This window comes from Acinetobacter sp. ANC 5054 (assembly GCF_002135295.1).
Taxonomy (GTDB): domain Bacteria; phylum Pseudomonadota; class Gammaproteobacteria; order Pseudomonadales; family Moraxellaceae; genus Acinetobacter.
Genome location: NZ_NEGG01000017.1, coordinates 1 through 57,671 on the forward strand (window position 1 = coordinate 1; position 57,671 = coordinate 57,671).

General features: G+C 38.7%; 61 protein-coding genes and 1 pseudogene (1 of these 62 running past the window's edge). 28 read left to right on the forward strand and 34 right to left on the reverse strand.

What is annotated here, in order from left to right; translation table 11 throughout:
- Positions 1–470: 470 nt before the first annotated feature.
- The 4 genes from B9T33_RS14815 to ftsY form a co-directional block, all read right to left on the reverse strand.
- Positions 471–1,151: a DUF2057 family protein gene (locus B9T33_RS14815; RefSeq protein WP_086179660.1), complete on the reverse strand. Its 681-nt coding sequence runs from the start codon at positions 1,149–1,151 to the stop codon at positions 471–473.
- 177 nt (positions 1,152–1,328) lie between these two features.
- A complete protein-coding gene (locus tag B9T33_RS14820; RefSeq protein WP_086179661.1) occupies positions 1,329–1,922 on the reverse strand; it encodes a nitroreductase family protein in 594 nt (197 codons plus the stop codon).
- A gap of 170 nt (positions 1,923–2,092) precedes the next feature.
- On the reverse strand, positions 2,093–2,779 hold the full coding sequence (locus tag B9T33_RS14825) for a nitroreductase family protein (protein WP_086179662.1): 687 nt from the start codon (positions 2,777–2,779) through the stop codon (positions 2,093–2,095).
- A gap of 174 nt (positions 2,780–2,953) precedes the next feature.
- On the reverse strand, positions 2,954–4,063 hold the full coding sequence (ftsY, locus tag B9T33_RS14830; protein ID WP_086179663.1) for a signal recognition particle-docking protein FtsY: 1,110 nt from the start codon (positions 4,061–4,063) through the stop codon (positions 2,954–2,956).
- Positions 4,064–4,313: 250 nt separating this feature from the next.
- Between ftsY and B9T33_RS14835 the strand changes: the two are divergent.
- Positions 4,314–5,627, forward strand: a pseudogene (locus B9T33_RS14835) (M16 family metallopeptidase); the annotation flags it as partial.
- 117 nt (positions 5,628–5,744) lie between these two features.
- Entirely contained in the window at positions 5,745–7,316 is a 1,572-nt protein-coding gene (locus B9T33_RS14840) for an insulinase family protein (RefSeq protein WP_416202604.1), read from the forward strand.
- Here the strand turns inward: B9T33_RS14840 and B9T33_RS14845 are convergent.
- Both B9T33_RS14845 and B9T33_RS14850 read right to left on the reverse strand, forming a co-directional pair.
- Positions 7,237–7,563, reverse strand: coding sequence for a hypothetical protein (locus B9T33_RS14845; protein ID WP_086179665.1), 327 nt, complete (start codon positions 7,561–7,563; stop codon positions 7,237–7,239). The two genes, B9T33_RS14840 and B9T33_RS14845, sit on opposite strands and share 80 nt — an antisense overlap.
- 108 nt (positions 7,564–7,671) lie before the next feature.
- A complete protein-coding gene (locus B9T33_RS14850) occupies positions 7,672–8,031 on the reverse strand; it encodes a hypothetical protein (RefSeq protein WP_086179666.1) in 360 nt (119 codons plus the stop codon).
- Positions 8,032–8,255: 224 nt separating this feature from the next.
- On the opposite strand from B9T33_RS14850, the gene B9T33_RS14855 reads away from it, so the two are divergent.
- The 4 genes from B9T33_RS14855 to B9T33_RS14870 all read left to right on the forward strand — a co-directional run bounded on the left by B9T33_RS14855 (position 8,256) and on the right by B9T33_RS14870 (position 10,022).
- Entirely contained in the window at positions 8,256–8,489 is a 234-nt protein-coding gene (locus B9T33_RS14855; protein ID WP_086179667.1) for a hypothetical protein, read from the forward strand.
- Between the two features lie 139 nt (positions 8,490–8,628).
- The gene (locus B9T33_RS14860) at positions 8,629–9,006 is read left to right on the forward strand and encodes a DUF2750 domain-containing protein (protein WP_086179668.1); all 378 of its coding nucleotides are present in this window, start codon (positions 8,629–8,631) and stop codon (positions 9,004–9,006) included.
- A 98-nt stretch (positions 9,007–9,104) separates the two neighbouring features.
- The gene (locus B9T33_RS14865) at positions 9,105–9,536 is read left to right on the forward strand and encodes a CBS domain-containing protein (protein ID WP_086179669.1); all 432 of its coding nucleotides are present in this window, start codon (positions 9,105–9,107) and stop codon (positions 9,534–9,536) included.
- Positions 9,537–9,716: 180 nt separating this feature from the next.
- A complete protein-coding gene (locus B9T33_RS14870) occupies positions 9,717–10,022 on the forward strand; it encodes a hypothetical protein (RefSeq protein WP_143224024.1) in 306 nt (101 codons plus the stop codon).
- Here the strand turns inward: B9T33_RS14870 and trpB are convergent.
- The 10 genes from trpB to B9T33_RS14920 all read right to left on the reverse strand — a co-directional run bounded on the left by trpB (position 10,019) and on the right by B9T33_RS14920 (position 18,489).
- Positions 10,019–11,227 (reverse strand): tryptophan synthase subunit beta, encoded by a 1,209-nt coding sequence (gene trpB / locus B9T33_RS14875; protein ID WP_086179671.1) that lies wholly within the window; start codon positions 11,225–11,227, stop codon positions 10,019–10,021. The genes B9T33_RS14870 and trpB overlap by 4 nt on opposite strands.
- A 134-nt stretch (positions 11,228–11,361) precedes the next feature.
- A complete protein-coding gene (locus B9T33_RS14880) occupies positions 11,362–12,549 on the reverse strand; it encodes a vWA domain-containing protein (protein WP_086179672.1) in 1,188 nt (395 codons plus the stop codon).
- Between the two features lie 205 nt (positions 12,550–12,754).
- Positions 12,755–13,150, reverse strand: coding sequence for a hypothetical protein (locus tag B9T33_RS14885; RefSeq protein ID WP_086179673.1), 396 nt, complete (start codon positions 13,148–13,150; stop codon positions 12,755–12,757).
- A gap of 126 nt (positions 13,151–13,276) precedes the next feature.
- Entirely contained in the window at positions 13,277–14,128 is an 852-nt protein-coding gene (locus B9T33_RS14890; RefSeq protein WP_086179674.1) for an AAA family ATPase, read from the reverse strand.
- A gap of 21 nt (positions 14,129–14,149) precedes the next feature.
- Positions 14,150–14,533: a hypothetical protein gene (locus B9T33_RS14895; RefSeq protein WP_086179675.1), complete on the reverse strand. Its 384-nt coding sequence runs from the start codon at positions 14,531–14,533 to the stop codon at positions 14,150–14,152.
- A gap of 21 nt (positions 14,534–14,554) precedes the next feature.
- Positions 14,555–14,866: a YcgL domain-containing protein gene (locus B9T33_RS14900; protein WP_086179676.1), complete on the reverse strand. Its 312-nt coding sequence runs from the start codon at positions 14,864–14,866 to the stop codon at positions 14,555–14,557.
- A gap of 124 nt (positions 14,867–14,990) precedes the next feature.
- Positions 14,991–16,133 (reverse strand): ribonuclease D, encoded by a 1,143-nt coding sequence (locus B9T33_RS14905; RefSeq protein ID WP_086179677.1) that lies wholly within the window; start codon positions 16,131–16,133, stop codon positions 14,991–14,993.
- A 197-nt stretch (positions 16,134–16,330) separates the two neighbouring features.
- Positions 16,331–16,927 carry a recombination mediator RecR gene (gene recR, locus B9T33_RS14910; RefSeq protein ID WP_086179678.1) on the reverse strand — a complete coding sequence of 199 codons (597 nt, stop codon included), beginning with the start codon at positions 16,925–16,927 and terminating at the stop codon, positions 16,331–16,333.
- A 12-nt stretch (positions 16,928–16,939) separates the two neighbouring features.
- Positions 16,940–17,269, reverse strand: a complete 330-nt coding sequence (locus tag B9T33_RS14915) for a YbaB/EbfC family nucleoid-associated protein (protein WP_086179679.1) — start codon at positions 17,267–17,269, stop codon at positions 16,940–16,942.
- Between the two features lie 32 nt (positions 17,270–17,301).
- A complete protein-coding gene (locus B9T33_RS14920) occupies positions 17,302–18,489 on the reverse strand; it encodes an O-succinylhomoserine sulfhydrylase (protein WP_086179735.1) in 1,188 nt (395 codons plus the stop codon).
- Positions 18,490–18,632: 143 nt separating this feature from the next.
- On the opposite strand from B9T33_RS14920, the gene B9T33_RS14925 reads away from it, so the two are divergent.
- The 11 genes from B9T33_RS14925 to B9T33_RS14975 all read left to right on the forward strand — a co-directional run bounded on the left by B9T33_RS14925 (position 18,633) and on the right by B9T33_RS14975 (position 27,357).
- A complete protein-coding gene (locus B9T33_RS14925) occupies positions 18,633–19,736 on the forward strand; it encodes an alpha/beta fold hydrolase (protein ID WP_086179680.1) in 1,104 nt (367 codons plus the stop codon).
- 9 nt (positions 19,737–19,745) lie between these two features.
- A complete protein-coding gene (locus B9T33_RS14930; protein ID WP_086179681.1) occupies positions 19,746–20,618 on the forward strand; it encodes an NAD(P)-dependent oxidoreductase in 873 nt (290 codons plus the stop codon).
- Between the two features lie 88 nt (positions 20,619–20,706).
- Complete coding sequence (locus tag B9T33_RS14935; RefSeq protein WP_078188510.1) at positions 20,707–20,976, forward strand: YARHG domain-containing protein; 270 nt, start codon at positions 20,707–20,709, stop codon at positions 20,974–20,976.
- Between the two features lie 32 nt (positions 20,977–21,008).
- On the forward strand, positions 21,009–21,422 hold the full coding sequence (locus B9T33_RS14940; RefSeq protein WP_086179682.1) for an HIT family protein: 414 nt from the start codon (positions 21,009–21,011) through the stop codon (positions 21,420–21,422).
- A 311-nt stretch (positions 21,423–21,733) separates the two neighbouring features.
- Positions 21,734–22,813 (forward strand): porin, encoded by a 1,080-nt coding sequence (locus B9T33_RS14945; RefSeq protein ID WP_086179683.1) that lies wholly within the window; start codon positions 21,734–21,736, stop codon positions 22,811–22,813.
- A gap of 496 nt (positions 22,814–23,309) precedes the next feature.
- Complete coding sequence (cydP, locus tag B9T33_RS14950; protein ID WP_086179684.1) at positions 23,310–23,501, forward strand: cytochrome oxidase putative small subunit CydP; 192 nt, start codon at positions 23,310–23,312, stop codon at positions 23,499–23,501.
- A complete protein-coding gene (locus B9T33_RS14955; RefSeq protein ID WP_086179685.1) occupies positions 23,501–25,087 on the forward strand; it encodes a cytochrome ubiquinol oxidase subunit I in 1,587 nt (528 codons plus the stop codon). Before cydP ends, B9T33_RS14955 begins: the two co-directional genes overlap by 1 nt.
- Positions 25,084–26,229 (forward strand): cytochrome d ubiquinol oxidase subunit II, encoded by a 1,146-nt coding sequence (cydB, locus tag B9T33_RS14960; RefSeq protein ID WP_086179686.1) that lies wholly within the window; start codon positions 25,084–25,086, stop codon positions 26,227–26,229. The genes B9T33_RS14955 and cydB overlap by 4 nt, the downstream gene beginning before the upstream one ends.
- A 24-nt stretch (positions 26,230–26,253) precedes the next feature.
- The gene (gene cydX, locus B9T33_RS14965; protein ID WP_002120988.1) at positions 26,254–26,355 is read left to right on the forward strand and encodes a cytochrome bd-I oxidase subunit CydX; all 102 of its coding nucleotides are present in this window, start codon (positions 26,254–26,256) and stop codon (positions 26,353–26,355) included.
- Between the two features lie 3 nt (positions 26,356–26,358).
- Positions 26,359–26,661: a cyd operon YbgE family protein gene (locus B9T33_RS14970; RefSeq protein ID WP_086179687.1), complete on the forward strand. Its 303-nt coding sequence runs from the start codon at positions 26,359–26,361 to the stop codon at positions 26,659–26,661.
- Between the two features lie 351 nt (positions 26,662–27,012).
- The gene (locus B9T33_RS14975; protein ID WP_086179688.1) at positions 27,013–27,357 is read left to right on the forward strand and encodes a hypothetical protein; all 345 of its coding nucleotides are present in this window, start codon (positions 27,013–27,015) and stop codon (positions 27,355–27,357) included.
- Between the two features lie 165 nt (positions 27,358–27,522).
- Here B9T33_RS14975 and B9T33_RS14980 read toward each other — a convergent pair whose 3' ends face one another.
- The 7 genes from B9T33_RS14980 to B9T33_RS15010 form a co-directional block, all read right to left on the reverse strand.
- Positions 27,523–27,906 carry a hypothetical protein gene (locus B9T33_RS14980; RefSeq protein ID WP_086179689.1) on the reverse strand — a complete coding sequence of 128 codons (384 nt, stop codon included), beginning with the start codon at positions 27,904–27,906 and terminating at the stop codon, positions 27,523–27,525.
- 272 nt (positions 27,907–28,178) lie between these two features.
- On the reverse strand, positions 28,179–29,315 hold the full coding sequence (gene rodA / locus B9T33_RS14985) for a rod shape-determining protein RodA (RefSeq protein ID WP_086179690.1): 1,137 nt from the start codon (positions 29,313–29,315) through the stop codon (positions 28,179–28,181).
- Between the two features lie 96 nt (positions 29,316–29,411).
- Positions 29,412–30,134, reverse strand: a complete 723-nt coding sequence (gene ispD, locus B9T33_RS14990; protein ID WP_086179691.1) for a 2-C-methyl-D-erythritol 4-phosphate cytidylyltransferase — start codon at positions 30,132–30,134, stop codon at positions 29,412–29,414.
- A complete protein-coding gene (locus B9T33_RS14995) occupies positions 30,097–30,489 on the reverse strand; it encodes a septum formation initiator family protein (protein WP_086179692.1) in 393 nt (130 codons plus the stop codon). Before B9T33_RS14995 ends, ispD begins: the two co-directional genes overlap by 38 nt.
- 16 nt (positions 30,490–30,505) lie before the next feature.
- Complete coding sequence (gene eno / locus B9T33_RS15000; protein ID WP_086179693.1) at positions 30,506–31,795, reverse strand: phosphopyruvate hydratase; 1,290 nt, start codon at positions 31,793–31,795, stop codon at positions 30,506–30,508.
- 62 nt (positions 31,796–31,857) lie between these two features.
- Positions 31,858–32,715, reverse strand: a complete 858-nt coding sequence (gene kdsA, locus B9T33_RS15005; protein WP_086179694.1) for a 3-deoxy-8-phosphooctulonate synthase — start codon at positions 32,713–32,715, stop codon at positions 31,858–31,860.
- Positions 32,716–32,746: 31 nt separating this feature from the next.
- Positions 32,747–34,387 carry a CTP synthase gene (locus B9T33_RS15010; protein WP_086179736.1) on the reverse strand — a complete coding sequence of 547 codons (1,641 nt, stop codon included), beginning with the start codon at positions 34,385–34,387 and terminating at the stop codon, positions 32,747–32,749.
- A 229-nt stretch (positions 34,388–34,616) separates the two neighbouring features.
- Between B9T33_RS15010 and B9T33_RS15015 the strand changes: the two genes are divergently transcribed.
- A complete protein-coding gene (locus B9T33_RS15015; RefSeq protein WP_086179695.1) occupies positions 34,617–35,027 on the forward strand; it encodes an internalin in 411 nt (136 codons plus the stop codon).
- A gap of 96 nt (positions 35,028–35,123) precedes the next feature.
- Here the strand turns inward: B9T33_RS15015 and B9T33_RS15020 are convergent, their stop codons facing one another.
- The gene (locus tag B9T33_RS15020; protein ID WP_086179696.1) at positions 35,124–36,014 is read right to left on the reverse strand and encodes a LysR family transcriptional regulator; all 891 of its coding nucleotides are present in this window, start codon (positions 36,012–36,014) and stop codon (positions 35,124–35,126) included.
- A gap of 109 nt (positions 36,015–36,123) precedes the next feature.
- Between B9T33_RS15020 and dkgB the strand changes: the two genes are divergently transcribed.
- Positions 36,124–36,930, forward strand: a complete 807-nt coding sequence (gene dkgB, locus B9T33_RS15025) for a 2,5-didehydrogluconate reductase DkgB (protein ID WP_086179697.1) — start codon at positions 36,124–36,126, stop codon at positions 36,928–36,930.
- A gap of 1 nt (position 36,931) precedes the next feature.
- Positions 36,932–38,104, forward strand: coding sequence for an MFS transporter (locus tag B9T33_RS15030; protein ID WP_086179698.1), 1,173 nt, complete (start codon positions 36,932–36,934; stop codon positions 38,102–38,104).
- Positions 38,105–38,208: 104 nt separating this feature from the next.
- Here the strand turns inward: B9T33_RS15030 and B9T33_RS15035 are convergent, their stop codons facing one another.
- The 3 genes from B9T33_RS15035 to B9T33_RS15045 all read right to left on the reverse strand — a co-directional run bounded on the left by B9T33_RS15035 (position 38,209) and on the right by B9T33_RS15045 (position 41,943).
- Positions 38,209–39,300: a YheT family hydrolase gene (locus B9T33_RS15035; protein WP_086179699.1), complete on the reverse strand. Its 1,092-nt coding sequence runs from the start codon at positions 39,298–39,300 to the stop codon at positions 38,209–38,211.
- 103 nt (positions 39,301–39,403) lie between these two features.
- The gene (locus B9T33_RS15040) at positions 39,404–39,811 is read right to left on the reverse strand and encodes a nuclear transport factor 2 family protein (RefSeq protein WP_086179700.1); all 408 of its coding nucleotides are present in this window, start codon (positions 39,809–39,811) and stop codon (positions 39,404–39,406) included.
- A 107-nt stretch (positions 39,812–39,918) separates the two neighbouring features.
- Positions 39,919–41,943, reverse strand: coding sequence for an NADPH-dependent 2,4-dienoyl-CoA reductase (locus tag B9T33_RS15045; protein ID WP_086179701.1), 2,025 nt, complete (start codon positions 41,941–41,943; stop codon positions 39,919–39,921).
- Positions 41,944–42,125: 182 nt separating this feature from the next.
- Between B9T33_RS15045 and B9T33_RS15050 the strand changes: the two genes are divergently transcribed.
- Both B9T33_RS15050 and B9T33_RS15055 read left to right on the forward strand, forming a co-directional pair.
- Positions 42,126–42,665, forward strand: coding sequence for a PadR family transcriptional regulator (locus B9T33_RS15050; protein ID WP_086179737.1), 540 nt, complete (start codon positions 42,126–42,128; stop codon positions 42,663–42,665).
- A gap of 25 nt (positions 42,666–42,690) precedes the next feature.
- Positions 42,691–43,602: an alpha/beta fold hydrolase gene (locus tag B9T33_RS15055; RefSeq protein WP_086179702.1), complete on the forward strand. Its 912-nt coding sequence runs from the start codon at positions 42,691–42,693 to the stop codon at positions 43,600–43,602.
- Between the two features lie 74 nt (positions 43,603–43,676).
- Here the strand turns inward: B9T33_RS15055 and B9T33_RS15060 are convergent, their stop codons facing one another.
- On the reverse strand, positions 43,677–44,588 hold the full coding sequence (locus tag B9T33_RS15060; protein WP_086179703.1) for a LysR family transcriptional regulator: 912 nt from the start codon (positions 44,586–44,588) through the stop codon (positions 43,677–43,679).
- A gap of 278 nt (positions 44,589–44,866) precedes the next feature.
- Here B9T33_RS15060 and B9T33_RS15065 point away from each other — a divergent pair, with 278 nt between their 5' ends.
- Positions 44,867–45,775 carry a LysR substrate-binding domain-containing protein gene (locus B9T33_RS15065; RefSeq protein ID WP_086179704.1) on the forward strand — a complete coding sequence of 303 codons (909 nt, stop codon included), beginning with the start codon at positions 44,867–44,869 and terminating at the stop codon, positions 45,773–45,775.
- Between the two features lie 320 nt (positions 45,776–46,095).
- Here the strand turns inward: B9T33_RS15065 and map are convergent, their stop codons facing one another.
- Positions 46,096–46,890 (reverse strand): type I methionyl aminopeptidase, encoded by a 795-nt coding sequence (gene map / locus B9T33_RS15070; RefSeq protein ID WP_086179705.1) that lies wholly within the window; start codon positions 46,888–46,890, stop codon positions 46,096–46,098.
- 350 nt (positions 46,891–47,240) lie between these two features.
- On the opposite strand from map, the gene brnQ reads away from it, so the two are divergent.
- Together brnQ and B9T33_RS16620 are read left to right on the forward strand one after the other, a co-directional pair.
- Complete coding sequence (gene brnQ, locus B9T33_RS15075) at positions 47,241–48,533, forward strand: branched-chain amino acid transport system II carrier protein (protein WP_086179706.1); 1,293 nt, start codon at positions 47,241–47,243, stop codon at positions 48,531–48,533.
- Between the two features lie 587 nt (positions 48,534–49,120).
- A complete protein-coding gene (locus B9T33_RS16620) occupies positions 49,121–49,357 on the forward strand; it encodes a hypothetical protein (RefSeq protein ID WP_086179707.1) in 237 nt (78 codons plus the stop codon).
- A 197-nt stretch (positions 49,358–49,554) separates the two neighbouring features.
- Here B9T33_RS16620 and B9T33_RS15085 read toward each other — a convergent pair whose 3' ends face one another.
- On the reverse strand, positions 49,555–50,016 hold the full coding sequence (locus B9T33_RS15085) for a hypothetical protein (protein ID WP_086179708.1): 462 nt from the start codon (positions 50,014–50,016) through the stop codon (positions 49,555–49,557).
- A 160-nt stretch (positions 50,017–50,176) separates the two neighbouring features.
- On the opposite strand from B9T33_RS15085, the gene B9T33_RS15090 reads away from it, so the two are divergent.
- The 3 genes from B9T33_RS15090 (at position 50,177) to mqo (ending at position 53,714) form a co-directional block, all read left to right on the forward strand.
- The gene (locus B9T33_RS15090; protein WP_086179709.1) at positions 50,177–51,037 is read left to right on the forward strand and encodes an alpha/beta fold hydrolase; all 861 of its coding nucleotides are present in this window, start codon (positions 50,177–50,179) and stop codon (positions 51,035–51,037) included.
- 248 nt (positions 51,038–51,285) lie between these two features.
- Positions 51,286–51,771 (forward strand): Lrp/AsnC family transcriptional regulator, encoded by a 486-nt coding sequence (locus tag B9T33_RS15095; RefSeq protein WP_086179710.1) that lies wholly within the window; start codon positions 51,286–51,288, stop codon positions 51,769–51,771.
- A gap of 296 nt (positions 51,772–52,067) precedes the next feature.
- Entirely contained in the window at positions 52,068–53,714 is a 1,647-nt protein-coding gene (gene mqo, locus B9T33_RS15100; protein ID WP_086179711.1) for a malate dehydrogenase (quinone), read from the forward strand.
- A gap of 211 nt (positions 53,715–53,925) precedes the next feature.
- On the opposite strand, the gene B9T33_RS15105 is transcribed toward mqo, so the two are convergent.
- The 4 genes from B9T33_RS15105 to B9T33_RS15120 form a co-directional block, all read right to left on the reverse strand.
- On the reverse strand, positions 53,926–54,834 hold the full coding sequence (locus B9T33_RS15105; protein WP_086179712.1) for a tetratricopeptide repeat protein: 909 nt from the start codon (positions 54,832–54,834) through the stop codon (positions 53,926–53,928).
- Positions 54,835–55,015: 181 nt separating this feature from the next.
- Entirely contained in the window at positions 55,016–56,239 is a 1,224-nt protein-coding gene (gene gltS, locus B9T33_RS15110) for a sodium/glutamate symporter (protein WP_086179713.1), read from the reverse strand.
- Between the two features lie 203 nt (positions 56,240–56,442).
- The gene (locus tag B9T33_RS15115) at positions 56,443–56,658 is read right to left on the reverse strand and encodes a hypothetical protein (protein ID WP_086179714.1); all 216 of its coding nucleotides are present in this window, start codon (positions 56,656–56,658) and stop codon (positions 56,443–56,445) included.
- A gap of 183 nt (positions 56,659–56,841) precedes the next feature.
- A protein-coding gene (locus B9T33_RS15120) for a PD-(D/E)XK nuclease family protein (RefSeq protein WP_086179715.1) crosses the window boundary here: on the reverse strand, positions 56,842–57,671 show its 3' portion. It continues 415 nt past the right edge of the window; only the last 830 of its 1,245 coding nucleotides appear in the window; the start codon falls outside the window, past its right edge; its stop codon occupies positions 56,842–56,844.

Here is a 57,671-nt window from a genome sequence, read left to right on the forward strand (position 1 = left end):
CCTTAAAAGGGTACCAATCTTGGCTCATCAATTTTCTGACAAATATTTCTCAAATAAACTTCGAGTAATTTCTACCATCAATCAATGAAAATAATTTCGACTGATCAACTAGTAAAAATCCACACAAGTTGTTCTTCATAATCTTTTAATGATCTTCTTGTTACTTCGTCAGCAAAAAGAAAACAAAGCAAGCAACTCAACACCTTAAGTGTTTCGCTGTCTGCGTTGGTATGCAGCGTATTCTATAGATTTTCAAAACAAACGCAAGACCCTATTGTAGATATTTCAACAATATTAGATTTGAGTGTTTAAATTTTAATCTAAAATCAATTTATCGCTTACTAATTATTCAACAATAGCATTTAAAAACGCAAAAAATAGTATTTGTTTTTACTTTGTTAAGCAAAAGTCCGATTTTATTCGGACTCTCCCCCTTAAATCACAGATATGATCATTTCCATTCCTAGAAACTAGTTTGCTTGTTCAGCCAACCAACTCATAAATTTTTGACGTTCAGCTTTATTGGCTTTCTGCCAAATTTGTATTAATTGCTGATCTGCGCCTGAATTAGCCATGCTATTGCTTGCTACAGATAGAACTTGCTCAGATTGACCTTTAGCTGACTTAATAGTGGCTGCTTCTGTATATATTGGTGCTGGCTGATTGGCAGGGATAGTTGTTTTTTTGGTTAGATCAATAGAGTTACCAAAGATCCCATTTGAAAATATTGCTTTTTGCTCTTGTTTAGCACCTGTTTGCTGCACCAAAAGTTGGTTCGATTTGTTATATAAACCAAATATGGGTTGATCTTTATACTTTTGAGCTAAATCAAAATTTTTCGGTGGATGAATAAGTGCAAGTCGATATTCTTGACCATCAACCAATTTCGGTGTCTGAATTGATGCAATACCAGATTTAAGAATGTCATGTGAGTTGTCCGAATGTTGAAAGAATTCGCTATATCGTACATTTATGACATTTTCACCTGCATTTAAGCTGTATTTTTCAGTTGAACGGAATAGTCCGCCACTAACTTCTTGATCATTGACTGACACAATTTTTATTTCTTCTGGCACAGTCAATGTTACAGCCGCAAAACTCGCACTCGTTACTAATAATGCCGCAGCAGCAACTGTCAATCTTAAAGTCATTTTTTAACACTCATTTCAAATATTAGGGTTTGACTGCACTATGAAGTGCAGTTATGACAATCTTATGACAGACAAATTATTGTGTATATTCAGTTTCAAGTCTTAATTTTGATATGCATAGCATTTTTAGATAAAAAAGGATGCTTTATAAGCATCCTTTTTAAGCAACCAGTAATATTATTTAAAAGTTTTAAAACGTTCAGCATCATCCATAAAAGTTTTATCGCCTGCTGATGCTTCAATTGAGCCAAATACAAGTTGAGCACGTAATTTCCAGTTTTCAGGAATATCAAATGCTTCTGCTGTTTCAGCATCTACAATTGGGTTGTAATGCTGCAATGAGGCACCGATGTTTTTTTCCGCCAAAGCAGTCCATGCTGCAAATTGAGCGATACCTGTCGAGTGTTCAGACCACACAGGGAAATTATCAGCATATAGTGCAAATTGCTCTTGCAATGATTTTACTACTGCTTGATCTTCATAGAATAAAGCTGTACCAAAACCTGCTGCAAAACTATTAATTTTATTGTTGGTTCCTTCAAAAGCTTCCGCTGGCACCATTTTACGCAGTGTTTCACGCACAATCGTCCAAAACTTTTCATGCGCATCACCAAATAAAATCACAACACGTGATGTTTGAGAGTTAAATGCAGATGGGCTAAAACGAACAGCATCTTGAATAGTTTGTTCAACTTCAGCTTCAGATAAATTGACATTTTTACCGATCGCATAGATGGTACGGCGTTGTTTGATTTGATCTAGAAATGACATAGAAACCTCTTTTTTATTTTGAATCACATGGATATGTTGAAAGTGATATTAAACGAAGTTTTTAACAGTTGCATGACTGTATTTACAACATTGTGTCTTATTTCTAGAACAATTAATTTTCTATTTGATAATTTGCAAATTTAGATGAAGCCATTTTCTATTTGCACTATTTATGCATAGATGCGAAAACGTTCCTGATCCTTTGGTTCCTCACGCTCTGGTGCTGGACCTTCAACCGATCCGAAAACCAATTGAGCACGTAGCAACCAGTTTTTATCAATGCTTAAAAAGTCAGATACTGCGTAGTCAATCGATGGATTGTAATGCTGTAAAGAAGCCCCTAAGCCTGCATCTGCAATTGAGGTCCATACAGCAAATTGTGCCATCCCCGAAGTTTGTTCAGACCAGACAGGGAAATCTTCCGCACTAAAGGGTACTTTTTTTTGTAGTTGCTGGATTACTGCTTGGTCTTCATAAAATAAAACCGTGCCAAAACCTGCTGCACATTGATCTAATTTTAAGGCTACACCTTCAAACACGTGTGCAGCGACATTTTTACGTTGTACTTCTTTCACGATATCCCAAAACTTTTGATGTGACTCACCAAACAACACCACAATACGGGTACTTTGTGAGTTGTATGCTGAAGGACAGCTACGTACGGATTCTTGAATAAGTTCAGCAATATAGGCTTGGCTATAGCGTACTTTTTTACCTAAATCATAAATGCTACGACGTTTTTTTAAATGGTTGACAAAGGATACTTCGATTGCTGGCTCTTCATTTTTCTTTTTTAATTTGAAATCTTTCGTAATATCCGCTGTTAGCACATGACCAATTTTATCAAGCAACGCCATCTCAAACACCCCAAATATTATTAAAATAAATACAAACTAATCCATGATTATTTTAAGGGTTTATTCTGTGGTTTTTTACTTATGAAACATTCACATGTTGCTTTTTAAATCAAACAGTCAGCCCAAAAACAACAAACTCCGCACTTAGCGGAGTTTATGTGAAACATCATACATTTATTTATCGGTTTCAAATAATGCTGCAACAAATGATTTGGCCGAAAATGGACGTAAATCATCTATTTTCTCACCCACACCAATAAAGCGAATTGGCACATGTGTACGGCTCGCAATATTGAATAACACACCACCTTTGGCAGTTCCATCCAATTTAGTAATCGTTAAACCTGTTAAGCCAACTGCTTCATCAAACATTTCGACTTGGTTAATGGCATTTTGTCCCGTACCTGCATCTACAACCAACATCACCTCATGTGGTGCTGTTGCATCAATTTTTTGCATAACACGCTTAACTTTAGTCAACTCTTGCATCAAGTGACCTTTGTTATGCAAACGACCTGCTGTATCTGCAATTAGTACATCAACACCTTTTGCACGTGCACTTTCAAAAGCATCAAAAATCACTGAAGCTGAATCTGCACCATGACCTTGAGCTACGACAGCAATATTATTACGCTCACCCCAGATTTGTAATTGTTCAGTTGCAGCCGCACGGAAAGTATCACCCGCTGCAAGCATGACTTTTTTACCTTCACCTTGTAAGCGCTTCGCAAGCTTACCAATAGTTGTGGTTTTACCCACACCATTTACACCAACCACTAAAATCACAAACGGATTTTTATTGGTGTCGATATGCAAAGGTTTTACACGTGGCGCAAGTAAAGCAACCAATTCTTCTTGCAACGCTTTATACAACGAGTGCGAATAAATCAAATCACCACGTTCTGTACGTTCAGTTAAATTGGCAATAATGGTTTTGGTCGCTTCTACACCAATGTCCGCAACTAAAAGTTGTTCTTCAACCTCTTCCAATATTTCATCATCAATTTCCTTACCACCAATCAGGATATTAACCATGCCATCAGCGAGGTTTTTACGAGACTTTGACAAGCCTTCTTTCATACGGCTAAAGAAGCCGCCTTTAGATTCGCTCTCTTCTGCTTTTTCCGAATGAGCTTCTTCGACCGCAGGAGCAACTTCTTGCTGTACTTTTGGCGTTTCGATAATCGGCACATTTACCGCAGGTAAACTCGGTAACGTGACATCGTCATCACCGATATCAGCATCAATCAAAAATTTATTCTGCCCATGAGATTGCTGTTGCATGCCAAATCCTTGAAAAGCACTGCGTTAAAAAATGAGATTCTAACATAAGTTATCTGAATTTGAGCCTTTCCAATTGCTCTCCACACAAGCACACCAAAAAACAACATGTTAAACTTGCATTCAAATTTGAGTTTAGCAAAACTAGTAGACTATAAAATGCATTTTACCGGATAGCTTTGTGTCCTATAAAAAAACGTTTTCTCCTTATATTTTCAAAAACTTATTTCAATCTTTTCTTCCTGTAGGTCTACTGTCCGCATGTTTATTATGCGTTCCTTTTGCCCACGCAGATAATCATAGTCAACTCACCCGCAGCACCTTCGAAACTACGCTTAAAAATGGTCTAAAAGTCATCATTCGTGAAGATCATCGTGCGCCTATGGTGATGACACAAATTTGGTATCGTGTCGGCAGTAGCGATGAATCCGGTAATTTATTAGGGATTTCTCATGCGCTTGAACATATGATGTTCAAAGGCACAACCAAAGTTCCAAATGATGAATTTACCCGCTTAAGTCGTATTTATGGGGGAAGCATTAACGCCGCAACTTTTACCAATTACACCAATTATTATCAGCTTTACCCCAAAGCTTATTTTCCTATGGCACTCGAACTCGAAGCTGACCGTATGAGTAATTTACGTCTACAGCAACAAGATTTTGATCCTGAAATAAAAGTGGTGATGGAAGAGCGTCGCCAACGTACAGATGACAATCCACGATCATTGGCATTTGAACGTTTCAAATGGATTTCTTATCCAACCAGCCATTACCGGCAACCTGTAATTGGCTATATGAAAAATCTGCAAAATATACAATTAGCTGATTTAAAACAATGGTACAAAGATTGGTATACACCTAATAATGCCATCTTAGTAATTGTTGGTGATGTCGATGCTGAAGCAGCTATGCTTCAAGTGCAAAAATATTTTGGTGATATTCCTTCACGTAAAACACCACCGCGTAATGATGTGATGGAATTTGAGCGTGTTGGATATCGCCATATGGAAATCAATCTTCCCGTACAAGTACCAAATTTATATATGGCATGGAATGTCCGCTCATTAGCAACAACAAAAAATCCGCAAGATGCCTACGCACTGAATATTATTCGAAATGTACTCGACAGTGGGATTTCTTCTAGATTACAAGACAAATTAGTGCGAGACCGAAAGCTTTTAACCGCTGTGAGCGCTTCTTATGATCCATATAACCGTGGCGATAGCATATTTAGTATTTCAGCCTTACCTGCCGATGGCGTGAAAATGGAACAGGCACAGAAAGCCATTCAAGATGAAATTGATTTACTCAAAACGGATTTGGTTAAAGCACCTGAAGTTGAGCGTATGACGACACGCTTTATCTCTAATTTAATTTATAACCAAGATGATATTAGCAATCAAGCAAAAACCATTGGCAATCTTGAAGTGAATGGTTTGAGCTTCCGACTCATGGATGAATTGCCCAAGCTATATGAAAATGTGAGTGCACAAGATATTCAACGTGTCGCCAATGCTTACTTTGTCCGTGAAAACTTAAGCACCATGTATCTTTTACCGGAGCAAGCTGAAAAGAATGTGGTCAATACCGAAAAAACCGTAAAAGACACTCAGCCCGAGGGTGAAATTAAAGATCAACAAATATCGCAATTACCTGATAATGACAACGTGCAGTAAGGAAGCATTATGACTAAATATTCCATTTTATGCTTAAGCCTGCTTGCTACAACATGCCCAGTTCTTCATGCTGAAAGTTATAATGAAAATAGCCCTGATTTCAATGACAATCCAAGTCAGTTGCAATCCATACCTATGCTACAAAGTCTAAAAAATTTACAGACAGACAAAGCCTACCGCGCACCTCACGTACAAGTACTTAAGAACAGAAATGGTGTAAAAACATTGTTTGTCGAGTCTCAAGACTTACCCATGGTTGATATTCAACTCACTTTCAATGCTGGTTCTGCACGCGATGAAGAGGTCGGTAAAGGACTGTTTGGTGTAGCCAATATGGCTGCCCGTCTAATAGATGAAGGCACAGAAAAATATAATGCCACCGAAATAAGCTCTGTATTTGATCAAGCGGGTGCACAAATCAATATACAAGCACATCGAGATATGTTCGTTGTACGCTTACGTGTGTTATCTGATCCTAAAAAACTTGAACCTGCGCTCAGCATGATGATGGAAATCCTCAAGAACGCAACCTTTAAAAACACAAGTATTAGTCTAGCGTTGAGCAATAACCAAGCTGGTCAAAAACAACTTCAAGAAAACCCTAGCAGGCTCATGAGCATCCGCTTTTATCGCGAAATTTACGGCATGCATCCCTATGCGGAACCAATTACAGGTACAAATGGGAGCATTAAAAAAATTACCCCTGAGATACTCAAAACCTTTCGCGATCAATTTTTAGTTGCACAGAATATGAATATTGCCATTACTGGGAAATTAAGCCCGAAAGATGCGCAAAATTTAGCAGAGCGTATTTCTGGAAATTTAAAACAGGGTGAAAAGGCCAAAGCTCTAAGTGAACCTGCAAAAAAAACAGGCTTTGATATCGTTCATATTCCCTACAATTCAAGCCAGGCCAACGTCATGTTTGGGCATTTAGGTACAACTCGAAATAATTCAGATCGTTTAGCACTTGAAGTAGCTAATCGAATGTTTGGTGGTGGTGGATTTAATTCTGTCTTAATGCAGGAACTGCGAGTGAAACGCGGCTATACCTATGGTGCTTACAGTTCGTTTAGTTTTAGTCAAGCACCGGGCACATTCAGTTTTAGTTATGGCACACGGCAAGACCAATTGATTGACAGCATACGCGTCGCACATAAAGCCTTTAGTGACTTTGTCAGAATGCCCATTGATAAAAAACAAATGCAAGAAACCAAAGCGGGTATGCTGCGTTCATTTCCAAACAACTACAGCAGTAATGCCAACATTAATGCTCAACTCGGTTTATTAGGTTTTTATGACCAACCTGCAGATTACTTGTCGCAGTATCAAAAATTACTGGAGAAAATCACTGTTGATGATGTGCAAAATGCGGTACATAAATACATGCATCCTGAAAATATGACCGTGATCATTGTCAATCCACAAACAGATAAAGACGAAATTAAAGCGATTTTAGAAAGTAACTTACAAACAGCGCCAAGTAAGCAAATTCCTGCTACTGAGGCTGTTCCTCTGGCAAAGCCGGAAGTTGATGTGCCCGTACCGACTCCATCTGATAAGCGTGCATCAATTTGAGATAACTACCCACTTTGATTTGTTTTTGCTGTTGTAAGGTTTCTGCCATTTCTTGCGTTTCTGGATAGCTTTGTTGCATAGCCAACTGTGCAACATTGCGATATTGCTGAATAGAAATTGGGCGAAATAATGCGATTACAGCAAGTACCAATATAACGGCTATCATCACTGAAACGAAAATATTATAAAGTTGTTCCAGCTGAATTTTAGATTTGAATTGAATAATTTTTTCTAAATCAATAGTCATACACTACCTCAAGTTGAAGGTAGTGTATGGCTGCATTTGAATAAGTTCAAGTCGGTGTGGTTATTTCTGCATCACTTCAAAATATGCAATGTGAACCAAGACATTTTTTTAACTAATAATGGTACGAATTACCGCAAAGTAAAGAATCAAGGCAATAATCGCCAAAACAATGACAACTGCAAAAATGCTTACACCACCTTCTGCATGAGCTGGGTGCAAATCATCATCATCCGCTATTTTTAATAATTCCCCATTGTAGGCATTGTAAAAATCTAAACGCTGACCTTTATCTAAATCACGTGTGAAATCATAGACACGTTTGCGCTGTGCTAAACCGAAATGCCCCAAATGAACTTCTTGATGAAAGATTGCCTCATCTAATTTACGGCGATGCATGTGGGCAAGTTCCACAATCTGAGACATTGTTGGAGGATAATCTAAAGTTAAACCGTCTAATGTTCTACTCATTTTACTTCTCCTTATTATCTACAACTTCTTATGTTAGTATTTTAAGCATGAAAACAATTGTTCATTGTTTAATCATGTAAACTATACGAATAAGTTAAATATTTCACTCAATAGTTGACAAATCAAGCAAATTGTAATATTAGTTTAATAATACTTAGTTATATTAGTTAAAAGGGCTAAAGAATGGGCCCTTAAATGATCATAATTAGAATAAGGAGTTAAATATGATTCAACAATTCTCTCAACATGAACTCGAACATGTATACGCAAATGCGGTAAACACTATTCAATCTCAAATGAACTTCAGCGATGCAGTTCACGAATTGGAAGATGCAGCACGAGCTGGACACGGTAAAGCAGCACTTTTCTTAGCTGAACTTTATTATCAAGGCTTCCGCGTAGAACGTGACTCAATGAAAGCGCAATACTGGCAAAACATGGCCACATTGCAAGCCTAATCAAACGTCACTCAGGTGGCGTTTTTTACACCCTCAAACTTTTTACTACATAAATTCTTACAATCAAATTCAAAGCTTACACAGTAATTTAATCAGAATTTTCTACAATAGGAGCAACATCTTCAATACGTTATATATGATGTCAAAATTAAAGCAATATAAACCTATCCAAAAAGATTTATTTTTCAAAATTAGTATTTTAAAAACCATGATGTATTGTGGCGTCCTCTGGGGACTTTACCATCGACAAGGTTGGGCCATGACAAGCGATCAAGATAATATTATTTTCCCATTTTGGTTGAATGGTATTCAAGCGCATAAATACGCCAAGAAACACTGGCCGAATTACACACCAAGACGCATTACACCGCATGACTTTGAGGAATCGTTATTACCGACCCTAACGCGCCTCAAAGTCATTCCTGCGCTTCATAGCTCGAGTAATATCAAATTGAAATTAACCACATCGCAAATGCGACATTTCTTTTTTGAAAACTCGAATATTCAAACGGCGTAGTCAGTATTTAACAGTCTATTTGCACTGAAAAGTGTTTGCTTTTTTCAAATTTCAGGCTAAGTTAAATTAAAGAATAAAATTATAAAGGACCCCAAAATATGACTACAGTTGCACAAGTACTTAAAGATAAAGCTTATAAAGAAATTTATACCATTGCTCCAGACTCAACTGTGCTAGAGGCCATTTCGCTCATGGCAGAAAAAGGGATTGGTGCACTCGTGGTAACGCATGAAGGTAGTGTGGTGGGCATTTTGTCTGAACGTGACTACACTCGTAAAATTGCGCTTATGGAAAGAACATCATTTAATACGACTGTTAGTGAAATTATGACAGGCAGCGTCATTACCGTGACCAGCGCTGCTACCGTAGAAGAATGTTTAGAATTGATGACCGATCGTCATCTACGTCATTTGCCTGTGGTTGAGGATTCATCCCTGACTGGTTTTATTTCTATTGGTGACTTAGTCAAAGCCGCAATGGATGATCAACGTAAATTGATTGATCAGTTACAACAATATATTTCTGGCTAAATTCTAATCTCCCCTTAATTTAAATTAGGGGGGAATCCTTAAAACAAACTGCTTTCATTAAAAATCACTATTTGCAATTACATATAAATTACAATCGAATTACTTTTTTCAATAATGCCAAATTCCACTTTAGAAAATGTCAAAAAATTAGTTCAAATCTTTGCTGAAATAGAAAGTTTAATGGTTTCTTTAAAAGATGATGAATATCTCAAAGCATATAGGCGTACCATTAATTTAGAGTTAGCGTCCGCCAATGGTGAAATTTTAGATGCCCTTGCAATTATCTATGCCCTTCACCCCGACCTTATTCATCAGACCCAAAATAACTATCCATTCGATGAACAATTTTATAAAACCTATGTGCAAAAAAATATCCCAGTGAAAAACTGGGATATTTCAAATTCCGCTCTATTTAAACAGGTTCAAGAGATCTACTTACCATCAAAAAATGACGTTCAACTCAGTCTTCTTGATAGCTCCGATTAGTTTAAGCCTAATTTGTCAGCAACATAATCAGCGTCTTTATCACCGCGACCAGAGACATTTACAACAATTTTAATGTCTTTCGCTAGTTTTGGCGCTTCACGTAATGCCCAAGCAACGGCATGTGAACTTTCAAGTGCAGGCACAATACCCTCTACACGCGATAAAGTCATAAATGCATCCAAGCATTCTTGGTCTGTGGCTGTTGTATATTCCACACGCCCTAAATCTTTAAGCAAACTATGCTGAGGCCCAACACCCGGATAGTCTAACCCTGATGCAATTGAGTGCACTGGTAAAGGTTGTCCCTGCTCATCTTCCAGTACATAACACGCCATACCATGAATTTGACTTGGCTTACCCAATGTCAATGTTGCAGAGTGCATATTGGTATCTAAACCATGACCTGCTGGCTCTACACCTACGAGTTTTACATCCGCATCATTGAGGAATGCTGTAAATGCACCAACGGCATTTGAACCACCACCCACACAGGCAACCACATAGTCAGGATTTGAACCAAAACGGTCATTGGTTTGAACTTTAATTTCTTCACCAATAATAGACTGGAAGTCACGAACCATTTTCGGGAAAGGATGCGGGCCCACGACCGAACCAATAGCATAGATAAAGTTTTTAGGATCTTTCAGATATTCTTCAAACGCACTATCTACTGCATCTTTTAAAGTAGCCGTACCACGGGTCACAGAAATCAGGTTGGCACCTAAAATCTTCATTTTCACAACATTAGGATGTTCTTTTTCAATGTCCACTTGGCCCATGTGAATTTCACATGGAATACCAACTAAGGCACATGCCGTTGCCAAAGCCACACCATGTTGACCCGCCCCCGTTTCAGCGATGACTTTGGTTTTACCCATATACTTAGCTAAAAGCGCCTCACCCAAACAATGGTTAATTTTATGCGCACCAGTATGGTTTAAATCTTCACGTTTCAGATAAATTTGAGCGCCGCCCAATTTATCTGAAAGACGTTTTGCGTAAAATAATGGACTCGGACGACCTACATAGTGTGCAAATAATTCTTTTAACTCGTTCTGAAATTCTGCTGTATGACGGATATGCTCATAAGCAATATTAATGTCATCCATTGCCTGCTTTAAATCAGGGGGAATAAATTGACCACCATATTCGCCGAAGAAGCCGTCTTCATTGGGTAATGCAATTCCATTAATTTGATGATCCATCATAATTCCTTAAGTTGTATTCGTGAACAAAAGACTGCTCAGATACTATCTAATTTTGAATTTAACAAACAAGTCAAAATTGAATAATTCACTAAAAACAGTCAATTTTAAGAAATAATATATTTTTTAAGCGATTAACGCGCTAGGTATTTAGTTAAATCCTCTACACCTTTTAGCGTCATTGGATACATATGATCTTCAAAGATTTGCTTAATCGCCGCAATGGTTTGAGTATAGTGCCAATAAGATTCTTCTTCAGGATTCAACCATGCCGTTTTATCAAAATGATTACGTAAACGCTGTAACCATACCTGTCCTGCTTCATCATTCATGTATTCAACCGAGCCACCAGCGGAGTTGAGTTCATACGGCGCCATACTCGCATCACCCACCACGATCACGCGGTAATCTCGACCATAGGTATTCAATAAATCCCATGTGTTCATGCGCGTACTTGAACGACGAATATTATCTTTCCAGACATAATCATATAGACAGTTATGGAAATAGAAATATTCTAATGTTTTAAATTCTGTTTTTGCGGCGGTAAATAGCTTTTCACATTGGGCAATATGCGAATCCATAGAGCCACCCACATCAAATAACATCAACACTTTAATGCGGTTACGACGCTCAGGCACCAATTGTACATCCAAAATACCTTGCTTGGCTGTTTCACGAATTGTGCCATCAATATCCAATTCTTCAGCTGCACCTTGACGCGCAAATTTACGCAAGCGACGTAAGGCCATTTGCATTTGACGACTACCTAAAATTTGATCATCGTCCAAATTACGATATTGACGTTGCTCCCAGACTTTTACCGCTGAACGTTTACGACCAGGCCCGCCAATTCTGACACCCTCAGGATGATCACCATAAGCGCCAAATGGTGAAGTTCCACCCGTACCAACCATACGGTTACCACCTTGATGCTTTTTATGCTGTTCACGTAAACGTTCTTCCAGCATTTTCATCAATTCTTCAAGAGAACCCGCCTTCTTTAATTCTTCACGTTGTTCTGGGGTTAAATGCTTTTCGATGAGTTCGAGATCAAACCAATCTTTCGGCAATTTATGGACTTGTTTAAGCAGCTCATCTAAATCAAAGGTAGAAATACCATCAAAGTAGTCTTTCATGGCACGATCGAATTTATCAAAGAAGCGTTCATCTTTGACCATGACCGTTTTTGCAAGCTGATAAAAATCTTCTTGATTAGCAAAGACCAACCCTGCTGCTACAGCTTGGTTCAAATCGATTAATTCACGTGTAGAAACCGGTACACCGTATTTTCGAAGGGTATAAAACAATCGCACAAACATAGGCGAATAAAATCCAATAAAAATTAAATATCAGGAGGTCAAATCCAGTTTGAATGCATGTGATCTTGTTATTTCATCTGCAACTGTGTCTTGCCTTTTACTCACACCATTATGAAAAAATGAGCACTACAAGTAAAGCCAAAAGCTTTAACTCTATGTTCATACACGCTGTCCTATATACCGAAGCACATGTAAACAAAGTGATTCATTCGCAACTTGCATGCATATCACTCAGCGCTTTTTGCTGTGCTTTATATCTGTGCTGAACATCTAAACGATCTTGCTGTAACTCTTCAATGTAAACAATTTTATTAAAACCTTGAATTTGTCTATAGCGGTTAAAATCACTTAGGTTCAAGATCACAAAGTCATAGTATTTCAGTTCTAGTACAGCGGATGCACACGCTTTTTGTTGAATGGCAGTCTGAGCTGCAACATTATCCGATTGATCGATGAGCTTTTCTTTGAGTTGATATTCTGCTACTTGTGCCCAATACACATCTTGGAGTTTCTGTTGATGCAGTTGTTCAAATTGTGCATCATCCATAGCAAAGCAATAACTAGAAAGATAAAAGCTGACGACCCATAAGAATGCAGCCAACTTTAGCCCCCTATGCACTCCTATATGCACTCGAGAAATATATAACGTTGCTTGCATGATTCACCTTTTATTTTGATACAAAAAATAAAAGCCGGATAACCGGCTTTTAAATATCATTAATATCAATTAACGACGTGACATAAATGCCAAACGCTCAAGTAATTGAACATCTTGTTCGTTCTTAATCAATGCGCCATACAGTGGTGGAATCGATTTTGATTTATCGGTATTGCGTAAGATATCTTCAGGCATATCATCTGCCATCAACAAACTCAACCAATCAATCAATTCAGAGGTTGATGGTGGTTTCTTCAAACCCGGAATCTGACGTAATTTAAAGAAAATTTGCAGTGCTTCTGAAACCAATGTATTTGAAATATTTTCAAAATGTACATCAATGATTTCACGCATGGTTGCCTCATCTGGGAACTCAATATAATGGAAGAAACAACGACGCAAAAATGCATCTGGCAGTTCTTTTTCATTATTTGAAGTAATGATGACAATCGGACGTTGTGCCGCAGTAATGGTTTCGCCAGTCTCATACACATAGAATGACATTTTGTCGAGTTCATGTAGTAAATCGTTTGGAAACTCAATGTCTGCCTTATCAATTTCATCAATCAGTAAGACACAGCGCTCTTCACTGGTAAATGCTTCCCAAAGCTTACCCGGCTTAATGTAGTTCTTGATGTCATAAACACGATCATCACCGAGTTGGCTATCACGTAAACGAGAAACCGCATCGTACTCATACAAGCCTTGCTGAGCTTTGGTGGTGGATTTGATATGCCATGTAATTAACTTAAGACCCAAACTTTCAGCCACTTGTTCAGCTAAAAGTGTTTTCCCTGTACCCGGCTCACCTTTCACCAATAGCGGCTTTTGCAATGAGCGTGCAGCTTTCACTGCGAGTTTTAAGCTATCCGTAGCAATATATTGATCTGTACCAGAAAATTGTTGAGTTTCAACAGACATGACATAACCTTATTTTTTTATTTAAAGCGGTGAAGTTTTCTTGTTTACAACAGCTTGTGGTTTTTGTGCTGTATATTTTGACCAAAAATAGCCAAGTACCAGACCGATACCCACCACAAACATAATTAGAGATAAATTTGCCCACACTAAAGGCTGGTCTTTAGTTAGTACACCAAAGATCAAACCAAAAATTGCGGGTGCAATTGACGCATTTGTTCCTTCAGACACCGTTGGGGTTAATAAAATAGCAAAAACCAATAACCAGCCAATCCCACCAAACGGTTTTGGTATGCGCTTCATCAAGCCGTACCAACACAGCAAAGCAATCGCAGCACCACCAAGGTAAACCGTAATTGCAATACTGCTTTCAGGAATTGAGTCCAATACAGTAACTACACCATTCATTTCACAACTCCTGAATTATTCTTATGCGCCACGCAAGCCTTCTGGGGCAACTGCATTTGGATCGATTAAACCCTCAGGCGGTACTTGAATAAAGAAGCCCTTGGTTTGAATTGAATCCATAACATGCAACACGTTTACACGTGCAAGTTTACGAGATTCGCTCAACTCCAAATCCATTACAAATGTGGCACGACCAAAAGCAGTACGCATTGCTTCAGGCATCACTTCAAGTGGATCGACAACTACTTCAGTTTCGCTTTCGTTAACTTCAGTACGAGCAATATAAAGATACATTTCATCTTTTTTACTCGATTTGTAAATAGAACAGAACATAATTGAATCAATACTCATAAAACGCAAGGCAAAGGATACATCAAAAAAAAGACTGATACATTAGTGTTTATTAACGCATCAGTCGTGAATTTGTATAAGTGATAAATCTTTAATCAATCTAGTCTTATTCAGTGACCTTCATTTGACCAGATAAATAGGTTTCATCCGCATGCAAAACTTCAATTAAAGGCTGAGTGAGCAAGTCATAACGCCAACCGAGTAAATAATTCGGCAAGTCTTGTTCGTCGTTATGAAAAACAACATGCTGATACAAGGCATTTAACCACTTTTTACGCATTAAAACTTCTTTGGGTACCGTAGTTTCAAGAACAGCTTTTTGAATAACTGCCTCAACACGTTCGCCAATATCACTCGATGAATGACGAATTGGACGCGCCATACGTAGTGGCCATTCTGCTTGTTCAGGTAAAAATTTTAACAAGTCTAAAATAGTTTTTCCGTGTTCACGCACAACATTGGCACGAATATCTTTCACACTACTTAGCTGAAAGTTATTTTTCGGATTTTTTTCGACCATATCAATAATGGTTGAATTTTTCAGAATAAAACTACGTGGTTGGTTTAAAGCTTTCACCATTTGCTCGCGCCATACTGCAAGCTGTTGGATTTGCATCAACTGACGACGTGAATGTCGATAATTACCAATATCATGATAAAGCAGATGAATTGGCGTTTCTGTGCCGATTTCATAGGTCAAATTACGGCAGTCTTCAAGCACACAAGTTAATAAACTTTTATTATTCAGCTCTGATTGAATCGTCTGACTTAAATTCATTAAATAATGTACATCATTTGCTGCATACATCATTTGCTCTGGAGTGAGCGGACGCGCTAGCCAATCCGAACGTGTTTGGTCTTTATCTATATCCACATTCAACATGGTTTTTAACGCATTTTGATAACTCACTTGCAAGCCATGTCCCAAAAATGACATACCAACTTGAGTATCAAAGACATTTTCCAAAGACTTTTGCTGTGCATAGTGATAAATCAGGTCGATGTCTTCACTACAAGCATGAAAAACGTTTTGCTGCGCAGCAAAAAGCTTATCCCAAAATTGAGCCAATTCTAAAGTGGTACCATCAAGCAAATATACTTGATTCTGCACATTAATTTGAAATAGACCGAGCTTAGGCCAAAGGGTATCTACCTTGATAAACTCGGTGTCGAGTCCATACACTGAACTCTGTTTCATGAGGTTTAAAACAGGTTCTAAATCTGATTGTTTTTGAATGAATTGATACATAACTTGCTAAGTCTAGTATTAGATGCTCTGTGAGCACATCTTAACTTATATATAATATTTTTGTATAAGGAAATAATCTATTTCGGTTATTTATTTCTGTTATATCGGATTTTTATACGTATTTACCCAATATATTAATCGTTAATATATATAAGTAAACAACAATAAATCGAAGCGAAACGTATTTCGCTCCAGTTTTATTTCATGCGCATTCGGTTATGTACAGCCTGACTTAAAGTATGGCTATCGACATATTCAAGTTCACCACCTTGTGGTACACCTTGTGCAATACGGGTCATTTGTACTGGCAAATGTTTGGTTGCTTCAACCAGATAATGAGCCGTCGCTTGCCCTTCAACCGTTGCATTGGTCGCCAAAATAACTTCCTGTACTTTTCCATCACTTAAGCGCTGAATTAGATAAGGAATACCAATTTCGTCTGGACCGATACCATCGAGTGGTGATAAATGCCCACCCAACACATGATACTTTCCTCGGAAACTCCCACTTTGCTCAATAGCCATAACATCGGCTGGAGATTCCACCACACACAGTAATTGATCATCTCTTTCAGATGATACACAAATATTGCAGACTTCATCTTCTGTCAAAGAATGGCAGATTGAGCACTCATGAATATAGTTCGTGGCTTCAGTCAAAGCATGCGCCAGACCAATCGCCCCTTCTCTATTTTTCATAATTAAGTGGAGTGCCATACGTTGAGCCGATTTTGGCCCAACGCTTGGCAATATACGTAATGCTTGTACAAGTTGATCAAAACGATCACTAAACATTCAGTATAGTCCTTAGAATAGACCAGCAAGGCCTGGTGGAAGACCCATGCCTGAGTTTGCAGATTTCATTTTTTCTTCTGCAACTGCTTCAGCTTGACGAGATGCGTCATTCATTGCTGCAGCAATTAAGTCTTCAATCATATCTGCATCATCTTGAAGTAATTCAGGATTAATTTCGATACGTTTCACTACATGACGAGCAGTCATCGTTACTTTAACAAGACCACCACCTGCTTCAGCATGAACTTCGACTTGCGCAAGCTCTTCCTTGGCTTTTTTAATGTTGCTTTCAGCTTCTTTTTGCATGCGTTGAGCTTGCTGCATGAGCATATTAATGTTCATAAAAATCTCCGAACAAATCTGTTGAATTCACTTTAGATTAGATCTAAACCGCGTGAAAGATCGCGAATAATATCATTAATATCTTCCAAACCAACAGATACACGAATTAAACCTTCGCTAATACCTGCTGCTTGTTTCGCTTCAGCTGACATTCTGCCATGTGAAGTAGTCGCTGGGTGAGTAATTGTTGATTTTACATCACCCAAGTTACTGGTGATTGAAAGGAACTTGGTATTATCAATCACAGTCCAAGCGCCTTGACGTTCACCCTTAGCAACAAATGATACTACGCCACCAAAACCTTTTTGTTGTTTCTTCGCCAATTCATGACCCGGATGGTTTGGTAGGCCAGCGTAATACACTTTTTCAACTTTTGGATGTGCATCTAGCCATTCAGCCAATTTTTGTGCGCTTTCACAATGCGCTTTCATACGCAAACTTAAAGTTTCTAAACCTTTTAAGAAAATCCACGCATTGAATGGGCTCATTGAATTACCTAGTGTACGAATGACACCTGTAATGTCTTCCATTAACTTGGCACTACCCACTACGGCACCACCCAGTGCACGACCTTGTCCATCAATGTATTTTGTTGATGAATAGATAATAAGGTCTGCGCCAAATTTAATCGGTTGTTGTAATACTGGCGTACAGAAGGTGTTATCTACTGCAAATAAAGCGCCATGTGCATGCGCAATGTCTGCAATCGCTTGCATATCACCCACTTGAGCCAATGGGTTAGACGGTGTTTCAATAAATAAAAGACGTGTATTTGGACGAATCGCTTGTTTCCAAGCATCGAGATCGTCTAAATCTACAAATGTAACGTCTACACCAAATTTAACGACATATTTTTCGAATAATGAAATGATCGAACCAAAGACTGCACGTGAACAAACAACATGATCACCAGACTTTAAATACGCTAGAGTCACTGCATGCACGCCTGCCATACCAGAACTTGTTGCAACAGCAGCTTCCGCGCCATCCAGCACTGCTAAACGTTTTTCAAAAGTTTGAACAGTCGGGTTGGTATAGCGTGAATAGGTATTACCTTCAATTTCACCAGAAAATTTTGCTGCCGCATCTGCTGCGCTTTCACATACAAAAGACGATGTTAAGAAAATAGGTTCACTATGTTCACCTTCAAAAGTACGGTTATGACCTGTACGGATCGCTAAAGTCTCTAACTGGTATTCTAAATCGTCTTGTTCGCTCATCTGCATTACTCAGTCTCTTTAGACTGCCTTTTGTGAAGAATTGCCAATATTTTGAGCGTCTAAGCTATTTAAGGTCAAGGTATAATACGCAAATATCGCTTAGACTTCGACCAATCCTACAAGGACTCAGGCAATTGACAGTTATGCATCCATTCAAACAGAAATTTATGGCGCAACAAAAAAAATTTAAACATCTGTCCACACGGATGTTTAACGCAAAGTCGCTCATACTTTCACAATCAACCCCCTATGAAGTCATTACTGAATATAAGCATGCCAAAGTCAGGTTCTATGCGTCTCCAGATCGTAAATATAAAGAACCACTCGTCTTTGTCGCACCGCTTGCCATTAATATGTCAATTTACGACCTCTATCCTTATCGCTCATTGGTCAAACATTTTCAGCACAGTGGTTTTGATGTGTATTTACTGGAATGGGGAAAACTAAAATACCAAGACCGTTTCTTAAATTTCATGTCGTTTATTGACGATGTCATTCCACATTGTGTAGCCCAAATCTGTGAACATTCAGGTAGCCGTTATATTTCACTCCATGGTTGGAGTATGGCTGGCGTGTTTGTCACCCTATACACGGCTTTACACCAACCCGAGCATGTAAAAAATCTCATGGTGATGGGTGCACCGATTGATAGTTATGCCTCTGGTCGTATTGGAACTCTATTTAAAAAAACCAATCACCTGATTTCACGTAATAAAAAAGTTCAGGACACGGTTTATACTGGCAAAATACCTAAACATTTCATCCATACTCCCGGAGTGGTAAATGCGTTGGGCTTTAAAATTGTCGATCCTATCGGCTGGTTCAAGAGCCAAAAGCAATTCTTGATGAATCTAGATAATGTGCATGATTTGTATGAACATGCCACGATGGGCAATTTCTTAAATCATATGATTGATTACCCCGGCGGTATCAATCAAGACATGGTATTTAATGTCTGGCTACAGAATCCGTTGAAGAACGGCGCGATCAAACTGAAAGATAAATATATAGAGCTAAAAACGATTAATTGCTCACTGCTCATAGGTGCAGGTTCAACCGATCAAATCGTGACAGCAGATGCTGCACGTCCTTTAAGCGAATTGACAAGCAGTACAGATGTCACGTTTACTCTAATCCCCGGTGGTCATCTCGGCTTAATGTCGAGTCAAAAAAGTGCCAATCTCTTTTGGCCAGATATGACCAAGTGGTTAATACAACGATCAAATTTATTGCAAGAAAATACTTAGAGGGTAGTTATGATTCAGTCAGTCGCATTTATCGGATTGGGCGCTATGGGTTACCGCATGGCGGCACATTTACCTAAACAATTCGACACTGTATATGTCTGGAATCGTAACTTTAACAAGGCAGAACAGCATGCAGCTGAGTTTGGTACGCAAGCCGTTACTTTAGAACAAGCCGTGCAGGCAGATCTAATATTTTCTTGCTTACCCACCAGTTTAGATGTTGAAAATTTAATTGCCGATGTTCACATCAAAGTAGGTTCTATCTGGGTGGACTGCACCAGTGGTGTACCTGAATCCGCTAAAAAATTGGTCGTTGCACTCAAACAACAAAATGTTGACTATTTAGATGCACCCGTCAGTGGTCAAACCATTGGGGCTGATAATGCTACATTGACCTTTATGATTGGTGGCGATGTCTCAGCATTTGAACGTGCCCTCCCTGCCATTCAAACTGTCGGTAAATTAATCAAGCACGTGGGTGAATCTGGTGCAGGATTTGCAGTAAAAGCTGTAAACAACATGTTAATGGCTGTAAATCTTTGTGCTGTCGCAGAAGGCTTCACCACCCTAAAAGCACATGGTGTAAACCTGCATGAGGCGCTCGATTGTATTAATGCATCAAGTGGCAAAAGCAATGTAACTGAAACCGTATTACCACAGCGGGTGCTCAACCGTAGCTTCCCATTAACCTTTGCTCTTCCATTACTTGCAAAAGATACGGGCATTGCAGTAGATCTTGTACGACAAGCAAAATTGTCGGCACCTGTGATTTCACTTACTCAAAATTTAATTCAAGCTGCAAGTGATTTAGCAGAAGAAAACAGTGATTTTTCAACTGCTGTCAATATGTATGAAAAATGGAGTAAAATTACAATTGAGTAATATCTCGCCATTGAATAACGATAAATAACCGTCATATTGTACTTACGTGTAGTAACACAACTTGTTACAAATGACAGAGGAAACTCTCATGAACAAATTTACCCTCGCAACTTTGCTAGGTGCTGTAACTTTAATCGGGGCTTCTACTGCTGTTTTAGCATCTGAGCAAGAATGTCAAAAGTTGAAAAATGACCATGATGTGATTTATGCATCTAAAGGGTTCTGCTTTAAAGATCCTGATGCGAAAGCGAAGTTTGGCAATGACAATTGCTACACAACTAAGCCAAAATTTTCAGAAAAAGAGCAACAACGACTTGACGCGATCAAAGATCGTCAGAAAGAATTGAACTGTAAATAATTACGATATAGTTTAGCTCAAGGAATTTAGCAATGGCTTATGATGATCAAAACATTTTCGCGCGTATTTTACGTGGTGAACTTCCTGCATTTAAAGTTTATGAAGACGAGCATGTTCTCGCGTTCATGGATGTAATGCCTCAGGCTGAAGGTCATACCCTAGTCATTCCAAAAACTCCGGCATTAACCCTACTCGACTTAGATCCTGAAGCTGCTGCTTACACCATCCAAATTGTGCAAAAAGTTGCGAAAGCAATGGAAAAAGCGTTGGATGTTCAAGGCATCGTGTTAATGCAACTCTCTGGCGCAGCTGCAGGTCAAACGGTTCCGCATGTCCATTTCCATCTTATCCCAACCTCAGTACATGAGTTAGGTAAGCATGCCGCTAAACTCGGCGATATGGAAAAAATCCAAGCGATTAGTGAAAAAATTAAAGCCGCACTTTAAAATTCACACGAATTTTAAAGTGTCATAAATGGAGCTTCGGCTCCATTTTTTTTGCACCCAAATAAAAAGATCATCGTTAAAAAAAATCTACCAACCCAAAAACAAGACTAATCATCTAATTGTATTTTATCGTCTTTTTTAAATTTAATCTTTTAATTTCCATCACCACATTTCATAGATTTGAAATATTTCCTTAATAGAACTGTCTTATTTGTAATGAATACTTAGCGCCATTAGATAGCGAAATTATTTCTAGCCAAGCTACTGATAAAACGTATTGATATGACTGGAAAAGTCTTCTGGAGCTTCAAATGAAAAAAACTCTATGTGCATTAGCAATCGGGGCAACAATTCTTACACCTATGATGGCATCTGCAGCAGATGTAAAAATTTATGGCCGTGCACATGTCTCTCTAGACTATCTTGATGATGGAAAAGACTATAACGAATTTGGTCTTTCTTCGAATTCATCACGTCTAGGCTTCAAAGTAGATCAAAAAATTAATGATGACCTAAACGTATTTGCGCAAATAGAACAAGAAGTAAACTTTGCCAGCGGTAGTGCAGACTCTAAGGGTGTGGACTTTTCTACTCGCGACACTTTTGTTGGATTAAAAAGCGGCACTTATGGTCAAGCACGTGTAGGTCGCTTCGACAGCCCGTTTAAAGTTGCACGTGGCCCAGTAAACTTCTTTGGCGACATGGTCGGTGACGTGCGTAACGTAACACGCGTAGGCAATTTAAAATTTGATGAACGCAATGAAAATACCATCGAATATAAATCACCAAAATTTGGCGGTGGCTTTAACGTCCTTGCTGCAATGTCTATGCACTCAGGCACACAAATTGATAAAGATGCCAATGGTGAAGGCGTAGACGATAACAAAGCTTATGACCTAGCGCTGACCTATAAAGAAGGCCCTATTGATTTTGCTGCGGCATACGAAAAATATGACGAAAATGCTGCAAATGCCGCGGGTGGTGCAAGCCGTGATGCCTTCCGTATCGCAGGTGCTTACAAGTTGACTGAAGAATTTAACTTAGGTGCGCTATATCAAATTGCAAAACACGATAACGATACCGCCAATCCAGATGCTCAAGTTTTCGGATTGGCTGGTGAATATAAAATAACCCCTAAGACTTCTGTACGCGGTGAATATTTCTATCGCGATGTAGATGCAGATGACGCAAATGCGAGCTTAGTGGGTGTAGGTGTAGAGCACAAACTAGATAGCACACTACGCGTATACGGCAACTTAGCGACTGTCATCAACGACAAGAACTCAAAACTTAATCCTTGGAAAGAAGGTCGTAGTTTTGGTAATGGTGTAAGTGGTGTTGCTGATGAAAACGCAACTGCACTTTCACTTGGTCTACGTTACGACTTCTAAGTCGAACTAAAGCAAAAATCAAAGGCATACCTCGGTATGCCTTTTTTATTGAAATACAAAAATGCCAAACATTTCAAATTCAACCAAATACATGTGAGGCATATTAAACTTTTAATTTCAACCACTTAGAACAATATTTAGTCAAAATATCGTTATAGATTAATATGGATATTTTAAAATAAACTAAAATAGTAGGTTTTATATTCCACTTACAATTCGATATTAAAATACAAGTTTTATAATAAATATAAGCATTTTGGTCGGAATTAAAAACATTAAATATGACTAAATTAGTCAGAATATTTTATTTATATACAAGCATTTCACTCGGATATATTCCAATACAAATTTAGTTTATTTTTTAACTATTTACAATTATAACTAATTGTTTTAATTATATTTAATAATATATTTTTATTTTAACTGTTCCAGCTATTTCCTTTTTGTGTAGATTTGTTAATAATATAAAGCAAGTTAAAAAAATAGGCTTATCTCAATGAGCTTACCCTTCAAAGATTTAAATCGTCGTGTGGTCAAAGAAATAACCGCAATTCTAATAATTAAAGTGATTATTTTAATGATCATTAAAAATATTTGGTTCGACGCACCAACTATCCCTAAAAATTTTGACAATCAAGTTGCTGAGCATATTGCTGGCAGTCCTTCCCAAATCAAGGAGACACGTTGATGATTTCTGAAAGCGTGGTCGATCTTTCGCGGTTCCAATTTGCAATGACCGCGATGTATCACTTTATTTTTGTTCCACTCACTTTAGGTATGGCTTTTCTTCTTGCCATTATGGAAACCACATATGTGATTTCAGGTAAAGAAATTTATAAAGACATGACTAAGTTCTGGGGGAAACTCTTCGGTATTAACTTCGCTTTAGGTGTTACTACTGGTTTGACCATGGAATTTCAGTTTGGTACAAACTGGGCATATTACTCACATTATGTAGGTGATATTTTCGGTGCTCCACTGGCAATTGAAGGCTTAATGGCTTTCTTCCTCGAATCTACATTTATTGGTTTATTCTTCTTCGGATGGGATCGCCTATCTAAGGTTCAGCATTTGGCTGTAACTTGGTTGGTGGCACTCGGTTCGAACATGTCAGCATTGTGGATTTTGGTTGCCAACGGCTGGATGCAAAACCCTGTCGGTTCGGCATTTAACTATGAAACAATGCGTATGGAAATGGTGGACTTCGGTGCATTGATTTTCAACCCAGTTGCTCAGGTTAAATTTGTCCATACCGTTTCAGCAGGTTATGTGACTGGTGCCATTTTCGTTTTAGCAATTTCAAGTTACTACTTACTGAAAAAACGTGACTTACCATTTGCGCGTCGCTCATTCGCCATCGCTGCAATCTTTGGTTTAGCATCAACACTTTCAGTGATTCTACTCGGTGATGAATCTGGTTACGAAATTGGCGACGTACAGAAAACAAAACTCGCTGCAATTGAAGCAGAATGGGATACTCACCCTGCTCCAGCACCGTTTACATTGTTTGGTATTCCAAATAAAGAAACCATGTCGACTGACTATGCAGTCCGCATCCCTTATGTGATGGGTATTATCGCGACTCGCTCTTTAGATAAAGAAGTGACTGGTATCAAAGACCTGATCGTCCAACACGAAGCACGTATTCGTAACGGTATGGTGGCTTATGCTCAGTTAGAACAACTTCGTGCAGGTGATACATCTCCTGAACTTAAAGCGGCATTTGCTGAGTCTCAAAAAGACTTAGGCTATGGCTTACTTCTTAAGAAATACACTGACAAAGTTGTAGATGCTTCTGAAGATCAAATTAAAGCCGCTGCCAAAGATACAATTCCACACGTACCAAGCGTCTTCTGGGCATTCCGTGCAATGGTTGCATCTGGCTTCCTTATGTTGCTGTTATTCGCCCTAGCTACATTTGCTGTAGCAAAACGCAATGCTGAAAACAAACCTTGGTTATTGAAGTTTGCCTTATTCGGTCTACCACTTCCTTGGATTGCAGCGCAAACAGGTTGGTATGTAGCTGAAGTTGGTCGTCAACCTTGGACTATTGGTGAAGTTCTACCTACACACCTTTCAGCATCTAGCTTAAGTACAGGTGATGTATGGGGTTCTATCCTTGCATTAGCAGCGTTCTACACTGTACTTCTTATCATTGAAATGTACTTAATGATCAAATTCTCACGCCTTGGCCCAAGCTCACTTCATACTGGTAAATACCATTTTGAAAAACTTGAAGCTGCTAAAAAGGCACATGAGGAGTCTCAAGCATGATCGAATATGAATTACTCAAAATAATCTGGTGGGTGCTCGTGGGTGTATTACTCATTGGCTTTGCCCTCACCGATGGCTTCGATATGGGCTCAATGGCAATCATGCCATTCGTAGGTAAAAAAGACGAAGAACGCCGTGCGGCAATCAATACGATTGCCCCACACTGGGACGGTAACCAAGTTTGGTTCATTACAGCAGGTGGTGCACTCTTTGCGGCATGGCCAATGGTGTATGCAACTGCATTCTCTGGCATGTATTGGGCTTTGTTACTGGTTTTATTTGCCTTGTTCTTACGCCCAGTTGGCTTTGACTACCGTTCAAAACTTGAAAATACCAAATGGCGTAATTCTTGGGATTGGGGTCTGGCTGTAGGTGGTGCAGTTCCTGCACTGGTATTTGGTGTTGCTTTCGGTAATATGTTCCTAGGCGTACCATTTACAATGGACGATACTGTTCGTTCAACTTACACAGGTAGCTTCTTTGCACTACTCAACCCATTCGCTTTAGTTTGCGGTATTGTGAGCTTATCAATGCTTTGCGCACACGGTGGCGCTTGGTTGATGCTTCGTACAGATGGTGACTTACGAGCACGCTCTGCCAAAGCAACTCAAATTATGGGTATTGTGTTTTTAGTTTGCTTCCTGCTTGCAGGTGCTTGGTTATACTTTGGCAACATCCAAGGCTATACATTAGCTCAACCATTTGACACAAATGGTGTAGCTAACCCACTCGCAAAACAAGTCATTACTGATGCAAACCCTGGTTGGATGAACAACTACAGTACTTATCCAATCACTATGATTGCGCCAATCATGGCAATCTTAGGTGCGTTGATCATCATTCTTGCAGCAGGTAAAGGCAAAGCTGGATTTAGCTTCTTCGGCTCAAGCTTGGCAGTGATCGGTGCAATCTTAACTGCTGGTTTTGCACTGTTCCCGTTCCTTATGCCTTCAAGCATCAACCCAACAGTAAGCTTGACTATGTGGGATGCGGTATCGAGTAAAAATACACTGACTGTGATGACTGTTGCCGCATGTATTTTCGTACCGATTATTCTTTGCTACACAACTTGGTGTTACTACAAGATGTGGGGCGTTGTGACTAACAAACATATTGAAGAGAATTCACACAGCCTATACTAAGGCTGTGTCTAAGGAGAAAAGACGATGTGGTATTTTGCTTGGATTCTCGGTATTTTGATGGCATGTTTTGCAGGCGTACTAAGTGCTCTTTACATTGAACATCATCAAGATCTAGATGAGGAATAACAAATGACAGATGCTGCTGTAGAAAAACCGCTTGTAGAAAAGAAACCAAATAAATTTGCGATGGTCATTTCCTGCCTGTTAGCTTTTCCTCTAGCAGCTGTGTTACTCGTGCATCCCGCAGCCATGTTGGATGACAATGGTGGTTACAGCCATCGTGCACTGATGTTCATCATGATTGGTATTTCAGGTGGCTTTGTCCATGGTGTTGGCTTTGTGCCCCACCACTGGTTTTGGAAATGGTTATTTAGTCCATTTCTAGCTTGGCCGCTTATGTTGTGGGGCTATTACACGTGGTTCCTACATTAAGTTATATAAATAAAGCCCTCAATTGAAGGCTTTATTTGATTGAAGCCATCAAAACTGTTTTATATGATACGCCTGTGCTAATTGTTCTTATTTTAATGGGCATTAAATCTCATAGAGAAGTAAACAAAGATTCCTATCTCAGTTAGACACTTTAGAGTTCGTGCAATCACCATAATGTTAAAAAAGCTCTAAAGAGGAAAGCCTGTATCTATTTTATTTTTACATATAAATCAATGACATATAAATATTAAAAGAGAAGTATAAGATAATAAAAAGACATTTGAATAGTATTGCAATGTAAAATAAAGTAAAGAAGTATTAGGATTTGACTCAGAATTATCGGAATGTGTTATGAAAAATATATTAGATAAGCAAAGAGAGTACTGTGAGTATTATGATGAAGAGTTTAACCCAGTAAACATAAATCAATTGGTAGTAGTGTCAATAGGAGTTCTTACCAGCAATAGTTCTGTTGAAGGAGTTAGATATAAATCCCCAAATCATATGAGTGGATGGTGGTTAACAACAGATCAATATGATGGTGATCCTAATACTCTCGAAATTGTTCACTTTGCTCATATAATCCATAAAAGGCCTGACCTAGCTGTTTATATGGCTCTACCATATGGTTATAGATTTAATTTAGGTAACGAGGAAGAATATGTATGGTTAGATGAAGTTCTTAGTCATGAATAAAAAGCTTCACTAAACCATTCTGCGAAGATGTGATTTTAACTTTTTCTAAAATTAACAGAATACATCCTTTACAAAACCTAAATTTAGTGTAGATCATTTATTTTTTAAATTTAGAGCGAAAACCAACGGTTGGTTTTTTTTCATTTTTGTATAATAACCATTATGCTAAATAGCAGTTTTCAAACAGCTTAATCTTTTTAATTTTTTTAGCATCTCGTCTTTAGTAGGATCAAAAGATTTAAGCTTTAGAACCGTATTGTTTCCCATATAGTCTTTAAAATTTCCGTTCTTTAATGAGTCACTATTATTTTTTAAAATAGATGTTTGATTGTATTTACAGCTAATTAACCTTGTTTCAATTTCTTCATGTTCTTGGTTACTAGAGTGCTTTGTACGGATACTGACTAAGTTACGTGTTGGATCTAATACTTTTTTGCTTTCAATATCTAAATAGTAAGAAATACTATTAGCTGTATGAAATTCTTTCCACGCTGAATGACATAGAGTTGGTGTAAGCAAGAAAAATAAGATTATTTTTAAAGATTTCATTTTTAAATGGGAATGAAAATTAATATTATTTGATTATATACTAATACCTCGCACTTACGTTTCCTTAGATTGCACATAATACACGCCTGACCAAATACTTTTATTTTCTTATTTTAAATCAAAACCTTAAATCATAGTAAAATACCCGCTCATCATCGGCATTTCTTTTTTAATGGCTTGCTATAATGTAAAGAAGCAAAATAACTCTCCCTCTACAAAACCAATCCATAAAAAAACCGGATATAAATCCGGCTTAATGTAATGCATTCTATTTAACGATGCGTATGTATCGACATCACAATCCCCATCCCTGCGAGCATCGCAATTACGGCTGTACCACCATAACTCATGAGCGGCAAAGGGTCACCTGTAACAGGTAAAATACCACTCACCATACCTGAGTTTAAAAATACAAAGAAGAAGAATGTCAGACCTGTTGCACCTGCATATAAGCGACCAAAATTATGGAAGCAATTTAAACCAATAATCATGCAGCGAACAATAATAGCTGTAAACAAGCTAAATAACAGAAATACCCCGATAAAACCAAACTCTTCGGCATAAGTCGACATAATGAAGTCGGTATGATGTTCTGGTAAATATCCTAAATGTGACTGCGTACCTTCAGTAAAACCCTTACCGGTCCAACCACCTGAACCGATGGCAATTTTAGATTGGATGATATTCCAACCGGCACCCAATGCATCAGACTCTGGATCAAACAAGGTTAGTACACGCTTCTTTTGATATTCCTGTAAAAAGAACATCCACAATACGGGTGCTACAACTGCAAATGCAGTTAATGCACCTAAAATTAAGCGCCAAGACATACCACTTAAAAATAGGACAAATATTCCCGGAATAATTAAGCCAATGTTTAAATCTGGCTGTAAGGCCACCAAAACAAATGGAATCATTAACAGGACTAGCGCACCTATAATTTGCAAAAATTTAGGTGGAAATGGTTTACGCGCAAAATACCACGCCATCATCAAAGGCATCGCAAATTTCATAAATTCACTGGGCTGCATACTGCCAATTCCCGGCAGACTAATCCAGCGTTTCGCACCCATACGCTTTTCACCTATTGCTAAAACCAATAGCAGTAAAAAAAGACCAAATCCATAAAGATAAGGACTCATCGATTGGTAAACTTTGGGTGGAATTTGCGCACAGATCAGCATCACAATAAAACCCACACCGAAACTGGTTGCTTGTCTTAGCACCATGCCCGTATCTTCTGCCGTTGCACTATAGACAACCATTAGCCCCAATACTGCATTGAGCACTAAAAAGCAAAGTAACCATGGGTCTAAATGAAGTTTAGCCCATCGGGAAGAATCGTGTTTTATACTCCGACCGTCACGTAATGACTGGCGTAAAAAACGATACTGTTGAGAAGGGATCATTGCGAAAACAGATCTAAAAAAGAATTGAGGAATTATAAATTAAAGCGACCGCGAATGAATCACCGTCACTTAAATATTCCATGAAATAAGGGTAAATTAATTGTGCTGTGATGCCAAAATCAGTCGTGCGAGTTCTAAATCATCAGGATAGGTGATTTTGATATTATCGGAACGCCCTTGCACAACTTGTACATGCTCACCCATATGCTCTAACGCACTCGCCTCATCGGTGATTGTGACATTTTCTGCAAGTGCCATTTCTATGGCTTTTTTCAACACGCCCAATTTAGTGATTTGTGGTGTTTGCGCTTGCCATAAAGTTGAGCGATCCACTGTGGCAGAAATATAAGGAGAGTTTTCCACCCGCTTTAAAGTATCTCGTACAGGAATAGCTAAGATAGCACTTTGCCCTGCTTGGATTGCATTTTGAACTAACTGTTCCAAATTTTCTTGAGTAACACATGGACGCGCTGCATCATGAACCAATACCCAGTCATCATCATGAGCAATTTTTGAAAGGTAATGCAGTGCATTTAATACAGAATTAACCCGCTCTGCACCACCTAAGCAAAAATGAGATTTTTCGGCTTGAGCAAAAGGCAAGGTTTTTGCTACATTGTCCTGCTCACCAATTGCAAGCACATAACCTGTTAATGGCAATTGATTCAAACGTGCAATGGTATGTTCAAGCACCGTCTGATGATCAATCGTTTGATATTGTTTGAGTTCTGTTTTGGAAAAACGACTTCCAGAACCAGCTGCCGGAATAATCGCCCACAAATTATGGTTCTGGTGGTAGGTCTGCTGGTTCTGACTCATTGGTACGTAGGTCTACTTGTGCGTTTGGATCAATATATATTGGTTTGTACTGGGTACTAATCGTACTCATTTGTACAAAGGTCTCATGCGGTTTAATTAAACCTAAATCGAGTCGAGCATGTTCTTCAATGGCTTCAACGCCATTTTTTAAGTCGTATACTTCGGCTGCGAGTACGCGATTTCGTTCTTTTAATTCATCATTGAGTTCGACTTGTTGTTGTATTTTCTGACTCAGCTGTTGGTGTTCATGATAACCACCCTCACCGAACCAGTATAAATATTGAAACCCTGCGATCAAAAAGATCGCAAGGCCCAACAATGCTTTACTCGCTTTGGAGTCAAATACATTTAACATAGAGAGCATGATCTGCTTAGTTCAAACCTTTGAACTCAGCTTTACCGCGATATGCAGCATTAGTCAATTCTTCAATACGAAGTAATTGGTTATATTTTGCTACACGGTCAGAACGGCAAAGTGAACCAGTTTTGATTTGGCCCGCTGCTGTACCTACTGCAAGATCCGCAATTGTAGAATCTTCAGTTTCACCAGAACGGTGTGAAATAACAGTAGAGTAACCATTTGCTTTCGCAAGATAGATTGCATCTAAAGTTTCAGTCAACGTACCGATTTGGTTGTACTTGATTAGAATTGAGTTAGCAACTTTTTCGTTGATACCACGTTGAAGAATCTTAGGATTCGTAACGAATAGGTCATCACCAACCAATTGGATTTTGTCGCCAAGGATTGAAGTTAGGTAAGACCAACCTTCCCAATCAGACTCGTCCAAACCATCTTCAATAGAGATGATTGGGTATTGGTTTGCAAAACCTGCAAGGTAGTCAGCAAATTGGTTGCTTGTGAATGCTTTATTGCCTTCACCTGCAAGGATGTATTGACCATCTTTGTAGAATTCTGAAGATGCACAGTCAAGCGCAAGCATGATGTCAGAACCTGCTTTGTAGCCAGTTTTTTCAATTGCTTCAAGAATTACTGTAATTGCCTCTTCGTTAGAACGAAGGTTCGGTGCGAAACCACCTTCATCACCAACCGCAGTATTTAAACCTTGTTTCTTTAAAACTGATTTTAAAGAATGGAAAATTTCAGCACCAGCACGTAAAGCTTCAGAGAATGAAGTGAAGCCAACAGGCTCAATCATAAATTCTTGAATGTCTACGTTATTGTCTGCATGTGAACCACCATTTAGGATGTTCATCATTGGAACAGGCATAGTTAAAATGCTGTTGTTACGAAGGTCTGCGATGTATTGGAAAAGAGGAATTTTTTTTTCGTCAGCAGCAGCACGCGCAGCAGCAAGAGAAACTGCCAAAGTTGCGTTAGCACCTAATTTTTCTTTATTTTCAGTACCGTCAAGCGCGATCATTGTGTTATCAATGTCTTTTTGTTCAAATACTGATTTACCCAACAATGCATCACGAATTACTGTGTTAACGTTGTTAACCGCAGTTTTAACGCCTTTACCTAAGTAACGAGCTTTGTCGCCGTCACGAAGTTCTAAAGCTTCACGAGAACCAGTTGAAGCACCAGATGGTGCACATGCACGGCCTACAACGCCAGAGGCTAAGATTACGTCTGCTTCGATGGTAGGGTTACCACGAGAGTCCAAAATTTCACGTGCACGAATGTCAACGATTTGGCTCATGAACAATTCCTCAGTTGATTAATAATAAGATAGGTCAAAAATGACCTATCAAGTGTTTCGAATTAATGTGTATCTAACTTACTGAACCCTTTGACCAAGGTATCCAATTCTTTTAGCTGTGCCAAGAAAGGCTCGAGCTGAGACATACGCAGTGCGCATGGCCCATCACATTTCGCTTTCTCAGGATCTGGATGTGCTTCTAAGAACAATCCAGCCAAACCAGTTGCCATACCGGCGCGTGCAAGTGTTGTGATTTGTGCACGACGACCACCCGCTGAGTCTGAACGACCGCCCGGAGTTTGTAGCGCATGCGTCACATCAAAGAACACAGGAACATTCATTTCCTTCATAGTGTCAAAGCCCAGCATGTCTACAACTAAGTTGTTATAGCCAAATGATGAACCACGTTCACACAGAATCAGTTTGTCATTCCCTGCTTCTAAACATTTATGCAAAATATGACGCATTTCATGTGGTGCAAGGAACTGTGCTTTTTTGATATTAATAATGGCTTGAGTCTTCGCCATTGCCTCAACAAGATCAGTCTGACGACTTAAGAATGCTGGAAGCTGAATAATATCTGCGACTTCTGCAACAGGTGCAGCTTGGTATGGTTCATGTACATCAGTAATGATGGGTACATTAAAGTGTTTTTTAATGTCAGCTAACCACTCAATCCCTTTTTCTAGGCCTGGGCCACGAAAAGAGTTCAAACTTGAACGATTGGCTTTGTCAAAACTTGCTTTAAACACATATGGGATATCAAGGCGTTTGCAGATATCGACATAGGTTTCAGCAATTTCAAAAGCAAGGTCTTTTGACTCAAGTACATTCATTCCGCCGAATAGTACAAATGGCAAATGATTTGCCATTTGTATATCGCCTAAACGTACAATTTCCTGTGGTTTTAATTGTGACATTTAAACTCTTCCTGGTTTAATCCAAAACGCATTATTTCGTTTTTTTGTACTGCTTTTTAGCAGCATCAATAAAGCCTGCAAATAATGGGTGTCCATCACGTGGTGAACTTGTAAATTCCGGATGGAATTGTACCGCAATAAACCAAGGATGTTCAGGGATTTCAACAGTTTCAACAAGGCGCTGTACTGGTGAATAACCTGAAATCTTCATGCCTTTTTCTTCAAGCACTGGGATATAACGGTTGTTCATTTCGTAACGATGACGGTGACGTTCAATGATGTCATTAGAACCGTATACTTCAGCCGTTTTTGTACCCGCAACCAATTCAGATTTTTGAGCACCTAAACGCATTGTACCGCCAAGATCAGACTCAGTATTACGCTGCTGAACTTCACCGCGCTCATCTAACCATTCAGTGATCAGACCAATCAATGGTGATTTTGTAGAACGGTTAAATTCAGTAGAAGTTGCATCGCTAATACCTGCAACGTTACGTGCGTATTCGATAACAGCCAACTGCATACCTAAACAGATACCAAGGAAAGGCACACCGTTTTCACGCGCGAAACGAATCGCCTTCATTTTGCCTTCTGTACCACGTTCACCGAAGCCACCTGGAACCAAGATCGCGTCAGCATCTTTCAACACTTCTGCTTCGTTTTGGCTTTCAAGTTCTTCTGCATTTACGTAGTCGATTTGAACTTTCACACGGTTTTGAATACCCGCATGTAAAAGTGCTTCGTTTACAGATTTATAAGCATCTGGAAGTTCAACGTATTTACCGACCATTGCCACACGAACTGTATATTCTGGGTTTAATAATGCATCAACTACATTATCCCAGTCAGTTAGATCAGCTTCTGGCAAATTGTCATAACCAAAACGTTCACAGATTAAATCATCAACGTTTTGTTCATAGAATGTACGTGGAATTTGATAGATAGAACGAGCATCTTTACACACCACAACCGCACGTGCTTCAACGTTCGTGAAGAGTGCAATTTTGCGTGTAGTGTCTGCATCAACATCATGCTCAGTACGACAGATCAAAATGTCTGGTTGAATACCAATAGACAAAAGTTCTTTTACTGAGTGCTGAGTTGGTTTAGTTTTTAATTCAGCTGCAGACTTAATGTATGGGAGTAACGTTAAGTGCATAAGCATCGTACGCTTATGACCAAGTTCAACCATTAACTGACGTACAGATTCCATGAATGGGAGAGATTCAATGTCACCTACTGTACCGCCGATCTCAACGATCGCAACGTCATAACCTTCACCAGCGCGAAGTACACGTTCTTTAATATTGTCAGTAATGTGTGGAATAACTTGCACAGTACCACCAAGGTAGTCACCACGACGTTCTTTATTAAGAACATCTTGGTAAACACGACCTGATGTGAAGTTATTCAATTTGGTCATTTTCGCACGACGTAAGAAACGTTCGTAGTAACCCAAGTCTAAGTCTGTTTCAGCGCCGTCTTCTGTAACAAAAACTTCACCATGTTGGAATGGGCTCATTGTCCCTGGATCGACATTAATGTATGGATCCATTTTTACCATGGTCACTTTTAAACCACGAGCTTCTAAAAGTGCAGCAACAGAAGCAGCTGAAATACCTTTACCTAGTGATGAAACTACACCACCAGTCACGAAAATAAAATGGGTCATTGGGTTTCTCGTACAATCGAGCCTAAATCGGCCTGCAATGTTGCGCAATTTTACTTTACCTTGTACCAATAAAGCAAAGTCAATCGGCATCAATTCATAGAACAATAAACAATTGGTTATTGTAACAGCAATTCCGATAGAAATTTAGAGTAAGTTCTTATCATTTCTATATTCTTATTTACTGTTATAATGCTGCCATCCAATCCACACTATTTTGTTTTGTGTCACTATGAATAAAAAACTTTTAATCTGCGGTGCTATCGCAACAGCTCTACTTCTTACAGCATGCGTAAAGAAAGAAGCACCAAAAGAAGAAGAACAGGAACAAGTTGAAGTTGCTGCATCTGAACCAACTGCATCAGTACCAACTCAATTAGAACCGGTTGAAGAACAACAAGTTGCTGTAGAGGAAACCATTCCTCAACATGTTGAAGTGATTCGTGAAGAAACACCAAATACTACAACTGAAATTCGTCGTGAGCCAACTCCTGAACCAAAACCAGAAGCAACTCCTGCTGCACCTAAAGCTGAAAAACCAGCTGCAACGACACCACCTAAACAAAATTCTGGTTCAGCTCAATCTGAAGATGATGCTGTTGCTGCTGCAATTGCCGCTGCTACACCAGCATTGGAAAACTAAAATCGCTTTTTTAGTTATACCAAACATTAAAAAAAACCCAACTTTTGTTGGGTTTTTTTATCTCTAATAAAAATGCGCCTTACTTTTTTCTTTATTTCATAAATATTCTTTTAATTTTTCAGCTAAATACTCAATAAATAGACGAACGCGTTTGGGCAAATGCTCTTGTTGATAATAAACCGCATGAATTAACTGCTCGTGAGCTTCCATTTGATCGACCAATATTGGCACCAAACGCCCATCCGCAATATCTTTTTCAAGCATAAAAATTGATAAACATGCGATGCCCATGCCATTCAGCGCCAGTTCCCGAATTGTTTCACCATTCGACGCTTTTATATTGGGTCGGATGGTTAGTGCTTTCCCCTCTACTTGAATTGGCCAAGTATTCATGTGGGTAATTTCACTAAACCCGAGTAATGAATGTTCTAATAATTCATCCGTCGTTTCAGGAAGACCATGTTTACCTAAATAATCAGGGCTCGCCACCAAGTTTAATCGACTCTTATAAATCAACTTCGCATGTAGGCTTGAATCATTTAATTTTCCAAAACGTATCGCAACATCGGCTTTATGCTCAAGTAAGTCAATCACTTGATCATGGTTAATTAGTTCAATTTGAATATGTGGGTAGCGTCGATTAAATTCAGGAAGAAGTGGCACGATCATATGCAGAATAAATGAAATTGCCGAATCTACGCGGATCAGCCCTGAAGTATCCTCATCAAGTTTCAGTAAGGATTCTTCTGCTTCTGCTAAATCGGCAAGCACTTTTCGCGCTTTCAATAAAAATAGCTGACCTTCCTGTGTGAGTTTCAATTTACGCGTCGTCCGCTCAATTAAAGTCACATTCAGTTTGGTTTCCAAACGCTGTAATGCACGACTCACACCCGAAGTGGTTTGATTTAGCTGTTGTGCTGCCATGACAATTGAACCACTGTCATTAATGGTGACAAAAGCATTCAGTTCTTCAATCGTTGATTTCATTTTTTCAATTATTGATTTTTAGTCAATAATATTTTGCAAATTCACCTATTTTTAATCAAGTAAATTTTTATCAAAATAAGCCCAAGATTTAAATGATATAGAGAACAACATGATTATTCCGCAATTTGGTGTTGGTACATTTCGCTTAACAGGCGACACGGTTATTCAATCTGTTAAAACTGCGCTTGAAGTAGGTTATCGCGCGGTTGATACGGCACAAATTTATGGTAATGAATCTGAAGTCGGTCAAGCAATTGCAGAGAGCCAAGTTTCGCGTTCAGATTTATTTTTAACCACAAAAATTTGGACAGAGCATTATGCCGCAGATCGTCTTATTCCAAGTTTAAAAGAAAGTTTAACGAAACTTCGAACAGATGCAGTGAACCTGACATTGATCCACTGGCCTGCACCCAAGCTTGGTACAAATATTCCAGAACTCATGCAGATCCTATTAGAAGCCAAACAACAAGGGCTGACTGAACACATTGGTATTTCAAACTTCAATATTGAGCTGACTCAACAAGCTATTGATAGCATTGGTGCAGAACATATTGCCACCAATCAAATTGAACTTAGTCCATATTTGCAAAATCAAACTTTGGCAAATCATTTACAAACAAAAAATATTGATGTGACGTCCTACATGACTTTGGCCTACGGCAAAGTATTAAATGACCCAATTCTGACAGAAATTGCGCAAGCGCATGATGTTTCCACTGCACAAGTTGCACTAGCTTGGGCATTACATAAAGGTTATGCCGTCATTCCCTCTTCCACCAAGCGTGAACATTTAATCAGCAACTTAAAAGCTCAAGAGCTTCAATTAAGTGCTGAAGAAATGCAGGCAATTGCGACACTGGATCGTCATCAGCGTGAAGTAGACCCTGAAGGACTCGCTCCTGCGTGGGATATTTAAAATGAAAATTAATTTCCCTCTACTTGCTTTGGCGATTGGTGCTTTTGCCATAGGCACAACTGAATTTTCACCCATGGGGTTTTTACCCGAAATTGCCTCTGATTTGTCGGTTTCGATTCCACAGGCGGGTCTTTTAATTAGTGCCTATGCCATTGGAGTAATGATTGGTGCGCCACTGATGACCTTATGGTTAGCGCGCTTTCCCAAACGGACTGCGCTGATTTTGCTGATGGCCATATTCACCATTGGTAATGTATTAGCAACCCTTGCACCCAACTACATGGGCTTAATGGCTGCTCGATTGGTCACCAGTTTAAACCACGGCGCATTTTTTGGCTTAGGTTCTGTCGTCGCAGCCAGTGTTGTGGCAAAAGATAAACAAGCCAGTGCGGTTGCGATGATGTTTATGGGCTTAACCATTGCCAATATTGGCGGTGTACCACTGGCAACATGGGTCGGACAAAATATCGGCTGGCGCATGTCATTTGCCGCCATTACCCTACTTGGCGTATTGACCATGTTTGCACTTTGGAAAGCACTGCCACAAAGCAACCACACGGTAAAACCCAATGTGGCACAAGAACTCAAAGTTCTCACACGCTTACCAGTAGTACTGGCATTGCTGACTACCGTGATGAGTGCGGGCGCTATGTTTGCTTTATATACCTATATCGCGCCAAGTTTAAAAGCCTTCACGCATGCTAGCCCAAGCATGATTACCTTCATGCTGGTGTTAATTGGTATTGGTTTTTCAATTGGGAATCACTTTGGAGGAAAATTTGCCGACCTTTCACTTGAAAAAACCCTCATTGGCTTTTTAGTACTGCTCATGCTGATGATGCTGTTATTCCCTGTGCTAGCAACAACTACATTAGGTGCAGCTATTGCATTAATCATTTGGGGCGCTGCTGCATTCGCAGTCGTACCACCACTGCAAATGCGTGTTATGACTGTTGCAAACGATGCACCAGGCCTTGCGTCCTCAGTAAATATCGGTGCGTTTAATTTAGGTAATGCCTTGGGTGCTGCTGCAGGTGCTGCAGTCTTGAATTTAAGCTGGACTTATCAAGCTGTTTCATATTCAGGTGCTGGCTTAAGTGCTTTAGCATTACTTTTGGTCTTGCTTCAAATGAAGCTCAAACCTCAAGTAGAAGCTTGCAATGCACCATCGTAAAAAAATCATGAGTTATCCACTCTACGCCTTTAATCACTAAGGACAAATGATCAAAAGCCCGTATAAATACGGGCTTTTTTTAAATCTGAATAATGTATAACAAACTATGTAGCATAAACTTTTAAAAAGTCAGACATGAGCTTAGCGGCCCAAGAGTGGGTATCTACCGCACCCTCATAATAACCACAATGGCTGCCTTTTTTAGTTGTCACCACAACAACATTCGGCATTTGCGTAATTAATGCTTTAAAAGGTTCAAAATTTTTTATGTGACAGACAGGGTCGTCTTCCGCATTTAAAATCATCAATGGTATTTTAACGTTTTCAAACACATAAACTGGATTGGTTGCTTTGGCATAACTTTCATAATCGCTATAGCCTGCCATTTGAAAATAAGCGCGCTCAAACTGCGCCAAATCTTTACTTTGCAAAACATCAAATAACGATTCTGTTTTAGCCCAAGTTCTTGAATAAGGCTCAACAAATTTTTCGAACAATTTTTTCGTCATCATTTTACTGTAAAACGGATGCACATTTTTAAAGCCCAATTCAGTGTCATACCCCGGACACAATGCAAAGGCTGCTTTAAGTGGTGTGGCATCAGCTTCTTCCCCAAGATAACGCACCAATAGACCCGTCCCGGCCGATGAACCCACACCATACAGGTCTGATTTAGGAAATTTCTGCTGAATATAGGCAATTTGCTCACGTAAATCTTGTACAGAACCAAACAAATTAATTTGCGGTACTGGCATTGGCAAATTACCATGACCTCGCCTTAAACACAGGGCAATCCGCCAGCCCGTGTATTGATTGAGGTCACGCACCAATTCACGCATACTTTCAGGTGAACCTGTAATGGTATGCATCAAAACGATGGTCGGAGTCTCCTCAGGTAAATTTAAACCCAACCAAGCAATAGCAGTTACCCCACCATCCGCCATGGTTAATTGTTCTATCGCATCATATTGTAATTTGATAGTGCGCTTTTTAATGACATCAAAATAAAGCAAATGCACATGATTATTTGATAACCACGGCGTAGGTCGATACTTCTGATGTAATTGCTTTAATTTTGGCAATACCTCAGCCATCTGGCCTTGCGGATTAAAATACAATTGAGGTTGCTCTGCACCCGTCGTGTAATCTAAAACACCCAGTGCAATTTCACGACATTTTCCTAAAATTGGATTCATTCGCTCTGCCTATGTGTAGTTAGTCATTAAAATTTAGCACCAATCAATAGAATCGACCATCGTCAAAAATGATCAAAAATCTTAGTTTTCAAGCGGATTAAATTTATGCCTGCTGGTATTTTGCGAAACGCTCACCCATTTTCGCAGCCAATGCTTCCAAGCCACTTTTTGGACGTAACATCACCTCAAAATCAATGATTTGCCCTTCTTCATTGAATTGAATCATATCAATACCCTTAAGTTTCTTTTCTCCAACATTGGCAGAGAATTCAAGTACAACGCTTAACCCATCTTCGGTATAAAACTCACGGTGATACCTAAAGTTTTCAAAGATTTGCACCACATTGGTCAAAATAAACGTAACCACTGGCTTACCCGGATATGGGCTATAAGCTACAGGTGAACGAAACACCACATTTTCTGCCAGCAGCTCATTTAAGATACTCATATCACGTGTTTCAAGCATGTGATGCCATTTTTGTATTGATGTTTTGGTATTTTCAATGCTCATTGTTCTATCCTTGTTTTGTTTATAAGCTTGCCTTTGTTAAAGGAAGTTGGGAGGGATTCTTTGAGATAATCCCTCCTAAATCACCCTTTATCTAAGGGAGACTTTTATTAAATAACCGCTGCCAACTCAGCACCTTGACGAATCGCACGTTTGGCATCAAGTTCACCCGCTTCTTTAGCACCACCAATCAAATGCACGTTTTTTCCATCTGTTTTAAGCTGTTCGTACATCGCGGTATATTCTTCCTGACCTGCACAGATGATGACATTGTCCACTTCAAGTACGCGGGTTTGACCGTCCACAGTAATATGTAAGCCTAAGTCATCAATCTTGTCGTAACTTGCCCCAGCAATCATTTTCACATCACGATGTTTTAAACCCGTACGGTGAATCCAACCTGTGGTTTTACCTAAAGTTGCGCCTACTGACTTTGCTTTACGTTGTAGTAAATACACTTCACGCGGAGAAGCTTCGACATCTGGGTGTTTCAAACCACCAACCTGTGCATAGCTCGTATCAATACCCCACTCATCATAGAATTTTTGTGGATTCAAACTACCGCTTTCGCCTTCATGCGTTAGATATTCCGCAGTATCAAAACCAATACCACCCGCACCAATAATAGCTACACGCTTACCTACAGGTTGACGCTCTTTGAGCACTTGCAAATAGCTCATTACTTTTGGATGATCAATGCCTTCGATATGCAACTGACGTGGTGTGACACCTGTTGCCACGACAATATCGTCAAATGCTGAATTCACCAGTTCATCATAGGTCGCAGTATGATTCAGCACCAATTTGATTTTTGGCAACAACTCAATTTTGTGTTTGAAATAACGAATCGTTTCGTAAAATTCTTCTTTGCCCGGTACAGTCTTGGCAATATTAAATTGACCGCCTATTTGGTTAGACGCCTCAAAAATTGTCACGTTATGACCACGTTCAGCTGCATACGTTGCAAAGCTTAAACCCGCAGGACCTGCACCAATCACGGCAATATTTTTCTCAGCCGCAGATTCTTTAAATATCAGTTCTGTTTCGTAGCAAGCTTGAGGATTCACTAGACAGGTCGCAATTTTCATTGAGAAAATATGATCCAGACAGGCTTGGTTACAACCAATACAGGTATTAATTTCATCACTGCGGCCTTGCTCGGCTTTTTCTACAAAGTAAGGATCCGCCAGCATTGGACGTGCCATAGAAACCATATCCGCATGACCTGATGCCAATACATGCTCTGCCATTTCTGGGGTATTAATACGGTTTGAGGTAATTAAAGGAACTTTCACCTCTCCTTTTAATTTTTCAGTTACCCATGTAAATGCTGCGCGTGGCACTTTGGTTGCAATAGTCGGAATACGTGCTTCATGCCAACCAATACCCGTATTAATAATGGTAGCACCTGCTTTCTCAATTGCTTTTGCCAGTTGAACCACTTCTTCAAAAGTAGAACCACCATCCACCAAATCCAACATTGAAAGACGATAAATAATAATGAAGTTTTCACCAACTAGATCACGGGTACGACGAACAATCTCTAAAGGGAAACGCATACGATTTTCATAGCTACCGCCCCATTCATCATCACGATGGTTGGTACGTGCAGCAATAAATTCATTAATGAGATAACCTTCCGAGCCCATGATTTCTACACCGTCATAACCTGCAATTTGGGCTAATTGCGCACAACGCGCAAAATCATTGATGGTGCGCTCAACTTCTGCTGAGGTTAAAGCGTGCGGTTTCACAGGGTTAATCGGTGCTTGAATTGCAGAAGGTGCAACGTTATCTGCCTGATAAGAATAACGTCCAGTATGTAAAATTTGCATCGCAATTTTACCGCCTGCCTCATGTACGGCTTGGGTAATTACTTTATGCTTTTCAGCTTCCTCAACTGAGTCCAGCTTTGAACCGCCTTGGAAGGTCACACCATCATCATTTGGAGAAATACCACCCGTTACGATTAATGCCACTCCACCTTTGGCACGTTCTGCATAAAAAGCCGCCATACAATCATAACCACCCGGCGCCTCTTCAAGCCCAACATGCATAGAACCCATCAATACTCGATTTTTAAGCGTAGTAAAGCCCAAGTCCAATGGTGCCAATAAATTTGGATAATTTGACATTTTTTCTCCTTAGCGTGCTGATGAGCTGGCTATTTTTATGTTTGCTATTGCAAATTAAGTGATCTCGAACTTTCTTGAATTACATTTAATGCAACTTGTTGCACTAATTTATATTCGAGAATTGATTTTTATGCAACATGTTGCATAATAAAACACATAAATTCTTTATGACTGAGGCGTATATGTCTTTAGCCCATGTTTTACTCACGAGCTTACTCGAAAAGCCCAGCACAGGTATCGACCTTGCACGGCGTTTTGACCGCTCTATGGGCTTCTTTTGGAATGCGACGCATCAACAAATTTATCGCGAACTCAGCGGTATGCATCAAAAGGGCTGGATTAGCCCGATTGAAGAAGACAGTAGCAATAGCCGTAAAAAAACCTATCAAGTAGAACAACTCGGTCGGACTGAACTGGCAAGCTGGATGGTAGAACAAAGTCCACCTGCTCAGTTACGTGAAGAATTAATGGTCCGCCTACGTGCCGAAGCACAGCTTGGTAGTAATGCTGTTTTGCCTGAATTAGAACGCCATCTTGAATTACACAAGGAAAAACTTACTGTCTATCAGTCGATTTTTGCCAAAGACTTTGCCGACGCAAAAGATGAAGATCGAACCTTGTATATTCATAAAATGATTTTACAACTGGGTATCGACTTGGAAATAGGCTGGATTAAATGGCTTGAAACCATCATTCCGCAGCTACATAAATTTGAAAAATAAAACAAAAAGATTAAAGGATTAAGCTATGCCGCATTACACCATGCCTGATGGCGCTCAACTCTTTGTCCGAGAATATGGACAAGGTGAACCCGTATTGGTGCTATCTGGTCTGGGTATGCAAAGTTGGCAATGGCATCCTTTTCTTTATACTCATCGCAAAGATTTTAAATTTATTATTCCAGATTGGCGCGGTTTTGGTGGTTCGAAAAACTGTGCTATCCCTGACTTAGATACGATTTCGAGCCATTGGCGAGATATTGAATCTTTGGTCGAGCAATTAGGTTATGAACAGCTCACAGTCATTGCTTATTCTATGGGGGCAACCACCACCATGCACGGTTTAAAATATGGGCAGTTTGCAGAGCGAATCAAAGCTTATTTACATATTGATCAAACGCCAAAAATCAGTGTGGATGTAGATTGGAAATATGGCCTGTATGGTAAACGCCATACTGAATTTTTAGATATCTTACAGAACATTTCAACGGTACTTGAACCAAATCTTGCTGTGCCCTTTGCGCAGCAGATGGATCAAGGCAGTCGACAACAGCTCATCAATGCTTGGCTGCGTTTTATCGACCTACAAAACAGCAATCCCTTGAGTTTAAAGCTGTTTCATTATGCCTATAATCAAGCACTCTTACAAAAAGTGATGCTGCCGAGTCAAAGCGTGGCTTATTTATATTGGTATATACAAAATTATTTACATCATAAAGAAGACTACCGCGAGGCAATTGCGCAGTTAAAAGCACCGACAACTTTTTTCACTGGTGAAAAATCAATTTTATATGCTGCGCAAGGTCAACGTATTGTGGCAGACAGTTTAGCTCATGCCACACAAATAATTTTCCATAAATCAGGTCATACACCTTTAATCAGCGAGCCGATTAAATTCAGTCGTGAAATTACCAAATTCTTAAATCAACATCATCATTAATCTGCAATAAAAAGAGCCCATCATGATGAGCTCTTTTTTCAAAACATTTTCACTAAAAACCCATGCTTTAGGACTTAGAAAACACGTCGATCATACTCAATCGCTTCCAAGTCATACACTTGGTAAACACAGTCAAATAGTGGTCGTGCCAACTCGCCTTCATCATCATTTCTAACAATTAAATAAATCTGACTGATTGCTGCAGTATCGGACAACTTCACGTAGTTCACGTGTCTAAACTGCATGATCTGAACCGATTCGGGCACAATACAAATCCCTTCGCCAGCAGCCACCATACCCAGAGATTGTTGTAAATCCGATTGAGTATTAAAGCGCTTAGGTTCCATACCATATTCTAAAAATAAGGATTTAATTAGGGATGCGTAGCTTTGACCATCAGTCGCTGGATAAACAAAAATTTGCTCATCTTTTAAATGATTCAAAGAAATCTGTGGCTGCGAAGACAAGGGATGACTTGAATGAACCGCAGCAATTAAGCGTTCCTCACGCAGTAATACACGCTTCACCGCATGATCCGATACACGCACTCGGCTAAAGCACGCATCTACACGCCCTTCTTTGAGCGCTTGGATTTGATCCATTGCATTGAGTTCAATCAAATTTACATTTAAATGTGGATATTGTTGACGGAATAAATAAACAATGCGTGGCAATAAACCACAAAGCAATGAACCACCATAACCGATGTTAATCGTACGCTCAGTGGCACTTGCACGTTGAGTAATAAGCTTAATTTCTTCAGCATTAGCAAGTAATTTAACTGCTTGCTGGTAAAAGAAGCGGCCAATTGTGGTGGTCTTTAAAGGACGGCTTCCCCGTTCAAAAAGTTGCGCACCCAATTCTTCTTCCAAATTTTGTATTTGACGACTTAGTGGTGGTTGGGCAATAAACAACTTTTCAGCAGCCTTGGTAAAACTTTGTTCTTCTACAACTGCGACAAAGTAACGTAAATGTCTTAGTTCCATGACATTATCCTTTAATGTCGATTTTCTTTCTTGATGGCATGTTGCTTGAATATATCAGGACGACAATCAAATCACATCTGTCAAATTCAGTTATTTAACAGCTGACTATACCACTTACATTGTTTGGTCATCCTAATGTGAAACGATTAGCAGGTTAACCCGACTTTAGTCTTGGCAATTGACTAGCCTCAACACACTGAAATACGACAAAACACGATTGACTTCATGCAACAGTTGAAGTTAATTAGCAACATTGTTGCAAATATGGAATAAGACAAGTGCTCAGCGATCTGGATGATTTTTATTGTTTTGCTCAAGTGGTTGAACATGGCGGCTTTAGTGCAGCTGAACGCGCCACTGATATTCCAAAATCCAAACTTAGTCGACGTGTTTATAATTTAGAAGAGCGTCTAGGCGTACGTTTAATTCAGCGTAGCTCACGCCACTTTGCGGTGACAGATATCGGTATGAATATTTATCGTCATGCACAAGTGATGATGAATGCCGCTCAAGCTGCACACGATTTAGTAGATCATTTAAGTACACAGCCACGCGGTTTGATTAAAGTCAGTCTACCCGTGTCGATTGCCCAAAATGAAATGACCAAAATCTTGCCTGAATTTTTGAAACGCTATCCCGAAATTAAAGTACAAATGATGGTGACCAATCGTCGTGTCGACATTATCAATGAAGGCTTTGATTTAGCACTACGTGTGCGTTCCAATTTGGATGATGATCCGAACTTGGTGATTCGTAAATTTGCCACGATTGAGCAACATTTATTTGCAAGTCAGGCTTATCTCAACCAATTTGGTGACTTAAAAGTTCCTGAAGATTTAAGTAAACATCAAATTTTGAGTATGGCCGATGAACATCTAGATCAACATATAGTGGTGAACGACGCAGAAAATCATCAGAAAAAAGTCAAAGTGAATCCAACTGTGATGGGTTCTGACCTTTCAATGTTAGCCGCTTTGGCCTGTCAAGACTGTGGTGTTGTACTGTTACCCGACAGTATTGTTGCAGATCACGTGAAATCTGGAGCATTGGTTCGTGTCTTACCAGAATGGAAAGCCGCACATGGTATATTCCATGCAGTCTATCCTTCACGCCGTGGCTTATTGCCTGCGGTACGCGTATTTATTGATTATTTGGTTGAATCCTTAAGTACCGCACAAAAAGTATAAATTACAGGCAAAAAAAAGCTTACTCACGTGGTGAGTAAGCGAAAACTTAAAAACTTAAGTAAATTCAGAAACTACAGCAGATTCTGTACAGCTATTTTATGTGCAAAGTGGAAAGATATTAAATCGTTAAAAGCTCTAACTGAATACCTTTCAAACTCTCAACCGCATAAATATCAAGCCTTGAACAAAATGATTAAGTTTTAAAAACTATATATTGTATATTCATTTACCAACTCTAGACCAAAGTCTAAAAAATATACAATTGTATAATGAATATTTTAACTTTAAATATTTAGCCGTATCAAACCGCAAAATATCACTTAAATTGCAGGGTAATTTCCAGTACCTTCTGGCCATGGCGATAACAATTCAAAACCTGTATCTGTTACCACTACCATGTGCTCCCATTGTGCAGACAATGAACGGTCAGCCGTAATCACCGTCCAACCGTCTTTAAGCTCTTTGGTCCGTGCTTTACCGCTATTAATCATCGGTTCAATGGTAAAGACCATGCCTTTCTTCAGAATAACACCTTGACCTGGTTGCCCATAATGCAAAACACTTGGTTGTTCGTGATACACCTTACCAATCCCATGACCACAATATTCACGGACAATGCTATAACCTTCACGGTGTGCAACGGTTTGAATGGCATGACCGACATCACCTAAAGTTGCGCCCGGTTTCACAGCATGAATACCTGCAACCATTGCCTCATAAGTGGTTTCAACCAATTTTTTCGCAGCAGGTGATACTGTGCCTACAGAGTACATGCGGCTGGTATCACCAAAATAACCATCTTTAATAATTGCAACGTCAATATTAATAATATCGCCATCTTTTAATACTGTTTCTTTAGATGGAATACCGTGACAGACTACTTCGTTGGGTGAAATACAGGTGGTTTTGGTATAACCATAATAGCCAACATTGGCTGGAATCACTTTTAGTGTATTGACAATAAAATCGTTACAGATGTCATCAAGATATTCCGTCGTCACACCCGGCTTGACATACTCCCCTATCATCTCTAAAACCTGTGCGGCAAGACGACCTGAAATACGTAATTTTTCAATATCTTGCTCGGTTTTAATCGTGATTTTGGAAGCTTTCATCTGAACATCCTCAAATTTTAATTAATGAATTATAGACCTTTTAGATTTTTTTTGTTTTATGCACGTCATTTTTCCATGTAAATTTTCCCCATTGTTCAACTTTTAATGCTGAAATTTAGAACAACTGTTTAATAGCTAAAAAATATCGAAACCCAGAAGCCAGCCAGTAAAACCATTTATTCACAATAATTCCTTTTAATTATCAATCGTATAAATAAAACATCATTTTATCTTTTAATATAATCGGTAAAAATATTATAAAAATTATATATACGATTCATAAATTAACACCCAAAAGCACTGACATTTGCACTAAAATTGGCGCTTTCCATCGTTCATCTCCCTTTTTTATGACAAGTCTCCGTACTCGGGATATTGTTGCCTTAGGTTTTATGACCTTTGCACTCTTTATTGGTGCAGGTAACATTATTTTCCCACCGATTGTCGCACAGCAAGCAGGTGAACATGTATGGTTAGCTGCGTTTGGTTTTCTCATCACCGCAGTTGGTCTACCTGTTATCACGATTATAGCTTTGTCACGTGTAGAAGGTTCCATTCAGGTTTTAAGTTCACCTTTGGGTAAAGCTGCCAGCATTTTACTCACCGTGATTTGTTATTTAGCTGTTGGTCCTTTATTTGCAACCCCCCGTACCGCAACCGTTTCTTATGAAATTGGTTTTTCATCTTACTTTGGTGACTCTGCCAGCAGTTTGATGATTTACAGCCTGATCTATTTTGCTTTGGTGACTTTGGTTTCACTTTATCCAAATAAAATTTTGGATACAGTCGGCTACTTCCTTTCACCACTGAAAATTTTAGGATTAGTTATCCTTGGTATTTCAGCATTTTTCTTGCCAGCTGGCATTGTACCTCCTGCCATTAATAACTACGTTTCTGCACCCGTTTCAGAAGGTGTTGTAAATGGTTATTTAACTATGGATACGCTTGGTGCTTTGGTCTTCGGTATTGTGATTGTAAAAGCCATCACTTCACGTGGTGTAACCGACGGCAAGCTCGTTACCAAATATGCTGTAATCGCAAGTCTCATCTCAGGTATTGGTTTAACACTGGTTTATATCAGCTTATTTAAACTGGGTATGGGTAGCCATGAAATCGCTCCAAATGCTACAAACGGCGCAGTGATCCTGCATGCTTATGTACAACATGCATTTGGTGATATGGGTGCTTATTTCTTATCTGCCATGATCTTTATTGCATGTATGGTAACGGCAATTGGTCTCACCTGTGCTTGTGCTGAATACTTCTCTGAATTAACGAAAATTCCATACAAAATCTTTGTATTTATTTTAGTTGGTTTCTCATTACTGATTTCAAACTTAGGTTTAACCAAACTTATTGCGGTTTCAGTGCCAGTGTTAAGTGCGATTTACCCACCTGCAATTGCAGTGATTTTATTAAGCTTTATCGCCAAATTCTTCAATAAGCCTTCGATTGTGATTGCCCCTGTGACTGCATGTGCATTTATTTTCGGTATTTTTGATGGCCTTAAAGTTGCTGGATTTAAAGACTCACTTCCAAGTTTTATTGCAAACCTACCACTTGCTGAACAAAATTTAGCATGGTTGATTCCATCGATCATTGTATTGGTGATTGCCGCTGTATTCGACAGAATTAAAAAATAAGCTTTTTTTAACCTTGTCCTGAAATCGAAGTTTTACCCGAATGACGATTTTTATTCGTGACCAATATTTGTCGAGTTTTACCCAAACTGACATCTATTCGTCCCATTACAGTGCAATAAAATTTGGCGATATTCAGCAGAAATTGCTTTTTATTGAAATCCAAAAATGTTAAAAACAACCCTAGCCAAAAATTAGCAATAAAAATATTAATATTTAAAATTCAATAACTTTAATAAACAATATGAAACACAATCTCCATATTTAACCCCCATTTTCCACGTATACTTATCGGTTTCGCGTCGTAAACCGCATTCATTATTGCGCTAATCTGCAAAATGGTATGTAAGTTGCTTGATCATCTGTATAAATATTATTTGTCTTGAAATGTTGATTACATCCCAACTCACCAAGATACCTGATATTTATTATATGAATAAAAGCTTTATTCTTATACGAAGATCTAACATGGTTTTATGACAAAATAATGACATTTGCTATTGAAATACTTCTAATTTAGAAGTACAACAGTAAATCAAACCTGACCAAAATCATGGGGTTTTGGGAAACAACAACAAGGAGGGGTGGAGATGTTATCAGTACATTTCAAAAAGCAATTCTTCATTAACGCTCTGAAGGCCAATAAAAACATGGTGACTTATATGAGCACCACAATTGCGCTTATGCTGACACTTTTGATTCAAGGCTTAATACAAGGAAATTTAAGACCTGAATACTTTGCATACGCTCTGGTCGTATCAATTGCGTTTTACTTATGGGCCGTCATTGACCATAAGTTTCGAAAGCAGAAATCTGCAGAATTTTAAGCTAGAAGATGGATGAGGCATCATCCATCTTGAAAAAAGAAAAGATGCCACCCTTTCGACCAAAAATAAGAATAAAAAATTAAGTTTTAGCGCTCAAAAATAAAGTGACTTTTCACCTCAATTTCAATTTAGCCCGATCATTATTTTAGCCATATTCTCCCCCTACCAATCTTATTCAAGATCATTACGTAGAAGACCTAATACCAAAATTTAACAATCACTCCGAACAGCAATCCAAATGTTGCAACGACTTCCCCAATGACCAAAGCGATCATTGCCACAGTCATTAAAGCTTTTGGCAAATACCATTTTCCAATCACATGTGGAGTTTTAAATTGATTCGTTGTATCTGCCAAAAATCCATGCAGCACATAACTCAATATCGAAAAACTAAAAAAGCCAATATTGATCAAGACAAAAGCTAAATTCAAAGTTGCTGGAAGTGCTGAAAAATATGCCAATACAGCCAAAATTAAAGTTGCTGGAGCATATAACAAACTACTGCGATGTGCGATATCGACATAATAATGCGCACGCGCCAATTCAGAATTTCGAATTTGTATATATTTCCAAACCCCTGTCAGCATGCCTACCCACAAATATATACCACTAAATACAATGGCAATTTTTACAGCAGCTGATAACTGAATTAAATCCATCTCTCATCCATTTTCAAATTATTCTTTTACGCTGACTATTTTGACCGATAAAAGTGCAATTCTACATATAACCCATGACTTTGTAGTCATTATTTAAACAAGTTTCTTTTTGGAACTTGTGTAAATTAGAATAGTCGGAACAAAGCCATTCGTAAAAATCATGTCACAGTTTGAAAATCTGAATATCCAATGCCAAGATGGCTACACATTAAGCGCACGTTTCTATGCGCATCAAAATAAAATAGCCAAACCCTTACCTGTGCTCATTTGTCCAGCTACAGGCATCACTAAGCAATTTTATAATAGTTATGCTACTTGGCTGTGCGAACAAGGCTATGACGTATTGGTATTTGATTTTCGAGGCATTGGTGAATCTCTCTACGGGCCACTAAAAAAATCTACAGCTAGCATTGTGCAATGGGGGCAACTGGATATTCCCGCTGCAATTGAAACATTGTTAGATAAAACGAATGCTCCGCAAGTGATTTTACTGGGACATAGCGCTGGTGGACAGCTTTTAGGGATTGTGCCGAATTATGACAAGGTTGCCAAAGTCGTTGCTGTATCTGGTTCCACTGGTCACGTCAAAGATTTAAAAGGTCGAACTAAACTGCTCGCACCTGTCATGTTTAATGTGATTTTCCCCATTGCTCGCTTCACTTTGGGTTATGGTCCAACCAATGCAATTGGCATGGGTGAAAACCTTCCGAAAGACGTTGCCCGAGAATGGGCGCAGTTCTGTAGCAAACCTGGTTATGTGATTAATGCATTAGGTAAAACAGTGCAATATGACTTCCATAAACAAATTAACTGTCCAATTACCGCTATGTGGAGTTCAGATGATGAAATTGCCACCGAAGCAAATGTTAAAGATCTACTTCGTTTATATCCAAATGCTGACATACAAATGATTGAGTTAAAACCGAAAGCAACTGGTCATAAAACCATTGGGCATATGATGATGTTTAAATCTTCGCACAAAAATCTTTGGTCTGTGATTGAGCAAGCTTTACACGTTTAATTTTTGCCACTCAGTCAGTAATCCGGCTGGGTGGTACTTTTTATATTTTTCATATCACGTATATCTTATCTTTACTGCCCTACTTTTTTCAGCTTACTTTAACCACGCTTGCCGACTTATTTATATCAATTCATTTGAATGCTATTTTCCTTTGCATGATCAGTGTCATTTAACTGTTTCTATTTTCATCAGCCTTATTGGTGAATAAATGGTATAACTTATTTTTCTAATTAATATTCCGTATAAGCATGAGTGAAACACGTCATAACTTGGACAGAATTGATCGCTTAATTTTATCTGCTTTAAGTGAAGATGGAAGGCTGACCATTGCGCAGCTTTCCGAACGTGTCGGCTTGTCATCGTCTCCTTGTTGGACACGTTTAAAGCGCCTAGAAAATCTTAAAATTATTGATGGTTATACTGCCAATATCAATCCCAAAGCGATTGGTATCAATGAATTGTTCTTTATTGAAATTACTTTAGAACGTCATGATGATGAAATTTTAGATCAATTTAGTGAAACACTGGCCAATATGCCTGAAGTGGTTGAAGCGCATTTGGTGACGGGTGATTATGATTATTTGGTCAAAGTTGCTGTGAAGAATGCTGAACATTATGAGCGGTTTTTGAGAAAAAACTTATATTCAATGAAAGGCATACGCCACACGCGCTCAATTTTTGCCTTACGCCAGTTAAAATCTGCCGGTAGTGCAGATTTAATGATGATTGAGTGATCACGAACATCATCATTATTAACTTATTTTAAAAAATACAAATGATGTCCAGTTCCGATGCATCGGTTTCAATGCTTTAGCTCAAGTGAAATACTTGGGCTAAAAATAATTAGTTTATTTTATCACCAATAACTAGACACCCATAACAAGCTGTAAATTAATAACTTTTATAAAAACTATCTCAATTAATTTCAAATAAGACTACTCAAAAACTTATTGTCATTACATTTCTCCACATTGTCTCCATAATTTTCCTTTTATGATTAAAATAATTAAAACAAGCAGAGATCATGATAATGAAGAAATTTTTAAAATACCTGCTCATATTCATTATTATCGTACTAGTTGCTGGATTGATTTTCTTGTTTAGACCGATTGCATCTAAACAAGTCAAAACCGCTGCTGATGAACCTGTTCTCGATGCAGTACTCATTGGCGGTGGGATTATGAGTGCAACTTTAGGTACGTATTTAAATGAACTGCAGCCGGATTGGAAAATCCAAATGTATGAACGGCTCGACCAAGTCGCAATGGAAAGCTCTAAAGGGCTCAATAATGCGGGTACGGGCCACTCTGGTTTTATGGAAATGAACTATACGTCTGAAAAAGACGGAAAAATGGATATTAGCAAAGCTGTAAATACTGCTTCGCAATTTGAAGTAGCAAAACAGTTCTGGTCCTACCAAGTTAATCATGGTGTTTTGGGTAATCCAAAGTCATTTATTAACCCCGTTCCACATATTGCCTTTGTTTGGGGCGACAATGTTAAGTTTTTAGAAAAACGCTATGCGGCAATGATTAAAAGCCCAATGTTCTATGGCATGAAATTTACTGAAGATCCGAAAGTGATTCAGCAATGGGCACCTTTGGTCATGAATGGTCGTGATGCCAATCAAAAAGTCGCTGCAACCTATATGGATGTGGGCTCAGATGTAAACTATGGCTCGATTACTAGCCAACTGGTTTCTCACTTAGAAAAACAGCCTAACTTTAAATTAAGTACTTCTACCGAAGTCACTGGCATCAGTCAAAACGACGACAAAACTTGGACCATCTCTTTTAAAAATTTAAATGACAATAAAGAAGGCCATGTTAAAACCCGCTTTGTATTTATTGGGGCGGGCGGTGCCGCGGTAAAATTACTGCAACTTACAGGCTTGCCAGAGGCTAAACAATACGCAGGTTTCCCAATCGGCGGTACATTCTTAATGACGGATAACCCTGCCGTTACTGCTGCACATACGGCCAAGGTGTATGGTCGTCCTGAATTAGGTGCACCTCCTATGTCTGTGCCACATATTGATACGCGTTATATTGATGGTAAGAAATATGTGCTATTTGGACCATTTGCCACATATTCAAACAAATTCCTGAAAAATGGTTCAGAAACTGACTTGTTTAGCTCTGTAAATAAAAGCAATGTGCTGCCAATGACGAAGATTGGATTTGAAAATCTAGATCTAGTGAAATATTTGGTCAGCCAAGTTATGCTTTCACACGATGAGCAGCTAGCTGAACTGCGCAAATATTATCCTGAAGCCAAAGCTGATGACTGGAAGCTGAACCAAGGTGGTCAGCGTGTACAAATCATAAAAAAAGCACCAGGCAAACCTGCATCACTTGAGTTTGGTACAGAAATTTTTGCATCTAAAGATGGTGCTGTAACTGCCCTACTTGGTGCATCACCAGGTGCGTCTACATCGCCATATATTATGTTGAATCTTTTAGAAAAATCATTCCCTACGCAAGTTAAAGGTGCGTGGAATCCTAAACTGAAAGAAATTGTACGTTCATATAATCAGGATTTGAGTGCAAACCCAGTGCTCTTGAATAATATTCGTGAATATACCAGTACAACGCTCGGCTTAAATTATGCACCTCGTATACCTAATGCTGCGAATGACAGTCAAATGACTGTACCAGCGCAAGCAAATGCTCGTTAAATGCTACTTTTTAGGATGATAGTTCTGAAAAATTTTTAGATTTATGTTCTAATACACGCAGTATGAGATGAGCCTTATATGAGTATCACGCGAGTGATACGACTAGCCCCTAACCATGGGGCTTTTTAATGTCTACGATTTGGTCTTCGTTCCAAGAAATCTCACACATGCAGCATTTAACTGCATTCTATTAAACCGTATAAGTTCCGAATTATTTAACTTTATTTGCCGCCAAATATTCAGCGGCTTCATCCTCTTCACTGACTTGTTTATACCACTTGATTGCCATAGTTTTATCTTTTTTAACACCTAAACCTTGAGCATACATGCGACCCAAAAACAACTTGGCATAATAATCATCTTGCTTCGCAGCAGCATTACACCACTTAAATGCACTTTCATAATCCTGCTTTAATGGATGTGTGCCATAAAAATAAAAACGGCAGATATTAAATTGTGACAGAGATTCACCTTTCTTTGCTGCCGCCAAATAATATTTTAATGCTTGCGTATTATCCTGTGTTGTACCACTACCTTCTTCATACATCACACCTAGATTTGACATAGCATCTTTATCACCCGTACTGGCAGCTTTGTCATACCAGTAAAATGACTTTTTCAAATCTTTTTCAGTATTGCTTTCGCTTTCACCCGTACGATAAGCCTGTGCCAAATACACCATAGCTGGCACATAGCCCAATTCAGCAGATTGTAAAAGCAATTGATTGCCTTTATTTATATTTTTCTGAACCCCTGCACCCAATGTATAAGCAACAGATAATTCATATGTGCCTTTCGGAGATTTTTGCGCGCTGGCCTTTTGAAACCACTCAAACGCTTTGGTTCGATTTTTTTCTGTACCAATCCCCCAATGATACGACTCGCCCACACTCACTTGTGCAGGTGCATAGCCTTGCTCAGCAGATTCAAGCATCCATGCAAAACCTGTATTCTTATCTTTGGCAATGCCTTTACCATGGTAAATCAACTGCCCGACTTCATATTGTGCTTGAGCATCGCCCTTTTGAGCTTTTGCAACCAAGTCTTTGGTATATTCCACTGCGTATAGATTTATAGATAATGCGCTGATGCTGAGTGCGAGTAAAAAGTTTTTAATCATTGTGTTTTATCGTTATGCATAAATTTTGGGCATTATAATAATTTCAGAATTAACTGCAAATGGTCAATCCTTCAGTTTGATCCCATTGGGTTTTTAAAATCGTTTATTACTTTTTAGATTAGCTTTAAAAAAAGCGCCCTTAGGCGCTATTTATTCTTCTATTTGAAGTTCACCATTCCGATTAACTGAATATGCCAATCGAAAACTGAATGACAAAGGCATTTACGATATCGACAAAAAAAGCCCCTGTAAGCGGAATAATCAAAAAGGCTTTATGTGACGGACCATAAGTATTGGTGACGGCTTGAATGTTTGCAATGGCCGTAGGCGTCGCTCCCAAATTGACACCACATTGCCCTGCACAGAGCACAGCAGCGTCGTAGCTTTTGCCCATAACTCGGAACGTCACGAAGTACAAATACAATGCTAAAACCAAAGTTTGTACCATTAAAATAATAACCAATGGCCCTGCCAAATCTGCCAACAACCAAAGCTGTAATGACATGAGTGCCATAGATAAAAACAGTGCTAAAGACGCATTACCAAAGACATCGATACAGCGATCAAACATTTCAATTTTAAACACCAATTCGAGTGTATTTCTTAAAAACACACCACAAGCTAAAGCCCAAACGAAAGTAGGCAATTCAAACCATTGTCCTCGTGCAAAGTCTGTCATGAAGTATGCAAAGCTAATGCAAATGGCAAACATCCCCATGGTTTTTACGGCATCATCTGCGGTAATTAAACGTGTTTTTTCTGGATATTCAAAAGGTGCTGTTTCTGAAGCTGGCGGCGCTTCATTACGTCCTGTAGCTGGAATGATTTCTTCTGCTAATTGAAAGCGACGAATTAGAAACTTAGCCACTGGGCCACCCATCATACCGCCGATGACTAAGCCAAATGTCGCACTTGCCATCCCTAACACCACTGCACCTTGTATGCCATGATCTTGCTCAAAGACTGTTCCCCAAGCGCCTGCCGTACCATGTCCACCTGTGAGTGTAATTGAGCCAGTAATCAAACCAATAAGCGGATCTAAACCTAAGGCTTTCGCAAGACTTATACCCACTACATTTTGCAGCAATACAAAAACAATCACACATCCTAAGAATAGAATAAGTGCTTTTCCACCTTCTTTGAGCTTACCTAGACTTGCACTCAAACCTACAGAGGTAAAGAACATCAACATGAATATTTGCTGTATATTTGCATCAAAATTTATGGTGATATCAAAATTTTTAAACAATATAAAAGTAATGACTGCTGCAACTAGACCACCTGCGACAGGTTCAGGAATGTTGTATTTTTTCAGTATGGAAATTTTATTTACGAAGAAATAGCCGATAAATAAAACCAAAACCGCCATGACAATTGTCAAAAAAGCATCTAGCTCATAATTCATAATTTAATCTTAAGTACTCAATTTTATTTATCTTTTTACATAATTCTGTGGTTGTTTTCAGCTAGAAAAATGTAAAAACACAACTCCTTCCAACTTTTAAGCTTATTTATTAGCTCGAAAGATACTTAAAAATAAAAATGCTCAGATCATTTGATGTTCTGAGCATCGGTTTATGAGTATTTAGATTAACCTTATTTGAGATTTTACTTTATGTCATACACCCAGTTATGAGCTTGTTTGTCTGTGGTGGTTTCGCAGACATAATAGTCATGATCCCACGAGTCTGGATGGAAGATTTCTTTTTTGGTATAGGTGACATTTTTACCTTTTTCGACACAGATAAAGCTGTCACCTTGGTCTTTGACTTGTGTTCCGTTGAGGAAACCACCAATACAGAGGAAGCGGGATTGTTTTGCCATATTATTACATCAACTTTCTAATTCATTTTCCAATATGCAGATTAGACGATGGATTGACTCAACTGTAAAGTATAGCCAATCGCATGAGTATAAAAACTATCAATCAAACCAATATTGATTTGGTCTGATTGATTCAAATAATTATTTATCCAAATACTATGGTGTTAAAATACTAAAAATTGACTAATTGCATAGTTTGTTTAAAGTCTCTAATTCATTAATTCTTTCTTGTATGAAATTTTCTAAATAATAATTATCTCTTATTGCCAATAATTTTAAAGCTTCATCAGTAAAATCTCTAAGATTCGGTACAGGACAGCTAATCCATGGCTTCTCAATTTTTTTCCAATTTAAACGTATATCCCAATTTGGAAATATACTAATAATCTCTTTTAGCTTTTCTTCATCACCATTATCTAAAATAATCCCATAATGCATATAATTAGTAGCAGCAATAAATAAGAATGTTACTTTTGGATTAATTTTACTTCTTAAAACACATCCAATTACTTCTCGATCCTCAGCTTTATTTTTAGAACTAACTTGTTTAAACCATTTTTGACACTTTTTAAGTGTGTAATTTATATCCAAGAAATCATCTAAAATATCAAAATTACCTGTTTCTATTAACTTCTTTTCAAAATGTTCAAATAATTTAAAAAGCAATTCACCGCGATACTCACTACTGTTAAATTGATTAGAAAGTTTTCTAATAGCTTCTAACTCAACAGGTGCTATATCAATTAACATTTTTTTTAATTCCTTATTTACTGTTATCAATTTTCCAGTCAACATTTTTAGCAAGTTTAAATACTGATTAAGTGCTGCTTTAATATTAGGAGTTTCTTTAACTAAAAATAATGTTCTTTCAAGCCAACTACTGATATCCTCTCGGTAACTCAAACATTGTAAATCTATAGAATTAATCTCATTATTCTTTTCTATAAAATATTTCCCCTTTATACTTTTAATTTTTCCTAATGAGGATTTTGTGGGTTCATCACCGTGTAATG

Coding starts and splice junctions, on each gene's coding strand:
- B9T33_RS14945 (WP_086179683.1), top strand. CDS start 21,734: ATGAAAAAAACTCTATGTGCATTAGCAATCGGGGCAACAATTCTTACA.
- cydB (WP_086179686.1), top strand. CDS start 25,084: ATGATCGAATATGAATTACTCAAAATAATCTGGTGGGTGCTCGTGGGT.
- B9T33_RS15115 (WP_086179714.1), bottom strand. CDS start 56,658: ATGGCAAAACAATCCCGCTTCCTCTGTATTGGTGGTTTCCTCAACGGA.
- B9T33_RS14920 (WP_086179735.1), bottom strand. CDS start 18,489: ATGAGCGAACAAGACGATTTAGAATACCAGTTAGAGACTTTAGCGATC.
- B9T33_RS15030 (WP_086179698.1), top strand. CDS start 36,932: ATGAAAATTAATTTCCCTCTACTTGCTTTGGCGATTGGTGCTTTTGCC.
- B9T33_RS14870 (WP_143224024.1), top strand. CDS start 9,717: ATGGTTTCTTTAAAAGATGATGAATATCTCAAAGCATATAGGCGTACC.
- trpB (WP_086179671.1), bottom strand. CDS start 11,227: ATGGATCATCAAATTAATGGAATTGCATTACCCAATGAAGACGGCTTC.
- cydX (WP_002120988.1), top strand. CDS start 26,254: ATGTGGTATTTTGCTTGGATTCTCGGTATTTTGATGGCATGTTTTGCA.
- B9T33_RS14850 (WP_086179666.1), bottom strand. CDS start 8,031: ATGAGTAGAACATTAGACGGTTTAACTTTAGATTATCCTCCAACAATG.
- B9T33_RS14825 (WP_086179662.1), bottom strand. CDS start 2,779: ATGGCGTTGCTTGATAAAATTGGTCATGTGCTAACAGCGGATATTACG.
- kdsA (WP_086179694.1), bottom strand. CDS start 32,715: ATGTCACAATTAAAACCACAGGAAATTGTACGTTTAGGCGATATACAA.
- ftsY (WP_086179663.1), bottom strand. CDS start 4,063: ATGCAACAGCAATCTCATGGGCAGAATAAATTTTTGATTGATGCTGAT.
- dkgB (WP_086179697.1), top strand. CDS start 36,124: ATGATTATTCCGCAATTTGGTGTTGGTACATTTCGCTTAACAGGCGAC.
- B9T33_RS15060 (WP_086179703.1), bottom strand. CDS start 44,588: ATGGAACTAAGACATTTACGTTACTTTGTCGCAGTTGTAGAAGAACAA.
- rodA (WP_086179690.1), bottom strand. CDS start 29,315: ATGATCCCTTCTCAACAGTATCGTTTTTTACGCCAGTCATTACGTGAC.
- B9T33_RS15040 (WP_086179700.1), bottom strand. CDS start 39,811: ATGAGCATTGAAAATACCAAAACATCAATACAAAAATGGCATCACATG.
- B9T33_RS15045 (WP_086179701.1), bottom strand. CDS start 41,943: ATGTCAAATTATCCAAATTTATTGGCACCATTGGACTTGGGCTTTACT.
- B9T33_RS14915 (WP_086179679.1), bottom strand. CDS start 17,269: ATGAACATTAATATGCTCATGCAGCAAGCTCAACGCATGCAAAAAGAA.
- B9T33_RS14930 (WP_086179681.1), top strand. CDS start 19,746: ATGATTCAGTCAGTCGCATTTATCGGATTGGGCGCTATGGGTTACCGC.
- B9T33_RS15105 (WP_086179712.1), bottom strand. CDS start 54,834: ATGATTAAAAACTTTTTACTCGCACTCAGCATCAGCGCATTATCTATA.
- B9T33_RS14815 (WP_086179660.1), bottom strand. CDS start 1,151: ATGACTTTAAGATTGACAGTTGCTGCTGCGGCATTATTAGTAACGAGT.
- B9T33_RS14895 (WP_086179675.1), bottom strand. CDS start 14,533: ATGAATGGTGTAGTTACTGTATTGGACTCAATTCCTGAAAGCAGTATT.
- B9T33_RS15010 (WP_086179736.1), bottom strand. CDS start 34,387: ATGACCCATTTTATTTTCGTGACTGGTGGTGTAGTTTCATCACTAGGT.
- B9T33_RS14980 (WP_086179689.1), bottom strand. CDS start 27,906: ATGAAATCTTTAAAAATAATCTTATTTTTCTTGCTTACACCAACTCTA.
- B9T33_RS14975 (WP_086179688.1), top strand. CDS start 27,013: ATGAAAAATATATTAGATAAGCAAAGAGAGTACTGTGAGTATTATGAT.
- B9T33_RS14845 (WP_086179665.1), bottom strand. CDS start 7,563: ATGACTATTGATTTAGAAAAAATTATTCAATTCAAATCTAAAATTCAG.
- B9T33_RS15035 (WP_086179699.1), bottom strand. CDS start 39,300: ATGAATCCAATTTTAGGAAAATGTCGTGAAATTGCACTGGGTGTTTTA.
- B9T33_RS15090 (WP_086179709.1), top strand. CDS start 50,177: ATGTCACAGTTTGAAAATCTGAATATCCAATGCCAAGATGGCTACACA.
- gltS (WP_086179713.1), bottom strand. CDS start 56,239: ATGAATTATGAGCTAGATGCTTTTTTGACAATTGTCATGGCGGTTTTG.
- B9T33_RS14900 (WP_086179676.1), bottom strand. CDS start 14,866: ATGTTCTGTTCTATTTACAAATCGAGTAAAAAAGATGAAATGTATCTT.
- B9T33_RS14995 (WP_086179692.1), bottom strand. CDS start 30,489: ATGTTAAATGTATTTGACTCCAAAGCGAGTAAAGCATTGTTGGGCCTT.
- B9T33_RS15020 (WP_086179696.1), bottom strand. CDS start 36,014: ATGAAATCAACGATTGAAGAACTGAATGCTTTTGTCACCATTAATGAC.
- B9T33_RS14880 (WP_086179672.1), bottom strand. CDS start 12,549: ATGTTTGTGCGATTGTTTTATACCCTTCGAAAATACGGTGTACCGGTT.
- cydP (WP_086179684.1), top strand. CDS start 23,310: ATGAGCTTACCCTTCAAAGATTTAAATCGTCGTGTGGTCAAAGAAATA.
- B9T33_RS15095 (WP_086179710.1), top strand. CDS start 51,286: ATGAGTGAAACACGTCATAACTTGGACAGAATTGATCGCTTAATTTTA.
- B9T33_RS14955 (WP_086179685.1), top strand. CDS start 23,501: ATGATTTCTGAAAGCGTGGTCGATCTTTCGCGGTTCCAATTTGCAATG.
- ispD (WP_086179691.1), bottom strand. CDS start 30,134: ATGAGTCAGAACCAGCAGACCTACCACCAGAACCATAATTTGTGGGCG.
- mqo (WP_086179711.1), top strand. CDS start 52,068: ATGAAGAAATTTTTAAAATACCTGCTCATATTCATTATTATCGTACTA.
- map (WP_086179705.1), bottom strand. CDS start 46,890: ATGAAAGCTTCCAAAATCACGATTAAAACCGAGCAAGATATTGAAAAA.
- B9T33_RS16620 (WP_086179707.1), top strand. CDS start 49,121: ATGTTATCAGTACATTTCAAAAAGCAATTCTTCATTAACGCTCTGAAG.
- eno (WP_086179693.1), bottom strand. CDS start 31,795: ATGAGCCAAATCGTTGACATTCGTGCACGTGAAATTTTGGACTCTCGT.
- B9T33_RS14935 (WP_078188510.1), top strand. CDS start 20,707: ATGAACAAATTTACCCTCGCAACTTTGCTAGGTGCTGTAACTTTAATC.
- B9T33_RS14890 (WP_086179674.1), bottom strand. CDS start 14,128: ATGTCTGTTGAAACTCAACAATTTTCTGGTACAGATCAATATATTGCT.
- B9T33_RS15050 (WP_086179737.1), top strand. CDS start 42,126: ATGTCTTTAGCCCATGTTTTACTCACGAGCTTACTCGAAAAGCCCAGC.
- brnQ (WP_086179706.1), top strand. CDS start 47,241: ATGACAAGTCTCCGTACTCGGGATATTGTTGCCTTAGGTTTTATGACC.
- B9T33_RS15015 (WP_086179695.1), top strand. CDS start 34,617: ATGAATAAAAAACTTTTAATCTGCGGTGCTATCGCAACAGCTCTACTT.
- B9T33_RS15085 (WP_086179708.1), bottom strand. CDS start 50,016: ATGGATTTAATTCAGTTATCAGCTGCTGTAAAAATTGCCATTGTATTT.
- B9T33_RS14970 (WP_086179687.1), top strand. CDS start 26,359: ATGACAGATGCTGCTGTAGAAAAACCGCTTGTAGAAAAGAAACCAAAT.
- B9T33_RS14905 (WP_086179677.1), bottom strand. CDS start 16,133: ATGTATCAATTCATTCAAAAACAATCAGATTTAGAACCTGTTTTAAAC.
- B9T33_RS14860 (WP_086179668.1), top strand. CDS start 8,629: ATGTCAAAATTAAAGCAATATAAACCTATCCAAAAAGATTTATTTTTC.
- recR (WP_086179678.1), bottom strand. CDS start 16,927: ATGTTTAGTGATCGTTTTGATCAACTTGTACAAGCATTACGTATATTG.
- B9T33_RS14865 (WP_086179669.1), top strand. CDS start 9,105: ATGACTACAGTTGCACAAGTACTTAAAGATAAAGCTTATAAAGAAATT.
- B9T33_RS14820 (WP_086179661.1), bottom strand. CDS start 1,922: ATGTCATTTCTAGATCAAATCAAACAACGCCGTACCATCTATGCGATC.
- B9T33_RS15055 (WP_086179702.1), top strand. CDS start 42,691: ATGCCGCATTACACCATGCCTGATGGCGCTCAACTCTTTGTCCGAGAA.
- B9T33_RS14855 (WP_086179667.1), top strand. CDS start 8,256: ATGATTCAACAATTCTCTCAACATGAACTCGAACATGTATACGCAAAT.
- B9T33_RS14940 (WP_086179682.1), top strand. CDS start 21,009: ATGGCTTATGATGATCAAAACATTTTCGCGCGTATTTTACGTGGTGAA.
- B9T33_RS14925 (WP_086179680.1), top strand. CDS start 18,633: ATGCATCCATTCAAACAGAAATTTATGGCGCAACAAAAAAAATTTAAA.